Source organism: Aquabacterium sp. A08, assembly GCF_011742065.1.
In genome coordinates, this window is record NZ_JAAQQT010000634.1 from 1 (window position 1) to 43,793 (window position 43,793).

Genomic DNA, 43,793 nt, shown 5'->3' on the forward strand with positions numbered 1-43,793 from the left:
GGGGGTTACCCCGCCCCATCGCCACAGCGGCAACGGGGCTATCCTGTTGTCGCTTTTTTCGTTTTAATGGGGTTGTGGGTGTTGCGCCCGCCCGGAGGATATTGCAATGGCCACCATCTCATCGCCCGGCATTGGCAGCGGGCTGGACATCAAATCCATCGTCTCCCAGTTGGTAGCGCTGGAAAAGGTGCCGCTGGACAACCTGAAGCTGCAGGCGGCCACCGTACAAACGAAAATTTCGGTGTACGGCGAGATCAAGTCGCTGGTCTCCAAGCTGTCGGATGCCGCAAGCAAATTGGGCAGTCTCACCACCTACACCGCGGTGTCGGCCAGCTCCTCCAAACCGGACTTGGTCTCTGTCAGTGCCGGCGGCGGCACGGCGGCCAATAGCTTTGGCATCAGCGTAGACCGCCTGGCGCAGGCACAAAGCTACGCCTCTGTCTCGCTGGATGGCTCCTTACCGATCGGGCAAGGCACCCTCAGCATCCAGCCCGGGCGCTATAACAGCACCCCCACATTTGCGGCCAGCGTGGGGGTTGATCCGATCACCATCGACATCGAAGCCGACGACACCCTGGCCGATGTGGCCAGCAAAATCAACAGCCAGAACGCCGGGGTGACCGCGACCTTGCTGAACGACGGCAGCGGGCAGCGCTTGCTGCTCACCTCCAAAACCACGGGCGAAGCCGCAGGGTTTGAACTGACAGTAACCGACAGCGACGGCAACAACACCGACGCCAGCGGCCTGTCGCGACTGGTCAATGGCGGTACGGTGACGCAGTACGGCCAGGACGCGGCCATCACCGTCAATGGCAGCATTGCGGTCACCTCCAGCAGCAACACCTTCAAAGACGTGGTCTCGGGCTTGTCGCTTACCCTGAGCGACAACGCCACGGTGGGGACCACGGCGCAAATCAACGTGGCGGCCAACAACGGCACCGTTCGCACGGCGGTGGAAGAATTTGTCGCTGCCTACAACACCTTGAACAATTTTTTGAACGAGGCCACCAAGTTCGACCCGGCGCAAAAATCGGCGGGTTTGCTGCAAGGCGATAGCACCGCGGTGGGTTTGCAAAACGCGTTGCGGGGCATGCTGCAGTCCACCATGTCGGGGTCGCAGTTCGGCCGGTTGGCCGACATTGGGGTGACGGCACTGCGCGGTGGCAACCTGGAAATTGACAACACCAAATTCACCGCGGCGCTGAGCAACACCGACGAACTGAACAAGTTCTTCCGCACCGACAACGGCAACCCCTTGAGCAACGGTTTTGCCTTGAAGCTGAAAAATTTTGCGCAAGGCCTGCTGGCCACCGACGGTTTGTTCAAGAACAAACAAGACGCTTTGGAGCGCGCACTGAACCGCAACAGTTCGGACCAAGAACGGGTCAATGCCAAGGTGGCCCGCATAGAAGCCCAGTTGAACCGCCGTTACAGCGCCTTGGACGCCCAGGTGGCCAGTCTGACGGCCTTGAACAACTACGTGGCCCAGCAAGTGACCATGTGGAACAACGCCAAGTCCAACTGAGGCTGGGGGTCAAGTTTGGGGCCGGTCAGCCGATAAAAATTTCAAGAGATTGACGCCGACACCAAGGATCGCCACCATGCCTGCCTTTTCCCACCGCGCCGCTGCCGCTTACCGCAACGTGGACGTAAACACCCGTGCGACCGAACACGACCCGTACGAACTGGCTTTGATGATGTTTGAAGCGGTGTTGGACAGTGTGACCATGGCCCAAGGCGCGATTGCCAGCGGCGATGTAACGCTGAAGGTGAAGCAGATCAACCGGGCCCTCAAAATCCTGCAAGATGGTTTGCGTACCAGCCTGGACTTGGAACACGGCGGCGAACTGGCCCAGAACCTGGATGCTTTGTACGACTATTGCGTACTGCGCCTGACCGAGGCCAACGCGTTCAACGACGCCAAGAAGCTCGCCGAAGTGGCCCAACTGATCAAACCCCTGGCCGAAGCCTGGCGCCAGATGCGCAGCGGCGCCACGCCCGACCCGCAAGCGGCCGACGCCACACCGTCCACCCCCGCCACCCCCAGCACCCCCAAAGCGCCACCGGCCGCGCGCCGCATGGGCAGCCTGTATGGCGCCGGCATGGCCTTGGCAGGCGCCTGACGCCGCCACTTCCCCTGCCCCACAAAAGCCCGGTTTTGCCGGGCTTTTCCGCTGCTGGGGCCGGTCAAGTTGGCGGGTGCGGCACCGATATAGAACACATGCAAGCCCCCGTCATCCCCTCCCGGCCAGAACCCCACCAACAACTGGAGCACACCAGCCGCCTGATGCTGGCCGCTGCCCAGCGCAGCGACTGGTCCGAGGTGCGCCGCCTGGAAGGGGTGGCCCAGGGGCAGGTGGCCGCCCTGCGCCTGCAAGCGCCACGACCGGCTCCTGCCGGGCCGGCCGAGCGCCAGGCCCGCCAGCGCGCCCTGCTGGCGGTGCTGCGCCACGACGCCCAGGTGCGCGCCCTGGCGGAGCCGGTCATCGACCGGGTCACGCAAGGCCGGCCGCAGCTGCACTGAAACCGGCCCGGCATTTGAAGCGCGGCACCCTTTCCCGCACAATGGGGCCCATGACCGCCGCCGAAACACTGCCCTTCACCGCACAGGACTTTCTGGACTGGGAGAGCCTGCAGCCCACCAAGCACGAATACGTGCAGGGCGAGACCTTTGCCATGGCCGGCGCCAGCGATGCGCATGTGACCATCAGCCTGAATCTGGCAACGGCACTGAAGCAGCACCTGCGCGGCACACCCTGCCGCAGCTACATTGCCGACATGAAGGTGCGCGCCCAGGCGGTGGACGCGTACTTTTACCCCGATGTGTTCGTGACCTACTCCCCGGCCGACGCCGGGCGCGACAGCGCCAAGGAAGAACCCACGCTGGTGGTGGAGGTGCTGTCGCCATCCACCGCGGCCTACGACCGGGGCCTGAAGTTCGAGTACTACCGCAGCCTGCCCAGCCTGCAGGAATACGTGCTGGTGGACGCCGAACGCCAGAGCGTGGAGGTGTTCCGCCGCAACCCGGCCGGGCAGTGGGTGCTGTTTCCCCACGGCCCAGGCACCACGGTGGAACTGGCCAGTGTGGACCTGCGGCTGCCCATGGCCGCGGTGTACGAAGACGTGGCGCTGCAAGCCCCGGTCAAGTTGCCCGGGAATTGGCCGATATAAACCCCAAGAGAGCCCAGCGCCGACACAGGATTTCCACCATGACCCTCCCCCTCATCGACTACTACAAGGCCATCGAAAGCACCAGCCAGCAAATGCTGGACGCCGCCTTGGTGGAGGACTGGGACGAGGTGGTGCGCCTGGAAGGCGCCTGCGCGGTGCTGATCGAGCAGTTGCGCGAACGCGCCGCCGGGCTGGACCTGACGGTGCAGGAGCGGGCCGAGAAGCACCGCATCATGATGACCATCTTGCGCCACGACGCGCAGATCCGCGAACTGGTGGAACCCTGGATCGACGACCTGGGGCAGATGGTGGCAGTGCAGCGCCCGGTGCAGCTGCACTGAGCCGGCGCGGCGCCGGCGTCAGACCTGCATGTTCATCACGTCGGTGTAGGCCTGCATCATGCGGTTGCGCACGTGCAGCGCGGCCTGAAACCCGATTTGCGACTTCTGCATGCTCAGCATGGTGGCTTCCAGGCTGACGTTGGGGTTGCCCAGCTGGAACTGGGTCTGCAGTTCGCTGGACTGGTTCTGCGCCGCGCTGACGCTTTGCAGCGCGGTTTTGAAGGCTTCGCCAAAACCGCCTTCGGCGGCGGCCCCCACCCGACCCGCCGCACCGGCCTGGGTGGGTGCGGTGGCGGGGCGCAGCGTGTTCACGGTGGCAGAGGTCAAGGGGGTGAGGCGCAGGTCCATGGCGGTGCTTCCTGAAGGCTGGTGAGCGGCAGGGCCACCCGATGCGGCGATGGTACGGCCACCCCGGCGCGAACTTGACCCCGAACAAACGGGGTCTTGCCCGGCTTTTCGGGCTTTAGTTTGGGCGGGCCACTTTCATAATCGCCCCCATGAACACCGCCGTCGCCGAACTCGATGTCACGACCCTGCCCGACAAGCGGCCCAACCCGCTGGTGGAGGGCTTTGCCCGGCTGGACAACACCCGCAAAGGCCTGCTGGGCCTGGGCGTGCTGGCCCTGGTGGGGGTGCTGGCCGCCGCGTTCTTCATGGCCAACCGGCCCGACTACCGGGTGCTGTACGCCAACCTGTCCGACAAGGATGGGGGTGCCGTGCTGGCCCAGCTGTCGCAAATGAACGTGCCCTACAAGCACGCCGAGGGGGGCAGCGCCATCCTGGTGCCGGCCGACCGGGTGCACGACACCCGGCTCAAACTGGCGTCGCAGGGGCTGCCCAAGGGCGCCATCAACGGCTTTGAGTTGATGGACGCGAACCGCCTGGGCATGACCCAGTTCCAGGAACGGCTGACCTTCCAGCGCGGCTTGGAGGGGGAGCTGACCCGCTCCATCACCGCGCTGAGCTCGGTGGCCGAGGCGCGCGTCCACTTGGCCCTGCCCAACCAGAACGGGTTTTTCCGGGAACAGCAAAAACCGTCGGCCAGCGTGCTGCTGACCCTCTACCCCGGCCGCACGCTGGACCGCACCCAGGTGGCGGGCATTGTGCATTTGGTGGCCAGCAGCGTGCCGGAAATGAACCCCAAGGCCGTGAGCGTGGTGGACCAGCACGGCGCCCTGCTGTCGCAGACGGCCGACGCGCCGGCCGGCAGCGTGGACTCGCAGCAGCTGGAGTACGTGCGCACGCTGGAGCAGATGTACACCCAGCGCATCATGGACCTGCTGGAGCCGGTGCTGGGCCGCGAGAACGTGCGCGCCCAGGTCACGGCCGACGTGGACTTTTCCCAGACCGAGCAGACCAGCGAACAGCACCGCCCCAACCAGGGCACCGAACCGGCGGCCGTGCGCAGCCAGCAGTTGGTGGAAAGCGGCAGCAACCTGGACCAGACCACCCCCGGCGCGCCGGGCGCGGTCTCCAACGTGGCGCCGGGCGCGACCGAAGCGCCCATCAACGGCGCCGCCGCCCCGGCGGGCGTGGTGCCGGGCGGCAACGCGGGGGGCGCCAGCGAGGCCAACCGCCGCCGGGAACAGGTCATCAACTACGAGGTGGACAAGACCGTCTCGGTCACCCGCAACGCCACCGGCACGGTGCGCCGGCTGAGCGCGGCGGTGGTGCTCAACCACGTGGCCAGCACCGACCGCAAGGGCCAGGCCAGCAGCGGCCCGCTGCCGCCCGAGCAGATGGAACAGATCAACGCCCTGGTGCGCGAGGCCATCGGCTTCAACACCCAGCGCGGCGATTCGGTGAACGTGATGAACGCGGCCTTCAACAAGCCGGCCACCGACACCACCGACATCGCCTGGTGGAAGCAGGCCGACACCTTCGACCTGGCGCGCAGCCTGGCGTGGCCGGTGGGCATGCTGGTGCTGGGCCTGATTTTGTTCCTGGGCATGGTGCGCCCGGCCCTGAAGCTGATGAAAGCCCCGCCCGCCGCCGCGCCGGACGCCGAAGGCACCCGCACGGCCGGGGGCCAGCTCGACACCCTGGTGGACGACGAACCGCAGCGCCCCGGCCTGCCCATGCCGGTGCAAAATGAGGTCACGGTCGAAATGCTTCGGCTGGAAGACGCCAAGCGGCTGGCCCGGGAGAACCCGGTGGCCGTGGCGAACATCGTCAAAGGCTGGGTCAACGGGGAAAGCGCGGCGGCCGCCACCTGATGGCCCGAAAGGTACACGGACATGGCTGAACCCGAAGACGGACTGCAGGACGCCGCGATTTTTCTCATGTCGCTGGGCGAAGAGGAAGCGGCCGAGGTCTTCAAGCACTTTTCCCCCAAAGAGGTGCAGCGCCTGGGCGAGACGATCGCGCGCATGCGCACCGTCTCCAAGGACAAGGTGGACGACGTCATCCACAAATTCACCAACGAGGCGGCGTCGCAAAGCCTGCTGGTGTCGGACACCGACAACTACGTGCGCGCGGTGCTCAAGCGCGCGCTGGGCGAAGACAAGGCCTCGCTGCTGATCGACCGCATCCTGCAGGGCGGCGACGTCTCGGGCATCGAGAGCCTGAAGTGGATGGACCCGATTTCGGTGGCCGAGCTGCTGCGCAACGAGCACCCGCAGATCCTGGCGGCCACGCTGGTGCACCTGGACCAGGACCACGCGGCCAACATCCTCAAGCAGTTCACCGAACGCACCCGCAACGAGGTGATGCTGCGCATCGCCACGCTTGAAGGCATCCAGCCCAACGCGCTCAAGGATCTGAACGAGGCGCTCTACCACGTGCTGGCCGGCGGCGACAAGATCCGCAAAAGCTCGCTGGGCGGGGTCAAGACGGCGGCCGAGATCATCAACCTGCTGGGCACCAGCCTGGAGGCCAGCGTGGTGGACTCGATCCGCGAGAACGACGTGGATCTGGCCCAGAAGATCATGGACAAGATGTTCACCTTCGAGGACCTGCTCAAGCTGGACAACAAGTCCATGCAGATGGTGCTCAAGGAGGTGGCCTCGGACGCGCTGGTGATCGCCCTCAAGGGCGCCAGCACGGAGCTGAAGGAAAAGGTGCTGGGCAACATGTCCAGCCGCGCCGCCGAGGCGCTGCGCGAGGACCTGGACAGCCGCGGGCCGGTGCGTCTGTCGGAAGTGGAAACCCAGCAAAAGGACATCCTGAAGGTGGTGCGCCGCCTGTCGGACGAAGGCCAGATCGTGCTGGGCGGAGGCGGGGACGATGCCTTCGTCTAACCGCCACACCAGCCCCTACCACCGCTTCATCCCGCGGGAAGAGGTGGAGAAGGTGTCGGCCTGGGAATTCGCGCCGGTGGGCGAGGCCCCGCCCGCCGCCGCCCCGCTGCCGGCGGCCGAGCCGGAGGCGCCCACGGTGTCGCCCGAATGGATCGAGGAGGTCAGACAGCAGGCCCGGGCCGAGGGTTTTGAGCACGGCCGCCAGGCCGGCGCCGAAGAAACCCGTCAGGCCCTGGAAGCCCCGCTGCGCCAGCTGGGCCGGGACCAGGCCGCCCGCTTGGCCCAGGTGTTGCAGCAGGCCCAGGCCGACCTGGCCACCCTGGAACAGGGCCTGACCGCCCAGGTGCTGGAACTGGCCTGCGACCTGGCCCGCCAGGTGGTGCGCCGCGAACTGGCCACCCCGCTGGAGCCGCTGAAGGCCGCGGTGCAGGAAGCCCTGGCCCTGCTGGTGGAAGACGGCAAGCCCGCCACACTGCGCCTGCACCCGGACGACCTGGCCCTGCTGCAGGCCGAGCCCAGCACGCCCTGGGCCGGCCTGGCGGTGCAGCTGCAAGCCGACGACAGCCTCACGCCCGGCGGCTGCGTGGTGGAAAGCCCCCAAGGCGCGGTGGACGCCACCGTGGAAAAACGCTGGGCCCGCGCCGTGGCCAACCTGGGGCTGCAAGCGCCCTGGAAGCCGGGGGAACTGGCCGATGTCTGAGCCCACCGCCCCGCCCCGCTGGCAGCAGTTCCTGGCCGTGGCGCGCCAGGCCGCCGGCCAGCACACCCCGCTGGAGAGCAGCGGCCGGCTGATCCGCCTGGCCGGGCTGGTGCTGGAGGCGCAGGGCGTGAAGGTGCCGGTGGGGTCGCAGTGCGTGATCGACATGCCGCACGACCCGGACACCGCGGTGCTGGCCGAGGTGGTGGGCTTCAGCGGCGAGCGCGCCTTCCTGATGCCCGCCGGCGAGGTGCAGGGCCTGAGCAGCGGCGCCCGGGTGCGGCCCCTGCCCCCCTACCGGCCACAACCCCGGCTGGGCCAGCCGCTCAAACCGCTGGCCCCGAACGACCGCGGCGTGCTGCGCCTGCCGCTGGGCAGGGGCCTGCTCGGCCGGGTGGTGGACGCCCACGGCCACCCGCTGGACCACCGCGGCCCGCTGCAGGACATCGAGGTCGAGCCGATGGAGCGCACGCCCATCAACTCCATGGACCGGGCGCCGGTGCGCCAGCCGCTGGACACAGGCGTGCGTGCCATCAACGCGCTGCTCACCGTGGGCCGCGGCCAGCGCCTGGGCCTGTTTGCCGGCTCCGGCGTGGGCAAGAGCGTGCTGCTGGGCATGATGGCGCGCTTCACCCAGGCCGACGTGATCGTGGTTGGGCTGATCGGCGAGCGCGGCCGCGAGGTCAAAGAATTCATCGAAGACATCCTGGGCGAGGACGGCCTGCGCCGCTCGGTGGTGGTGGCGGCCCCGGCCGACTCGCCGCCGCTGGTGCGCATGCAGGGCGCCAACTACGCCACCGCCATCGCCGAGCGCTTCCGCGACGACGGGCTGGACGTGCTGCTGCTGATGGATTCGCTGAGCCGCTACGCCATGGCGCAGCGCGAAATTGCCCTGGCCATTGGCGAGCCGCCGGCCACCAAAGGCTACCCGCCCAGCTGCTTTGCCAAGCTGCCACAGCTGGTGGAGCGCAGCGGCAACGGGCCCGAGGGCAAGGGCTCCATCACCGCCTTCTACACCGTGCTGTCCGAAGGCGACGACCAGCAGGACCCCATCGCCGACGCCGCCCGCGCCATCCTGGACGGGCACATCGTGCTGTCGCGCGCCATGGCCGAGTCGGGCATTTACCCCGCCATCGACATCGAGGCCTCGGCCTCGCGGGTGATGCACAACGTCGTCACCCCGCAGCACCAGGAACACGCGCGCCGATACCGCCAGCTCTACTCGCGCTACCAGAAGAGCCGCGACCTGATCCAGCTCGGCGCCTACGTGGCCGGCAGCGACCCGGAAACCGACCAGGCCATCGCCCTGTTCCCCGGCATGCAGCGCTTCCTGATGCAGGACATGCGCGAACAAGCCGCCTTTGCCGCCAGCGTGACCCAGCTGGCGCAGGCCCTGGGCCTGCCCGGCCCCGACAACCCAACCGCCCGCCCGGCCACTGGCGCGCGCGGCGCCACCGGCCGACCCGCATGAGCACCGCCCACGCCCTGGACACCGTGGTGGAAGTGGCCACCCGCCGCCGTGACGAGGCCTTGCAGGCTCTCGGCCGGGCCCAGCGCGAGCACCAGCAGGCGCAGGGGCAACTGGTGCAGCTGCAGGACTACACCCGCGAATCGCTGCAGCGCTGGCAACAGCGCGCCGGCCAGGGCATCAGCCCGACCCTGCTGCGCACCCAGCAGACCTTCATGGGCAAGCTGGACCACGCCGTGGCCTTCCAGCACGGCGTGCTGCAGCGGCTGCAACTCCACATCGACCACTGCCGCGAACAGCTGCTGCAGGCCGAACGCGAACTGGCCAGCCTGACCAAATACCTGGAACGCCGCCACCAGGCACAACAGCACCGGTTGCAACGGCAGGACCAAAAAAGCAACGACGAGATGGCGGCCAACCAGCACCGCCAGCACAGCGCCGCCCACCCCTGGAAGTCCACCCCATGAAAACCGCACACGCCACCGCCCCCACGCCCGCCACACCCCCTGCCCAGGCCCACGCCGCTCGGGGCCGTGCCCCTGGCGGGCCAGCGGCCGATGCCTTCGCGCAACTGCTGCAGGCGGGCCTGGACGGTACCGCGCCCGGCCCCGAGACCGAGGCTCTGGCCGACGAGCTGACGGACCCGGCCACGACCCAGCCCCCCCTGGACACTGCACAGGCCGCCGGCGAAGAGGCTCCCACGGACAACCCCCTGGCCCCCTTTCTGGCGCTGATCACGCCCAGCGCGCGCGGCGACGCTGCCCCCGTCAACGCCACCGGCCAGACCGCAGACGCGGTCGCCACCGCACCCACCGGGGACGCGGTCCTGTCCGACCCCGACGGTGAGGCAAGTTCGGCGCAAACGCTGGCCGGTGAGGCGGCCGCTCCCTCCTCCGCACCAGCCGCCACCCCAAGCTCTGCCGGTGCCCGCAGCCGCACCGCCGTGGCCCAGGCCGCGGGCGAAGCGGCCCAGGGGCCGGGCGGCGCCCCAGGCCCGCACTGGTCGCGCCAGCTGCCGGAAGCCACCGCCGCGCAGGGCCAAGGCCTCACCGCCCCCGGCCACGCCGGCCTGCTGGACAGCCTTAGCCGCGCCTGGCACATGGGCGCCCCCGGCCAGCCCGGCGGCGCCTTGGCCGACGCCCCGCTGCCCCCCGCCGGCTGGGGTGCCGGCGTGGCCGCCCTGGCCAGCGCCGACCGCGCCGGCACCAGCGCCGGTACCAATGCCGGCGGCCAGGGCCAAGCCGGCCAGGCACCCACCAGCGGTCTGCTCGCGGCCGAACCGGGCTCGGCCGGCCCCATGGCCGACGCCGGTGCCGAAGGCCCCGGTTTTGCCGCCAGCCTGGGCGAAGCCATGGGCGACGCCTACGAAACCCTGGGCGCGCAGGTCAGCCTGTGGGCCGCGGCCCATACCAAGCGCGCCAGCCTGCGGCTGGATCTGGGGCGGGCCGAGGCGCTGGAGGTGGACGTGGCCCTGGACGGCGACAAGACTCTGCTGAGCTTCCGCACCGACGACGCCCAGGTGCGCGAGGCCCTGCAGGCCCAGGCCCCGCGGGTGCTGGCCGAACTGCTGGCCCGTGCCGGGCTGACGCTGGACGGCCTGTCCGTCGGGGCCCAGACCTCGGGCCAGCCGGGCCAGCCCGGCGGCGATGGCCGCCCCGGGCCCTGGATGGCCCTGCGCGCCACCGCCGAAGCGGCTGGGCCGGCAACAAGCCCGGCCGACCCCCACCACCCGAACGGCCACCGCGGCCTGAGCGTGTACGCCTGAACAACCGGGCATACCGCCCCTTTTCCGGGTTTCAGGGTCGGGCGCGGCGACCATAATCGGGCATGACAAAATAGACCGGGTGCCCACGCCGTGCCGGCGCGGGCATTTCGTCAGACCCGATGCGAAGGCAGACCCATGGCCGCTAAACCCGCCGCCAGCGCCGATGGCGCGGCAAAACCCAAGAGCAAGAAAATGCTCGTCATCGTCCTGGTGGTGGTGCTGTTGCTCGCCGTCGCCGGGGCGGCCGCGGCGTTTCTGCTGCTCAAACCCGCCCCGGAGGACGAGGAGGACGGCGCCGCCGAAACCCACCAGCCGGTCAAGAAAGGCAAGCCCAAGGCCCCGCCGCAGTACATGCCGCTGGACGCCCTCGTCATCAACCTGGCCGACCAAGGCGGCACCCGTTACGCCCAGGTCGGCATCACGCTGCAGCTCGACGACGCGGCCACCGCCGAGGCGATCAAGGCCTTCCTGCCCACCATCCGCAACGGCATCCTGATGCAGATCTCGCGCCGCACCGCCGACGAGTTGCTGCGCCCCGAGGGCAAGGAGGCGCTGATGAACGACATCCTGACCCTGGTGCGCGAGGAAGCCGGCATGCCGCTGAACCGGGGCTACAGCCCGGTGCAGGCGGTGCTGTTCTCCAGCCTCATCGTCCAGTAAGCGCCCCCGGCCACCCGAGACCCCACCATGAGCGACGCCTTTCTCTCCCAAGACGAGATCGATGCCCTGCTCGAGGGCGTGACCGGCGAGAGCCAGAAGCTCGCCAAGGAAGACTTCCCGACCGACGGGGTGCGCAGCTACGACCTCTCCAGCCAGGAGCGGATCGTGCGCGGGCGCATGCCGACGATGGAGGTCATCAACGAACGCTTTGCGCGCAACCTGCGGGTGGGGCTGTTCAATTTCATCCGCCGCAGCCCGGAAATCTCGGTCGGCACGGTGCAGGTGCAGAAGTACAGCATGTTCCTGCGCGAGCTGGTGGTGCCCACCAACTTCAACATCATGGCGGTGCGCCCGCTGCGCGGCAGCGGCCTGATCGTGTGCGAACCCACGCTGCTGTTCGGCGTGATCGACAGCCTGTTCGGCGGCAACGGCAAGTTCCACACCCGCATCGAGGGGCGCGACTTTTCCCCCACCGAACAGCGCGTCATCAACCGCATGGTCGAGGTGATTTCGGAGGAGTACAAAAAGGCCTGGAAAGGCGTGTACCCGCTGGAGCTGGCCTACCAGCGTTCCGAAATGCAGCCGCAGTTCGCCAACATCGCCACGCCCAGCGAAATCGTGGTCAGCACCAGCTTCTCACTGGAGATTGGCGACCTCACCGGCTCGCTGCACATCTGCATCCCCTACTCCACGCTGGAGCCGATCCGCGACCTGCTCTACTCTACCTCGCAGGGCGATTCGATGGAGGTGGACCGCCGCTGGGTCAAGCTGCTGAGCCAGGAGATCCAGGCGGCCGAGGTGGAGCTGGTGGCCGAGCTGGCCACCACCGGCGCCACCATCGAACAGCTGCTGGCCATGAAGGTGGGCGACTTCATCGAGCTGGAGCGCGAGCGCATCATCGAAGCCAAGGTGGACGGTGTGCCCATACTGGAATGCGAATACGGCACCCACAACGGCAAGTACGCGCTGAAGGTCCAGCGCACCATCCGCAGCACCGACAAGACCTGGCACGGAGATCAGTATGACAAATGAACAAGACACCAACGCCCCGAGCCCGGAAGAGCAGGCCATGGCCGACGACTGGGCCCAGGCCCTGCAGGAACAGACCGGGGGCGTGAACGACGACTTCGCCTCGGGGGCGCCGCACTTCGACGGCGAGGTGCCCAGCCAGCCGGTGGGCAACAACGACATCAGCATGGTGCTGGACATTCCGGTGCAGTTGTCGGTGGAACTGGGCCGCACCAAGGTGCCGATCAAGTACATCCTGCAACTGGCGCAGGGCTCCATCGTGGAACTGGACGCGCTGGCCGGCGAGCCCATGGACGTGCTGGTCAACGGCTACCTGATCGCCCAGGGCGAGGTGGTGGTGGTGAACGAGAAATTCGGCATCCGCCTGACCGACATCGTCACCCCGTCCGAACGCCTGCGCCGCCTCAGCCGGCACTGACCCCCATGAGCTTTGCTGCCTACGCGCCCGCCCTGGGCCTGTTGCTCATCATGGGCCTGCTGGCCTGGGCCCTCCACTGGCTGAAGCAGCGCACCGCCCCCACCGGCAGCGGCCAGGGCGCCGAACTGCGGCTGGTGTCGCAACTGGCGCTGGGCCCGCAGCAGCGTGTGGTGGTGGTGGAGGTCAACAGCCCCCACGGCCCGGTGCAGCTGACCCTGGGCGTGACGCCCCAGCACGTGCGCACCCTGCACACGCAAGCCCTGGCCCGCCCGGCCGCCGGTGCGGCGCCCACGCCCGCCACCCCCAGCTACGCCGCCGTGGCCCAGGCGCTGCGGGGCAGCGAGCCGCGGCAGGAGCCCTCGGCATGACGCCCGGCCACGCACGGACGCGCTGGCGCCAGGGCCTGCTTGGCGCGGCCCTGCTCGCGCTGGCCGGTGCGGCGCTGGCCCAGGCCGCGCCCGGAGGGCAGCTGCCGCTGGTCATCGGCCAGGGGCCGGGCGGCACCAGCTACTCGGTGCCCATCCAGACGCTGCTGTTCTTCACCGCGCTGTCCTTCCTGCCCGCGGTGCTGCTGATGATGACGTCCTTCACCCGCATCGTCATCGTGCTCTCGCTCATGCGCCAGGCGCTGGGCACCCAGTCCTCGCCGCCCAACCAGGTCATCGTCGGGCTGTCGCTGTTCCTCAGCCTGTTCGTCATGGGCCCCACGCTGGACCGCGTGTACGACAACGCCTACCAACCCTACACCCAGAACACCCTGAGCTTCGAGCAGGCGTTGGCGCAGGGCGAAATCCCGCTGCGCGAGTTCATGACCAAGCAGACCCGCCAGTCCGACTTCGAGCTGTTCGCCCGCCTGGGCCAGCTCGGCCCCGAAGTGACGGTGGAGACCGCGCCGCTGCGCGTGCTGGTGCCGGCCTTCGTCATCAGCGAACTCAAAACCGCGTTCCAGATCGGCTTCATGGTCTTCATCCCCTTCCTGGTCATCGACATGATCGTGGCCAGCGTGCTCATGTCGCTGGGCATGATGATGCTGTCGCCGGTGCTGGTGGCCCTGCCCTTCAAGCTGATGCTGTTCGTGCTGGCCGACGGCTGGAACCTGCTCATCGGTTCGCTGGCCGCCAGCTTCGCCACCTAGCCCCGGAGCCGCCCCGCCATGGAAGCCCAAGCCGTCCTCACCATCGGGCAAAACGCCCTGTTCCTGCTGCTCATGGTCGCCGCACCGGTGCTGGGCACGGTGCTGGTGGTGGGCCTGGTCATCAGCCTGTTCCAGGCGCTGACGCAGATCAACGAAGCCACCCTGTCCTTCGTGCCCAAGCTGGTGGCGGCGGTGGCGGTGTTCGCCCTGGCCGGGCCGTGGATGCTGAGCACCCTGGTGGACTTCATCCGCCGCACGCTCATGGCCATCCCCGACTTCGCGGTCTGACCGCCCCGGCCCACGCCCCGCCCGCATGGTCACCTTCAGCGAAGCCCAGCTCATGGCCTGGGTCGCGCCGATCTTCTGGCCCTTTCTGCGGGTGCTGGGGGTGTTCGCCAGCGCGCCCATCTTCTCGGCGCGGTCGGTGCCGGTGCGCACCAAAATTGGCCTGGCCTTCGTCATCGCGGTGTGCCTGCAGCCGGCGCTGCCGGAGCCGCCCCTGCTCTCGCTCAACAGCGCGGCCGCCTTCGGCGCGGTGGTGCAGCAGCTGTCCATCGGCCTGGCCATCGGGCTGGCGGTGCGCATCGTGTTTTCCGCGGTGGAAATGGCGGGCGAAATCGTCGGCCTGCAAATGGGCCTGAACTTCGCCGGCTTTTTCGACCCCAGCACCAACGCCCAGACCAGCACCGTGGGCCGCTTCTTTGGCAACACCGCCATGCTGCTGTTCATCGTGCTCAACGGCCACCTGATGCTGATCCAGGCCGTGGCCGCCAGCTTCCAGACCTTTCCGGTCGGCGAGGACGCCTTCGGCGCGGTGCGCACCCTGCGCCTGCACGAACTGGGCGGGCTGGTGTTCTATTACGGTCTGTGGATCGCCCTGCCCATGATCGGCATGCTGCTGTTCGTCAACGTGGTCATGGGCATCGTCTCCCGCATCGCGCCGCAGATGAACGTCTTCGCCATCGGCTTTCCGCTGACCCTGTCGGTCGGGCTGCTGGGCATCGCCTTCACCCTGCCGATGATGGACCGCCCGGTGACGCAGCTCATGCGGGTGATCGCCGACCTGTTCGGTGCCGGCTAAAGACGCCGGCCCAACACCGGCACGGCCTCACACCAGCTGGTTGCGGATGGCGTAGACCGTCAGCTCGGCGTTGTTGCTCAGGCCCAGCTTTTCCAGCACCCGGGCGCGGTACACGCTCACCGTTTTGGGGCTGATCATCAGCTCCTCGGCGATCTGCGACAGCTTCTTGCCCGAGGCGATTTTTTTCAGCGTCTGCAACTCCCGCTCCGACAGGCTGTCGTGCAGCTCGGCGCCCTCGGGCGCGTTCAGGTGGTTGGCCAGCAGTTCGGCGATCTCGGCCGTGATGTACTTGCGCCCCTGCGCCACGGTGCGCACCGCCGCCAGCAGCGCGGCGGGGTCGCCGCCCTTGTTCAGGTAGCCCATGGCGCCGGCCTTGAGGCAGCGGATCGCGTACTGGTCCTCCGGGTACATCGACACCATCACCACCCGCACCGGGTTCTGCTCCTCCTGCAGCACCGCCAGAATTTCCAGCCCGCTGCGCCCGGGCAGGTCCACGTCCAGCAGCAGCACGTCGGGCTTGTGCTGGCGCAGGGCGTCGCGCAGGCTGGCGTAGCCGTCGGCCTCGCCCACCACCTGCACGTCGGTGGCCTCCATCAGCGTGTCGCGCACACCGCGGCGCACCACGGCGTGGTCGTCGCACAGCACCACCTTGATCATTCGGCAGTCTCCGGTTCGGGGGTCGTGGCGCCGCCCAGCGGCACCGAAAGTATCAGCGTCATGCCCTGGCCGGGCGCGGTCGCCACGTCCAGCCAGCCGCCCACGGTCTGGGCGCGCTCCTTCAGGCCCAGCAAGCCGAAGGACTGCAGCTTGGCCAGCTCGGCCGGCCCGGCACCGCGGCCGTCGTCCGAGATTTCCAGGGTCAGAAAGTCCTCCAGGTCGCTCACCTCCACCCGCACCGCGCGGGCCTGGGCGTGCTTGAGCACGTTGGTCAGCGCCTCCTGCACCGTGCGGTAGGCCACCATGTCCACCTTCGGGTCCAGCGGCGCGCGCAGGCGGCCGTGCAGCCCCACGGCCAGCCCGGTGCGTTCGGCAAAGGTGCGGGTCAGCCACTGCAGGGCTGGCATCAGGCCCTGGTCCAGCACCGCCGGGCGCAGGTTGCGCATGATGCGCTGGCTCGCGCCCAGGGCGTGTTCGGCCATGGCCAGCGCCGCCTGCACGTGGGTCTGCGCCTCGGCGTCGGTGCTGCGCCGCGCCAGCCAGGCCAGGTCGAGCTTGACCGCCGCGAGCGAGCCGCCGATGTCGTCGTGGATTTCGCGCGCGATGTCGGCGCGTTCGCGGTCGATGCTGGCCTGCAGGTGCTCGGTCAGCTCCACCAGGCGTTGGCGCGACTCCGTCAGGGCGCGCGCGGCATCGGCCTGGGCGCGGCGCGCGGCGGCCAGGTCCAGCGCCCGCTGCAGGGCGCCGGGCAGGCGCGCCAGCCGGTGTTTGTCCACGTAATCGCTCACGCCGCGCACCATGGCGTCGGCCACGGTGGCCTCGCCGATGGCGCCCGAGACGATCACGAACGGCAGCTCGATGCCCTCGGCGCGCAGCCAGTCCCAGGCGTCCAGGCCGGAAAACCCGGCCAGGTGGTAGTCGGCCAGCACCGCGTCCACCGGCCCCTGGCGCACCGCCGCCTGGAAGGCCTCCAGCGTGTCCACCAGGGTCAGCGCACACGGCACCTCGGCGCGCGCCAGCGCCCGCGCCACCAGCTCGTGGTCGGCGGGGTTGTCTTCCAGATGGAGGAGGTGCAAATCGGTCAAAGGGGCCTGTGCGTGCTGGGAGCCCGCATTTTTGCGAAAGATGGACGGTGGATGCGCACTATTTTGAGCCATGTCAGACCCGCGCCCTAGTCTAGACTGTCACTCGCGCTTATATTTGCAGGGAACGACACCTTTTCGGGACCCTGTGCACCGCCCCATGCAAGAAGAACCCGCCGACCCACGCCAGAAACGCCGCTGGCCGCGCGAAGAAGTCACCACGGTGGCCCCCCTGCCCGACCGCTCCGACGAGCCGGCGGTTGCCATGAACGTGGCCGCCGTGGCCGACCTGCAGGACTCGCTGCTCGTGGCCATGAACGACCTCAAGCGCCTGGAGGGCCTGCTCGACCACGCCACCGGCAACCTGCTGGACCGCTTCAACCAGGCCATGCAGGTGGCCGAGGGCCTGCCCGACAGCCCGGACACCCAGTCCATCCGTGCCGCGCTGCACCTGGCCGTCACCGAACTGCAGTTCCACGACATGGCCAGCCAGTTGCTGGTGCACACCGGCAAGGTGCTCAAGGGCTGCGCCTACACCCTGGCCGAACAGGCCATGGAGCCCGAAGAAGACGAAATCGGCGTGGTGGTGACCCACCTGCCGCAAAACCCCAACCCCGTGACCCAGAGCGAGATGGACGCCGGTTCCATCGAACTGTTCTGATCTCTCCCGCCATCACCGCCCCGTTCACAAGGTAACCCCATGCATTCGATTCTCGCCGTTGACGATTCCGCCTCCATGCGCAAGATGGTGTCTTTCACCCTGGTGGGCGCCGGGTTCAACGTGGTCGAGGCGGTCGACGGCGTCGACGCGTTCGAAAAGGCCCAGAAACAGACCTTCGACCTGGTGCTGACCGACCAGAACATGCCGCGCCTGGACGGCATCGGCCTGACGCGCAAGCTGCGCGAGCACCCGGCGTTCAAGAACACGCCCATCCTGATCCTGACCACCGAGTCCAGCGACCAGATGAAACAGGCCGGCCGCGCCGCCGGCGCCACCGGCTGGCTGGTCAAGCCCTTCGACCCCAACCGCCTGATCGAGGTCATCAACAAGGTCATCCGTTGAAGCCGGCCTGACGCCCCCGCTCCCCCCACCGGCCTCCACCGAGAACCACGCCCATGGCAGACGACAAGAACGACGGCTTTGACCTGACCCAGTTCTACCAAATCTTCTTTGAAGAGGCGGGCGAGAACCTGGAGCAGATGGAGCAACAGCTGCTCAACCTAGACCTGGAGACGGTCGACGACGAAGAACTCAACGCCATCTTCCGCTGCGCCCACTCGATCAAGGGCGGCGCCGCCACCTTCGGCTTCGAAGACGTGGCCGAACTCACCCACCAAATGGAGTCGCTGCTGGACAAGCTGCGCCGCCACGAACTGGCCCCCACCATGCCCATGGTGGACGTGCTGCTGGAAGCCTCCGACGCGCTCAAGGGCCTGCTGGCGCGCCACCAGGGCCTGGGCGGTGAGCCGCCCGAAACCGCCGGTCTGGTGCAGCGCATCCGGGTGCTGGCCTCGGGCGGCGCGGCGGTGCCCCCGCCCCCCCCTGCGCCGGTCCCTCCGCCCCCGCCCGCCCCGGCCCCCGGCGGCATGCCGGCGGCCAGCGCGCCCGGCGCCGCGCGCCAGTTGCAGGCGGTCATCGGCCCGCTGGACCACCCCGAACAGGCCGAGGCCATCAAGGAGCTGTTCCGCGACATCGAAGGCCTGGGCACCATCACCGGCGAACGCGACGACGGCGGCCGCAAGGTCTACCTGATCGACACCACCAGCAGCGACGCCGACCTGCTGGACCTGTTCGCCTTCCACGTGGCCAAAGAAAAAATCGCCCTGCTGCCGGCCGGCGCGGCCCCGGCGCCCGCCCCCGTGGCGCCGCCGGCACCGGCCGCGGCCGCCGCCGAAGGGTCGGGCTTTGACCACAGCCAGGACATCATCGAACAGGGCTACGGCCTGTTCGCCGGCGCCCCGGGCAGCCCGGTGGCGTCCACCGTGCCCGGGGCCTCGGGCGCCCCGGTGCCGGCCGACGACCTGGTGCAAGGCTACGGCCTGTTCCCCGGCGCGCCCGGCAACCCGCTGACCCCCCGCGCCCATGCCGACATCGTCCAGGCCGAAAGCGGCCTGGCGGCGGGCAGCGCCGCCGCCCCGGCCGAGTCCAAGGCGCGCGAAGGCGCCAAGGCCACCCGCGCCGCGGCCACCGCGCAACTGGAAACCACCTCGCTGCGGGTGTCGGTCAGCAAGATCGACCAGCTCATCAACCAGGTGGGCGAACTGGTCATCACCCAGGCCATGCTGGCGCAAAACAGCCGCAGCCTGGACGCGACGCTGAACCAGCAGCTGCTGTCGGGCCTGGCCGACCTGGAGCGCAACACCCGTGACCTGCAGGAATCGGTCATGTCGATCCGCATGATCCCGATGTCGGTGGTGTTCAGCCGTTTCCCGCGCATGTTGCGCGACCTGGCGTCCAAGCTGGGCAAGAAGGTGGAACTGCTCACGCACGGCGAAGCGACCGAGCTGGACAAGGGCCTGATCGAAAAAATCACCGACCCGCTGACCCACCTGATCCGCAACAGCTGCGACCACGGCATCGAACAGCCCGACGAACGGCTGGCCAAAGGCAAGCCCGAAATCGGCACCATCACCCTGTCTGCGGCGCACCAGGGCGGCTCCATCCTGATCGAGGTGCGCGACGACGGCAAGGGCCTGTCGCGCCAGAAGCTGATCGACAAGGCGCGGGCCAAGGGCATCCCGGTGTCGGACGACATGCCCGACCAGGAGGCCTGGCAGCTCATCTTCGCACCGGGCTTCTCCACCGCCGAGGTGGTGACCGACGTGTCCGGCCGCGGCGTGGGCATGGACGTGGTCAAGAAAAACATCGCCGCGCTGGGCGGTTCGGTGGAGCTGGACTCGTCCGAAGGCTTTGGCATGAGCGTGAAGGTGCGCCTGCCGCTGACGCTGGCCATCATGGACGGCATGACGGTGCGGGTGGCCGACGAGGTGTACATCCTGCCGCTGTCGTCGGTGGTGGAGTCGTTCCAGGTCCAGGCCAAGGACATCAACACCGTGGCGCAGAACGCGCAGCTGGTGAAGGTGCGCGACGAGTACATGCCCGTGATCGAGGTGGACCGTCTGTTCGCGGTGCCGCGCCCGGCCGAGGCCACGCCGGGCAACACCATCATGGTGGTGATCGAGTCCGACGGCTCGCGGGTGGCGCTGATGGTGGACGAGCTGCTGGGCCAGCAGCAGGTGGTGATCAAAAACCTGGAGTCCAACTACCGCAAGGTGCAGTACGTGTCCGGCGCCACCATTCTGGGCGACGGCAGCGTGTCGCTGATCCTGGACACCTCCTCGCTGGTGCGCCGCGCCCGCCAATGACGGACCCCGCCCATGGCCGTTGACGACGACAGCGCGCTGCAGAGCCGGGAGTTCGCCTGGACCCCGGCCGACTTCACCCGCATCCAGCAGCTGATCTACCGGCACGCCGGCATCAGCCTGCACGATGGCAAGCAGGCCATGGTGTACAGCCGCATCGCGCGGCGGCTGCGCGACACCGGGCACGGCAGCTTCCGCAACTACCTGGACTGGCTGGAACAGCACGGCAGCGCCGACGAGTGGCAGGAATTCGTCAACGCGCTGACCACCAACCTCACCTCCTTCTTCCGCGAAAATCACCACTTCGTGGAGCTGGCGCGGCTGCTCAAGGAAGGCGGCGCCGGCCACGAATGGAAGGTCTGGTGCAGCGCCGCCTCCACCGGGGAGGAGCCGTACTCCATCGCCATCACCCTGGCCGACGCGTTGGGCCTCAACGGCCGCTTCCGCATCTGGGCCAGCGACATCGACACCAAGGTGCTGCAGACCGCCTCGCGCGGGGTGTACAAGCTGGACGGCCTGAAAAACGTCAGCCCGGACCAACTGCGCAAATACTTCCTCAAAGGCACCGGCCACAACAGCGGCCTGGCCCGGGTGCGGCCCGAGCTGCAAAAGCACATCCAGTTCTTCAACCTCAACCTGATCGAGGACAGCTGGGCGCTGCGCGAGGAGTTTGACGTGGTGTTCTGCCGCAACGTCATGATCTATTTCGACAACACCACGCAGCGGCAGGTGCTGGCGCGCATCCACCGGCTGATGAAGCCCAAGGGCACGCTGTTCGTGGGGCACGCCGAAAACTTCAGCGATGCACGCTCCTTGTTCGCGCTGCGTGGTAAAACCGTTTACGAAAAAGTCTGAACCGTATGCACCGCAGCACCGCGCACCTGCAAACCCTCAAGTCCCGGCCGCGCAAGCCGGGGGAGGCGTCGTTCTTTTTCCACGACCAGCACTTCAAGTACAACGCGGCCAAGGTGTTGCCGGGCGAATATTTCGTGTCCAACGAGGACGTGGTCATCATGACCGTGCTGGGCTCGTGCATCGCCGCCTGCATCTGGGACTCGCGCCTGCGCATCGGCGGCATGAACCACTTCATGCTGCCCGAAGGCGGCGCCGACACCTCGGGCCGCTACGGTTCCTACGCCATGGAACTGCTGATCAACGAACTGGTGAAAATGGGTTCCTCGCGCGAGTACATGCAGGCCAAGGTGTTCGGTGGCGGCGCGGTCATTGCCGGTTTCACCAGCATGAACGTGGGCGAACGCAACACCAAATTCGTGCTCGACTACCTGGCCACCGAACGCATTCCGGTGGTTTCCAAAGACGTGATGGACATCTACCCGCGCAAGGTGGTGTTTTTCCCGGTCACCGGCAAGGCCATGGTCAAACGCCTGGCCCACGCCCACCCCGAAACGCTCGAATCCCAGGAACGCCAGGGCGTGGCCACCCGCGTGGTGCAGTCCACCGCCGGCGGCTCGGTCGACCTGTTCTGACCCCATTCAGGCGCGGCATGCAGAAAATCACAGTGGTGGTGGTGGACGACTCGGCGCTCGTGCGCAGCCTGCTCACCGAAATCATCAACCAGCAGCCGGACATGGCGTGCATCGGCGCGGCCAACGACCCGCTGCAGGCGCGCGAGATGATCCGCGAACTCAACCCCGACGTCATCACCCTGGACGTGGAAATGCCCAAAATGGACGGGCTGGAATTCCTGTCGCGGCTGATGCGGCTGCGCCCGATGCCGGTGGTCATGGTGTCCACCCTGACCGAGCAGGGCGCCGACACCACGCTGCGCGCGCTGGAAATGGGCGCGGTGGACTTTGTGGCCAAACCGCGCGTGGGCGTCTCGGCCGGGCTGCGCGAGCTGGGGCAGGAGATTGTGGAGAAAATCCGCATCGCCAGCCAGGCGCGGGTGAGCCGCCACGTGGCCCCGCCCGCCCCGCCGACGCCACCCCGCGCGGACGGTGGCGCCGCCGCGCCGCCGCGCCCGGCCACCCGGCTGCTGTCCACCGAAAAAATGATCTGCATCGGCGCCTCCACCGGCGGCACCGAAGCGATCAAGGAAATCCTGGTGGAGCTGCCGGCCGACGCGCCGGCCATCGTCATCACCCAGCACATGCCGGCCGGCTTCACCAGCAGCTTTGCCGCGCGGCTGGACTCGCTGTGCAAAATCCGCGTGGCCGAGGCCCAGCACGGCCAGCGCCTGCTGCCGGGCCACGCCTACATCGCGCCGGGCGGCACCCAATTCCACATCGAACGCAGCGGCGCCAACTACGTGGCGGTGGTGGACGACGGCCCGCCGGTCAACCGCCACAAGCCCTCGGTGGAGGTGCTGTTCAAGTCGTGCGCCCGGGTGCTGGGCCCCAACGCGGTGGGCGTGATGCTGACCGGCATGGGCGGCGACGGCGCGGCCGCGATGCGCGAGATGCGCGACGCCGGCAGCTACAACATCGTGCAGGACGAAGCCAGCTGCGTGGTGTTTGGCATGCCCAAAATGGCCATCCAGCACGGCGCGGCACACGAGGTGCTGCCGCTGCGGCAGATCGCGCGCGCAATCATGGAACGGGTCAACAGCGCCGGTGGCGTGCGCCACCGCATCTGAAGCCGCTCAGACGCGCTGGTTGACGTTGGCCCCCGGCGCCGGGAAGTCGCCGCTGCCGGTGCGCACGTAGTTTTCGGTGGCCTCCAGCGCGCGTTCGCTGGGCATAGGCGGTTGCGGCGCCAGCACCTCGGCCCGGGCGGCGGCGGCGGCGCGGGCGTCGTCGCCAATCAGCACGTCCACCGCGGCGCGGCTGGCCTTCCACATGTTGGGCAGCAGTTCGTTGATCTGGGTGTCCATCGCCTCCTGCGCTGGGCTTTTCACCTCGCGCGGGAATTCGCCCTTGAAGCGCTGCTGCTCGGCCCGCGCCTGGGCGGCGCGCTCGGCTTCGGCCTGGCGGGCCTGGGCCTGCGTCTGGGCGTTGGGGGCGGCGGCCGGGTTGGCTTCGTCCGCTTCGGGGGCCGCGGCCGTGGCGTCCTGGGCCGCGCCGTCGGCGGCGTTGCTGGGCGCAGGCGCAGCGGCCCGCGACGCCTGCGCCACAGCACCGGCCGTGGCCTGGGCCGCAGCCGGCACCTGGCCCACCTTGTCGGGCGCGGCGGCGTTGTTGCGCACTTCCACGGTGGCGGTCTGGCCGGTGGGGTTCACCGGCGGCAGGGCCGGCGGGGCGTACACCGCCGCGGCACGCCCGCCATCGCCCCCGCCCTGCGACACGACCACGGACACACCCGCGTTCTCGGGCGAGACCGCGTTGCTGGGCTTGACCGGCACCACCGGCTGCGCCTTGGCAACGGGGGCCTGTGGCGGCACGGGTGAGACGGCGACAGAAGAAATGGTCAACATGGCGAACTCCTCGGCGAAGCATCCAGATTGCACGGGATTTCCGCTTTCCCTCGTTCTATCGGACCTCCTGAAGCAAACTTTAGGGTCCGCATCCAAAAAATTCAAGCCACGCCACGCCGTAAAATGCGTGGATAAGCAACCTACCGAGGCAAGCAATGTCCGTGATCCCCTCCATGTCCGACCGCGACGGCAAAATCTGGATGGATGGCCAGATGGTCGATTGGCGCGACGCCAAAATCCACGTCCTGACGCACACGCTGCACTACGGCTGCGGCGCCTTCGAGGGGGTGCGGGCCTACAACACCGTCAACGGTCCGGCCATTTTCCGCCTGGAAGAACACACCCAGCGCCTGTTCAACAGTGCCAAAATTTTGCGCATGAAGATCCCGTTCACCCAGGAAGAGGTGAACGAAGCGCAAAAAGCCGTCATCCGTGAAAACCAGCTGGAAAGCGGTTACCTGCGCCCGCTGACCTGGATCGGTGACAAGAAGCTGGGCGTCAGCCCCAAGGGCAACACCATCCACCTGATGGTCGCTGCCTGGGCCTGGGGCGCCTACCTGGGCGAAGAAGGCATGAAGCGCGGCATCCGCGTCAAGACCAGCAGCTACACCCGCCACCACGTCAACATCACCATGACGCAGGCCAAGGCGGTGAGCAACTACACCAACAGCATTTTGGCCAACATGGAAGCCACCGACGAGGGCTACGACGAGGCCCTGCTGCTCGACAGCGCCGGCTTCGTGAGCGAAGGCGCGGGCGAAAACATTTTCGTCATCAAGAACGGCGTGATCTACACCCCCGACCTGTCGGCCGGCGCGCTCAACGGCATCACCCGCAACACGGTGTTCCACATCGCCAAAGACCTGGGCCTGGACATCGTGCAAAAGCGCATCACCCGCGACGAGGTGTACATTGCCGACGAAGCCTTCTTCACCGGCACCGCCGCCGAGGTGACGCCGATCCGCGAGTTGGACCGCATCGAGATCGGTGCGGGCAGCCGCGGGCCGATCACCGAACAGGTGCAAACCGCGTTCTTTGACATCGTCAACGGCCGCAACCCGAAATACGCCCATTGGCTGACCAAAGTGTGATTGCCATGAGCCAAGTCCCTTCTGCTATCGAACTGGCCGCCAAAGACCTGAACGCCCACGGCGGCGTGTTCTGCCCCAGCCCCCTGGCCGACATGAAGCTGTGGAACAGCCACCCCAAGGTGTACCTGGACGTGGCCAAGACCGGCGAGGCCCGCTGCCCCTACTGCGGCACCGTGTACCGCCTGAAGGCGGGCGAGGTGGTGGCCCACGGGCACTGAGCCCACCGTGAGCCTCGTCAACCCCGTCAGCGCCGAGGTGCGCGCCGCGCTGGAGCGCGTCACCGTGGTGGTGGTCACGTTCAACAGCGCCCACTGCCTGCCCGACCTGGGCCGCGCGCTGGCCGCCTGCCCCCAGGTGGTGGTGGTGGACAACGGCAGCGACGACGGCTGCGCTTCCCTGACACCGCAGCACCTGCCGCAAGCCCAGGTGCTGGCCCTGCCCCAGAACCTGGGGTTTGGTGCCGCCAACAACCGCGCCCTGGCACAGGTGCGCACCCCGTTTGCCCTGCTGCTCAACCCCGACTGCGAACTGGCGCCCGAGGCCTTGGCCGCCCTGGTGGCCGCCGCCGACGCCGACCCCCAGGCCGCCGTGCTGGCCCCGCAGCTGACCAACGCCCAGGGCCGGCCCGACGTGAACTACCGCTGGCCCCACCTGCACTGGGCCAGCCGTGGCCCCGCCGCCGACGGCCCCGCCTGCGTGGGTTTTGTGTGCGGCGCCGCCATGCTGTGCCGCCTGTCGGCCTTTGAAGGCGTGGGTTTTTTCGACGAACGCTTCTTCCTGTACTACGAAGACGACGACCTGTGCCTGCGCCTGTTCCAGGCCCGGCGCCCCATGGTGGTGGTGCCCAACGTGACGGCGGTGCACCGCTCGCGCGGCTCGGTGCGAGGCAACAGCCCCTGGCGCAGCGAATACTTGCGCGGCTACCACCACGCGCAATCCAAACTCATCTTCACGGCCAAGCACCAGACGGTGGCCCGGGCCCAGCGCCAGCGCCGCCGCCTGGTGGGCACCACCCTGCTCGGGCTGCCGCTGCGCCTTTTGCTCATTTCGCCCCGGCTGGCGGCCCGCATGGTTGGGCGGCTGCGCGGGGCCCTGGACTGGACCCCGCCCCATGGCTGACGCCCCCGCCCCCCGCCCCACCCTGTGCATCGGGGTGCTGACGCTGAACGAACAAAAACGCATCGCCCAGTGCCTGCGCAGCGCCGCCTTTGCCGACCAGATGGTGGTGGTGGACAGCGGCAGCACCGACGACACCTGCCGCCTGGCCCGCGAAGCGGGCGCCGAGGTGCATGTGTACGACCAGTGGGAAGGCTTTGCCGTGCAGCGCAACCGGCTGCTGACGCATTGCCGCTGCGATTACCTGTTCTACCTGGACGCGGACGAAGAAATCACCCCCGCGCTGCAGGCCGAAATTGAAGCGGCCGTGGCCAGCGGCCAGGATTGCAAGTGGGAGGTGCTGTGGAACCAGGTGGCCTATGGACGGCCCCTGACCCACATGAAGTCCACCGGCGGGGTGGAACGCATGTTCCGCACCGCCTCGCTGGAGCGCTACGAAGGCCTGGTGCACGAACAGGCCATCATGCGCGGCGGCGACCGCCCAGTGCGCAAGTTCAAACACCGGCTGCTGCACTACTCGCGCGAAAGCATCCATGGCAGCCTGCTCAAGCTGGCGCAATACGCCCAGCTGGGCGCGGCCAAACGCGCCAAGGCCGGCAAACGTGGCGGCATTTGGCGCGGGTTTGCGTCGGCGTTTGCCAACTTCACGCGGCTTTACCTCCTCAACCGTGGCTTTATGTGCGGGCCACAGGGGTTTTTGTTCTGCTTCTTCATTGCGCTGGAATGCTTCTTCCGGTACGTGTACCTGGAGTACGACAAGGCTGGCCTTTATAACAATTCCAAGCGGGGTGGTTGATATGAACAAAAAAGTGGCTGTTATTTGCGCTTACAACCCCAGGAACTGCGGAATGTACTCTGTGGACCTGGCCGCCCATCAATTCCTCACTGGGCTGGGCCTAGAGCCCACCCTTTTTCAAGCTCAATACAAACATCGTCCTTTCGCCATCCACAGGATCAAGCACGAGATTTACCACAGCACGGCACAACTGGATGATTTTCCTGTCGTTTTGTTTTGGGGAGACTTTATCAACAATCCGACGTATGGCGCCAACGATTTTGCACACAGGGAGGCCTACTGGGGTCGAGAAAAATCCCTGGATAAGTCGTATGAAAAATGGAAAAACTTGTTTTTATTGAATAACCACAACAGACACCAGAAAGTATTTTCCATATCCAACAACTTCCAAACACTCAACAGCATCGCATCGCAGTTTGACGCCGAGGAACTGGCGTCCGTCAGAGCGCTGTACGCTAAAAACTTTGATCATTTTTTCCCAAGAGACACGCTCTCAACGGTGTTGTTGAAAAATTTTATCCCCGATCAAGCTTCAAAAATCACAACTGGTGTTGACTCTGCATTTTTACTAAATCAAATGAAACTCTACCCAGAGCTTTCAAAGACACAAAAATCGGGCACCTTCGCGCACCTACTCACAAGATCAAACTATAAAAATACAGAGTCGTTTATAAAAAATATCCGACTCAACGCGCTTGAAGCCACGCCCAATCAGCAACTGGCTAAAAACCAATAGATTTCATCCTGACCATACCTACAAAGCTGCGCTCAAGACACTTCGAAGCGCCGAATTCGTTATTACAGACACCTATCATTTAGCCATTAATGCCATCAACCTTGGCATACCTACAATTGGCATCGGTCTTTATCAAACGGAGCAAGTCAATACCTGTGCAGACTTCAAGAAAAAGGTACTTTTTGAAGACCTTGGGATAGCCAATTTTTACATTGAAACCCAAACAAGCGACATCAAGGAGTCCTTAGATCGCATACTATCGAATAGCAAATCAGTCAAGAACTACAACCTCGCAACAGCAGAAAACAAAAAAGAAATCTACGCAAAACAACTGACTGACACTCTGACTTTACCGAGATGAATGCCCATATCCGAAAATTAAAAACAATCTTCAGCGGAGCGACCCGCCTCCACTTCTCCCAATACGGCGAAGACGTTCTGCTCCACAAGCGCTTCCGCAAACCCAGCACCGAACACTTTTATGTCGATGTCGGGGCTCACCACCCCTACCACCTGTCCAACACCGCCTACCTGTGGACGCTGGGCTGGAGCGGCGTGAACGTGGATGCGAGCCCGGCGGTGATTGCGGCCTTCAACGCATCGCGCCCGCAAGACTTGAACCTGCAGGCGGCAGTGGTCAGCGAAGAGGCCGCCTCCACGTCGGCCAGCATCACCTTTTACAGCAGCAAAGACATCGACAACTGCGCCACCTGCGACCCCGATGTGGCGCGGGAGCGGGGGCTGACGCAAACCACCACCGTGCCGTGCACGTCGCTCACCGCCATCGTGGAACAGGCGCACGCCCGTTTTCCGGGCCGTTTTGGTTTTCTGAACATCGACATCGAGGGGCTGGACGACCAGGTGATCCAGAACATCGAAGCCTGGCCCCAGAAGCCGCAAATTGTGATGGTGGAGATTTACGGCTCCACCATCCCCGATGTACTGGGGACCCGCACCTACAAGCTGCTGACCGACGCCGGTTATGGGTTCACAGAGCGGCTGGGCCACACGGCGGTGTTTGAATTGCTCGGCACATGAGTCCCGTCAGCCTGTTACCCGTTCCGCTTCTGATGGCCTGGGCCTTTGTGGTGGTGGGTCCATTCAAACAGGTGGCCGTGGCCTTTTTCTCGTTCCGCTGGGTGGAGGCCCCGATGATGGCCAAGACCGATGCCTGGACTGCTGGGTTGCGCAAACTGGTTCGTAGGCCCTAGAATTTGCAAATACAAGTTTTAACTTTCGATTTGCAATGATCCCTCGCGCCGCCGCTTCCACTGCCTTGCGACTGGCGCAGGGGTTCCCGATACTGGCGCTGACCGGACCTCGCCAATCAGGCAAAACCACCCTGGCCAGAGCGGTGTTCCCCGAGAAACCTTATGTTTCCCTGGAGAACCCGGACGAAAGGGAGTTTGCGACAACGGACCCCAAGCGCTTTTTGGCCCGATTTGGGCAAGGAGCCATTCTGGACGAAGTTCAGCGTTGCCCGCAGTTGCTGTCGTGGCTACAGGCCTTGGTGGACGATCGGCGCAAGATGGGCGACTTCATCCTGACGGGATCGGCACAACTGGACTTGGTGGAGGGCATCACGCAGTCTCTGGCGGGGCGTGTGGCCAGAATTGAACTCCTACCCTTGAGTGCCCAGGAATTGCAACAGGCCGGACTCCTGCCTGACTCACTGGAACGTGCGCTGTTGCTGGGTGGCTACCCGGCACTGTACGACCGCCCGGTCACACCCCACGACTGGTTGGCCAACTACGTGGCCACTTACGTGGAACGCGATGTGCGACAACTCGTTGCGGTGCGCGACCTGGCGCTGTTCCAGACGTTTGTAAAAATGTGTGCGGCACGCACGGGTCAGTTGCTCAACCTGGCCGCGCTTGGGGCGGACTGCGGCATCAGCGCCGTGACGGCAAGACAATGGTTGAGCGTGCTGGAAACCTGTTACATCGTCACCCTGCTGCGCCCACACCACCGCAACTTTGGCAAGCGCTTGGTCAAGGCACCCAAGCTGTACTTCCTGGACGCCGGCTTGGCCGCTTGGTTGATGGGGGTGCGCGATGCCCAGGCCTTGCAAACCCACGCGGCGCGCGGTGCCTTGTTTGAAACCTGGGTGGTGTCCGAACTCTACAAACAGCGTTTGAACCAAGGCCAGCCGCTGGATCTCTGGTTTTGGCGGGACAGCGCAGGGACAGAGGTGGATGTGCTGATCGAACACCCCACGGGGCTGCAGCCCATCGAAATCAAATCGGGCAGCACTTGGGCCAGCGATTGGGCAGACAATTTGCGCAAATGGCAGCGGTACGCAGATGTTGAATGCCCGCACCCAACGGTCGTTTATGGCGGAACCGAAAGCCAGGAACGGCAGGACCACCGCCTCTGCAGTTGGAGAGACGTGGCCCAATGTGCCCAAGCTTAGGCATCAAGACACGATGTAGGCCCCCGCCCCGGTGGACAACAACTTGCCGTCGGCCCCATAAAACCCCATGCGGGTGGACGCCACGCGCGACCCCAGCCGCAGCACCTCGGCGCGCAGCTCGAACCACTCGCCAATGCCGGGGCGCAGGTAGTCGATGCGCAGGTCGATGGTGCCCAGCTTGCCGAAGCGGTGCAGCCGCTGTTCCGGCGTTTCGTCCATGTGGCGCGCGCCGATGGCGGCCATGGCCGCCAGGCCGCCCATGGCGTCGAGCCCGGCGCTGATGACGCCGCCATGCACCCGGTTGTAGGCAAAGTGGCCCACCAGCTGGGGGCGCATGTCGATGCGGGCCGTGACCTGCTCGGGCGCGATGGCGGTGATCTTCAGCCCCAGCACGGTGTTGAAGACGATTTTTTCCTCGAAGATCTGGCGCACGCCCTCGATGAACTCGGGCTCAAACACCACCGGCGCGGCGGGGGGGTGGACGATGGGTTTGCTCATACCTGCGAAAAATCCGGTTGGCGCTTTTGCAGAAAGGCCGAAAACGCCTCTTTGGCGGCGGGTTCGCGCAGCATGCGGCCGAACACGTCACCCTCTTCGGCCATGGTCTGCAGCACCAGGGCCTGCTGGCCTTTTTTCATGAGGCGTTTGGTTTCCACCAGGCTGCTCAGGGGTTTGGCGGCCAGCTTGCGCGCCACGGCCTGGGCGTAGCCGTTGGCTTCGCTGGGCGGCAGCACCTTGTTCACCAGGCCCACTTCCAGCGCGGCTTCGGCGTAGAAGGCGTCGCCCAGCAGCAGGGCTTCGGCGGCGCGGTGGTAGCCGAACATTTGCGGCGCCAGCAGGCTGGACGCGCCTTCGGCGCACAGCCCCAGGTTGACGAAGGGCATGGAGAAGGCGGCGTTGTCGCCGGCATACACCAGGTCGCAGTGGAACAGCAGGGTGGTGCCGATGCCCACGGCCGGGCCGCAGACAGCAGCCACCAGCGGTTTGGGGAAGCTGGCGATGTTGCGCAGGAAGCGGAACACCGGGGTGTTCTGGTCGGCCGGCGGGGCGTTGAGGAAGTCGCCCACGTCGTTGCCGGCGCTGAAGATGGCCTCGTCGCCCTGCAGCACCACCACGCGCACGCTGGCGTCGGCCTGGGCCTGTTCCAGCGCGTCGGCCAGGGTGGCGTACATGGCGGCGGTCAGGGAATTCTTGCGCGCCAGGCGGTTGAAGGTCAGCGTCATCACGCCGCCGTCGACGTGGCTCAGGATGTCGGACATGGGGTTCACTCCTTGAAATAGACGATCTGGTGGGTGGTGGCCAGCAGGTGGCCGGCGGGGTTCCAGAGTTCGGCGCTTTGGTCGAAATAGCCGTTGAAAAACGATTGTGCCCGCGCCTGGCCGAGCAGGTGCCCGGTGCCGGTGGCGGCCAGTTCGGCGCGGCTGGCGTGGAAGTACACGGTCATGGACACGGTGCCGATGGGCGTCATCAGCGCCCGGCGGCGCCAGACGCGCGGGAAGAAGGCGTCGGCACAGGCGGTCAGGCTGCAGAAGTCCAGCGGGCGGGGCGGCTCGTCGCGCAGCCAGAGCCGGGTCAGGCTGTCGGCTTCGCTGCCGTCCCAGTGCTGGGGCAGGCTGCCTTCGCACAAGCGGAAGTCGTAGCGCTGTATCCACGGAATGGGCCCGCCCCAGGGGGTGGGGGCGACAGCGTCGGGCGGCGGCAGCTGGGGCATCACGGCGTCCGTCGCGCTCCAGGTGTCGCGGCGCACGGCGGTGACGGCGCTGCCGGTCAGCACCACCTGGTCGGCGCCGTGGGCGTCGGGCTGCAGCATGCGCAGCGTCCAGTGCTGGGTGGAGCGGTTGGTGCGGGCCGGGGTGGCTTCCAGCCGGAACGGGGTGGCCGGGTCCACCGCCGCGGCGAAGTTGACGGTGAGCGTGACGGGCTCGCCCAGCCGGTCCGGGTGTTGCAGCACGGCGTTGAGCGCCTGCGCTGCGGTGACGCCGCCGAACGGCCCCACCATGTTCTGGTAGCCGGGGTGGGCCCGGCCCTGCCAGCACCGGGTGCCCGGCGCGGGCGCGCCGGCCGTGGGCTGTGGCTGCAGCGCCATGGCCTCGTCAAACGGGTGCGCGCCGCCGCTGGAGGGAGCTGTGGTCAATCGGGTCTCCTGTTGTTCTGGTGTGGGGGCGGCAAAAGGGGCTGCCTTGGCAGCCCCTGCGGGTGGGTCAGACGCGTTCGAAAATGCCCGCCGCGCCCTGCCCCATGCCCACGCACATGGTCACCATGCCGTAACGCCGATTGTGGCGGCGCAGCGCGTGCACCACTGTCGCGGAACGGATAGCGCCGGTGGCGCCCAGCGGGTGGCCCAGGGCGATGGCGCCACCGTTGGGGTTGACCTTGGCCGGGTCCAGGCCGAGCTGGTGCATCACCGCCAGCGACTGTGCGGCGAAAGCCTCGTTCAGCTCGATCCAGTCCAGGTCGTTCTGCGACAGGCCGCCGGCTTTCAACGCGGCCGGGATGGCCTCGATCGGCCCGATGCCCATGATGTGCGGCGGCACGCCGCGTGACGCATAGCTGACGAAACGCGCCAGCGGCGTGAGGCCGAAGCGCTTCACCGCCGCTTCGCTGGCCAGAATCAGGGCACCGGCGCCGTCCGACGTTTGCGAGCTGTTGCCGGCGGTCACGCTGCCCAGGCCGGTGGGCGTGCCGTCGGCCCGGCGCGGTATGGCAAAGGCCGGCTTGAGCTTGGCCAGCCCTTCCAGCGAGGTGTCGGGGCGCGCGCCTTCGTCCAGGCTGACGGTGCGCTGGCTGATGCGCACTTCGCCGCTGGCCAGGTCCAGCTCGCGCTGGGTGACGTCCACCGGGGTGATTTCGTCGGCGAATTCGCCGGCAGCCTGCGCGGCCAGGGCGCGCTGGTGCGACTGCAGGGCGAAGGCGTCCTGCGCGTCGCGGCTCACCCGCCACTGCTGGGCCACTTTTTCGGCGGTCAAGCCCATGCCGTAGGCGATGCCGTAGTCGTCCACGTTGGCGGTGTTGGCAAAAATGCTGGGCGACAGGCTGGGCGCGTTGCCCATCATGGGCACCAGGCTCATGCTTTCCACGCCGGCGGCGATCATCACGTCGGCCTCGCCCACGCGGATGCGGTCGGCGGCCATCTGCACCGCGCTCAGGCCCGAGGCGCAGAAGCGGTTGACGGTGATGCCGCCCACGCTCTGGGGCAGGCCGGCCAGCACCGCGCCCACACGGGCCACGTTCAGGCCCTGCTGGGCTTCGGGGATGGCACAGCCACAGATCACGTCTTCGATGGCCGCCGGGTCCAGCCCCGGGGCCTGGGCCACGGCCGCGCGCAGCACGTGGGCCAGCAGGTCGTCGGGCCGGGTGTGCTTGAAATAGCCCCTGTGCGACTTGCCGATGGGGGTGCGGGTGGCCGCGACGATGTAGGCGTCTTGAAGGTGTTTCATGTCGGTGCTCCGCATCAGTTACGCAGGGGTTTGCCGGTGGACAGCATGCCCAGAATGCGCGCTTGCGTCTTGGGGTGGACGATCAGGCTGCAGAAGGCCTGGCGCTCCAGTTGCATCAGGTATTCCTCGCTCACCAGGGTGCCGGCTTCCACGTCACCGCCGGTCAGCACGTGGGCGATCAGGCCGGCGATGTGGAAATCGTGCTCGCTGATGTAGCCGCCGTCGCGCATGTTCACCAACGAGCCCAGGATGGTGGCCTTGACCGAGCGTCCCCCCACCGGGAACAGGCGTTTCAGCGGCGGGCGGTAGCCGGCGTTGGCCATGGCCTTGGCTTCGGCAATGGCCACGTAGAGCAACTCGTCCTTGTGCGGCACCACGCGGTCGCTGTCCAGCAGGTAGCCGATCTTGCGGCTTTCCAGCGCGCTGGTGCCCACGGTGGCCATGGCGGCGGCCTTGAAGCCTTCGCTCAGGAAGGGCAGCAGGTCGGTGCCGGTGCTGGCTTGGGCGTTCTCCGCCGCACGGCGGGCGATGTAGGTCAGGCCGCCGGCGCCGGGCACCAGGCCCACGCCCACTTCCACCAGGCCGATGTAGCTTTCCAGGTGCGCCACGCGGCGGGCGCAGTGCACCGCCAGTTCGCAGCCACCGCCCAGCGCCATGCCACGCACGGCGGCCACGGTGGGCACCTGGGCGTAGCGCAGCTTCAGCATCACCCGCTGCATTTCGGCTTCCACGTCCTCAATGGCCGCCACGCCGGCGGCGATGAAGGCGGGCATCACGGCCTGCAGGTCGGCGCCCACGCTGAAGGGCTCGTCGCCCGACCACACCACCAGGCCCTGGTAGCTGGCTTCGGCCAGGTCCACGGCGCGGCCCAGGCCCTCGGTCACGCCGGGGCCGATCGCATGCATCTTGCTCTTGATGCTGGCGATCAGCACTTCGTTGTCGAGCGTCCAGAGGCGGATGTCGGCGTCCTCATGGACAGTTTTGCCAGCGGTTTGGAACACCGGCGCGGCCTCGCCCAGCACCGGTTCGCGGAAGATTTGGCGCTGGTACACGGGCAACTGGCGCTTGGGGTCAAAGCTGCCTTTGGACGGGTTCCACGAACCTTCGGGCTGGTGCACGCCGCCGCGCTCGGCCACCGGGCCGTGGAATACCCAGTCGGGCAGCGGCGCACTGCACAGCGTTTTACCGGCGTCGATGTCCTCCTGGATCATCTGCGCCACGGCCAGCCAACCGGCCTCTTGCCACAGCTCGAACGGGCCTTGCTGCATGCCGTAGCCCCAGCGCATGGCCTGGTCCAGGTCGCGCGCGTTGTCGGCAATACCGGCCAGGTGCACCGCGGCGTAGTGGAAGCCGTTGCGCAGAATCGCCCACAGAAACTGGCCTTGCGGGCCTTCGGCGTGGCGCAGCAGCTTCAGGCGCTCGGCGGCGGGCTTTTTCAGCATGCGGCCGTACACCTCGTCGGCTTTTTGCCCGGCGGGGATGTAGTCCTTGCTCTCCAGCTCAAAACGGAAGGTCTCGCGGCCCACACGCTTGAAGAAACCGGCCTTGGTTTTCTGGCCCAGGTTCCCCATCTTCAGCAGCGTCTGCAACACGGTGGGCGTGGCAAAGCTGCCGTAGAACGGGTCGCTCTGCGCGTTCAGGGCGGTCTGCATGGTCTTGATGACGTGGGCCATCGTGTCCAGGCCCACCACGTCGGCGGTGCGGAAGGTGCCGCTGCTGGCGCGGCCCAGGCGCTTGCCGGTCAGGTCGTCCACCACGTCGTAGCTCAGGCCCAGGCGCTCGGCCTCGTGCAGGGTGGACAGCATGCCGGCGATGCCGATGCGGTTGGCGATGAAGTTGGGCGTGTCCTTGGCGCGCACCACGTTCTTGCCCAGGCCGGTGGTCACGAAGGCTTCCAACTGGTCCAGCACAGGCGGCTGGGTGGCCGGGGTGGCGATCAGTTCCACCAGCGGCATGTAGCGCGGCGGGTTGAAAAAGTGGATGCCGCAAAAGCGCGGGCGCAGGGCTTCGGGCAGCGCCTCGCCCAAGGCGCCGATCGACAGGCCCGAGGTGTTGGACGCCAGAATCGCGCCTTCGGCCACGAACGGGGCGATCTTGGCGTACAGGTCGCGCTTCCAGTCCAGGCGTTCCGCAATGGCTTCGATGATCAGGTCGCAACCGCGCAGCAGTTCCGAGTGCTCTTCGTAGTTGGCGGGCCGGATCAAGTCGGCGTCGCTGGCCACGCCCAAGGGGCTGGGCTTGAGTTTTTTCAGGTTAGTAATGGCCCGGGTAGCGATGCCGTTTTTGTCGGCCGATGTCGAGTCGGGCAGGTCGAACAAGATGACGGGCACCTGGCAGTTGACGAGGTGCGCCGCGATCTGCGCCCCCATCACGCCGGCACCCAGCACGGCGACTTGTTTCACGGTGAAACGGGACATGGTGTTTCCTTGTGTCGGGGCAGCCGTGCGGGGCTCAGGCCAGGGCGGCGTCGGTGTCCATCAGCACGCGGCTGCCGGCGCGGGCAGTGCGCATCAGCGTGGCGGTTTCCGGGAACAGCTTGGCGAAGTAGAAGCGCGCGGTCTGCAGCTTGGCGGTGTAGAAGGGGTCGGTGCTGCCGGCAGCGATCTGCTTCAACGCCACCGACGCCATGCGCGCGAAGAAGTACCCAAACACCAGGTGACCGGCCACGCGCAGGTAGTCCACCGCTGCGGCACCCACCTCGTCCGGGTTCTGGAAGCCCTTGAAGCCGATTTCGGTGGTGAACTTGGTCATCTGCTCGCCCAACCCGGCCAGCGGGTTGATGAACTCGGCCATCTTCTCGTTCACGCCCTCTTCTTCCACCAGGCGGCCAATCAGCTTGGCGAACTTCTTCAGGCTGGCGCCGTTGTTGCCCAGCACCTTGCGGCCCAGCAAATCGAGCGACTGCACGGTGTTCGTGCCTTCGTAAATCATGTTGATGCGGGCGTCGCGCACGAACTGCTCCATGCCCCATTCCTTGATGAAGCCGTGGCCGCCGTACACCTGCTGGCACATCACCGCGGCGTTGAAGCCGTTGTCGGTCAGGAAGGCCTTGACGATGGGGGTGAGCAGCGCCAGCAGTTCGGCGCTGTCGGCGCGCACCTTTTCATCGGGGTGGTGCAGCTCTTTGTCCAGCAGCACGGCGCTGTAGCACAGCAGGGCGCGGCCGCCTTCGGCGTAGGCCTTGGCGGTCAGCAGCATCTTGCGCACGTCGGGGTGGACGATGATGGGATCGGCCTCTTTGTCCTTGGCCTTGGTGCCGGTCAGGGAACGCATTTGCAGCCGGTCTTTGGCGTAGGCCAGCGCGTTCTGGAAGGCCACCTCGGTCAGGCCCAGGCTCTGGTTGCCCACGCCCAGGCGGGCGGCGTTCATCATCACGAACATGGCCTGCAGGCCCTTGTGCGGCTGGCCCACCAGGGTGCCCACGGCGCCGTCCAGCACCATTTGCGCGGTGGCGTTGCCGTGGATGCCCATTTTGTGCTCCAGGCCGCCGCAGTGAATGCCGTTGCGCCCGCCCAGCGAGCCGTCGGCGTTGACGTGGAACTTGGGCACCAGGAACAGGCTGATGCCTTTGCTGCCCTTGGGCGCGTCGGGCAAGCGGGCCAGCACCAGGTGCACGATGTTGGCGGCCATGTCGTGCTCGCCGGCGGAAATGAAAATCTTCTGGCCGGTGATGCGGTAACTGCCGTCGGCCTGCGGTTCGGCCTTGGTGCGCAGCAGGCCCAGGTCGGTGCCGCAGTGGGGCTCGGTCAGGCACATGGTGCCGGTCCACTCGCCGCTGGTCAGCTTGGGCAGGTACAGGGCTTTTTGCTCGGGCGAACCGTGGGCGTGCAGGCATTCGTAGGCGCCGTGGCTCAGGCCGGGGTACATGGTCCAGGCCTGGTTGGCGCTGTTGAGCATTTCGTAAAAGCACTGGTTCACCACGAACGGCAGGCCCTGGCCACCGTATTCGGGGTCGCAGCTCAGCGCCGGCCAGCCGCCGTCCACATAGGTCTGGTAAGCGGCCTTGAAGCCGCTGGGGGTGCGCACCTCGTGGGTGGTTTTGTCCAGCACACAGCCCTCGGCGTCGCCGCTGATGTTCAGCGGAAACGCCACCCCGGCGGCGAACTTGCCGCCTTCTTCCAGCACGGCGTTGATGGTGTCGGCGTCGATCTCGGCGTGCGGCGGGCACACCTTCAGTTCGTCGGTCACGTTCAGCACTTCGTGCAGCACGAATTGCATGTCGCGCAGGGGCGGGGTGTAGCTGGGCATGGCGGTCTCCTGGGATGGGTGTGGGTCGGGGAAAAAACGGGTCAGGGCAGGTTGCGGGCGACGATGTTGTCGAAGCCCTGGCGGGCGCGGGCCAGGCCCTTGGGGTTGCGCAGGAAGCGGGCCTCGTAGTGCAGGGCCAGGATCAGGCCGTGGATCTCGAACGCGAGCTGCCCGGGGTCGGCCTGGGCCTGCAGGTGGCCTTCGGCAATCGCCAGTTCCACCGCCCGGTGCATGGCCGACTGCCAGGTGTTCATGGTGGCCACCAGCGCGTCGTGCACCGGGCCGGGGCGGTCGTCGAACTCCACCGCGCCGCTGATGTAGATGCAGCCCGAGTCGATCTCCAGCGAGGTCTGGCGCATCCAGTTGTCGAACAGGGCGCGCAGGCGCGGCAGGCCGCGCGGCTCTTGCAGCGCGGGGGTGAACACCTCGGCCTCGAAGCGGCGGTGGTACTCGTGCACCACCGATATCTGCAGTTCCTCGCGCGAGCCGAAGTGGGCGAACACGCCGGACTTGCTCATCTGCGTGATTTCGGCAATGGCGCCGATGCTCAAGCCCTCCAGCCCGACCTGGGCGGCCAGGGCCAGGGCCGCGTCCACAATGGCGGCCTTGGTCTGCTGGCCTTTGTGCAGGGCTTTCTGGCTGCGGGCGGTGCGGGGGGCGGTGGCGGCGGTCATGGCATCCAAAATAAAACGAACGGTCGTACTATTTTAGAGGCAAAGCCGGGCGCGTCAACCCGCGCGGCCCCGGGGTAAACCCGGGGGTGGCCGTCAGGCCGTCAGCATCACCCGCAGGCAGTCGGCCAGGTGTTCGGTGGGAGGGCGCTGGAAGCCGCTGCGCGCGTAGCGCTGCAGGCGCCCGGTCACAAAGGCCACCAGCACCGCGCCCAGCGCCACCGCGTCGGGGTGGCCGGCCTCGCGCAGGCGCAGCTTCAGCGCGCTTTCCAGCTTGTCGAACAGCAGGGCCACGCGCGCGGTCAGGCGCTCGTGCTCGCCCACCAGCGCATCGCCGGCCATCACCCGGGCCATGCCGGGGTTTTTCTCGGCGAACTGCAGCACCATCGTCACCACCAGCGGCACCTGCGCCAGCGGCTGCGGCTGGCGCGCCTCGATCTGCTGGATCAGGCCAAACACGCTTTGCTCGACGAAGTCGATCAGCCCCTCGAACATCTGCGCCTTGCTGGCGAAGTGGCGGTACAGCGCCGCCTCGCTCACGCCCAGGCGCGTGGCCAATGCGGCGGTGGTCACCCGCTCGCCCCCGGGGGTCTGCAGCATGTCGGCCAGGGCCTGCAAAATCTGCAGGCGGCGTTCGCCGGGCGCGGGGCGGGTGGCCATGGCGCGGTCAGTGCGAACGGATCATGGTGCCGAAGGCCTGGTCGCTCAGGATCTCCAGCAGCATGGCGTGGGGCACCCGGCCGTCGATGATGTGCACCGCGTTCACCCCGCTCTTGGCCGCGTCCAGTGCGCCGGCAATTTTCGGGATCATGCCGCCGCTGATGGTGCCGTCGGCCACCAGTTCGTCGATGCGCTTCATGGTCAGCGACGGCAGCAGCTGGCCGTCCTTGTCCAGCACGCCGGGGATGTTGGTCAGCATCAGCAGTTTTTCGGCCTGCAGCACCGTGGCCAGCTTGGCCGCCACCACGTCGGCGTTGATGTTGTAGCTCTCGTTGTGCTCGCCAAACCCAATGGGGCTGACCACCGGAATGAACTGGTCCTCCTGCAGCGCCTTGACCACGCTGGGGTCGATGCCGACGATGTCGCCCACCTGGCCCACGTCGTGTTCCTTGCTCGGGTCTTTCTGGTCCACCATGCGCAGCTTGCGGGCGTGGATCATGGCGCCGTCGCGGCCGGTCAGGCCCACCGCCTTGCCACCGGCGCGGTTGATCAGGCCGACGATGTCCTGCTGCACCTCGCCGGCCAGCACCCACTCCACCACCTCCATGGTTTCGGGGTCGGTCACGCGCATGCCCTGGATGAACTCGCCCTGCTTGCCCAGGCGCTTGAGCAGCCCTTCAATTTGCGGGCCGCCGCCGTGCACCACCACCGGATTGATGCCCACGAGTTTGAGCAGCACCACGTCCTCGGCAAAGGCCTGCTGCAGTTCCGGGTCGGTCATGGCGTTGCCGCCGTACTTGATGACCATGGTCTTGCCGTGGAACTTGCGGATGTAGGGCAGCGCCTGGGCCAGGATTTCGGCGCGGTCGCGCGGCTGGATGTGCGAGGTGTCGCGGGTGGGGTGCGGGGTGTGGCTCATGGTCGGCAGTTCGGGTTGGGCGGCGGGGCCGCGTCAGCCAGCCATTTTGCCGGAAACCCGTGGCGCTTCCGTGCGGCGCGTCACCCGGCCAGGGTGGCGAAAACCCGCAGACTGTGTAAGCTAAGCCCCATGCTCACGCCCCAGGAAATCGAACTCAAGCTGCTGGTGCCCGGCCTGTCGCCCGACGAGGCCTTGCAACGCCTGCGCCGCGCCCCCAGCCTGCGCCGGCGCCGCCCGCAACAGCAGCTGCTGCTCAACCGCTATTTCGACACCCCCGACCTGGCCCTGCAGCGCCAGCGCTGCGCGCTGCGCCTGCGCCACATCGGCACGCCGGGCGACGCCGGCCCGGGCAGCTGGGTCCAGACGCTCAAGACCGCGGGCACCTCGCACGGCGGCCTGAGCCAGCGCGGCGAATGGGAAAGCCCGGTGGCCCAGGGCCGGCTCGACCCGGCCGCCCTGCACGGCACCGCCTGGGACGCGCTGGACCCGCACGGCACCCTGCTGGCCACCCTGCAGCCCCGCTTCGAGACCCATTGCCTGCGCACCACCTGGCGCGTGCGCAGGCGCAACGGCACCGACATCGAGGTGGCGCTGGACGCCGGCAGCGTGCGCGCCGGCGACCGCACCACGCCCCTGCTGGAGCTGGAACTGGAACTGCTGAGCGGGCCACGCGCCGCGCTGTTTGCCCTGGCGCAGGAGCTGGCCCAGCACCTGCCCCTGCTGCCCAGCGACGTGAGCAAGGCCCAGCGCGGCCACGCCCTGGCCAGCGGCGCTGTGCACCCGGTGGCCAAGGCCCAGCCTGTGCCCCTGAAAAAACGCCTGCCCCCCCAGGCCCTGGCGCGCCCGGTGCTGGCCGAAATCCTGCAGCAGTTCACCCGCAACCTGGAGGGCCTGCTGCACCGCGACGAGCCCGAGCTCGTCCACCAGGCGCGGGTGGCGTGGCGGCGCTGGCGCAGCGTCACCCGGCTGCTTCGCCCCTGGCTGCCCGCCGCGCCCGACACCACCGCGCTGCGCCCCCTGCTGGACGCCCTGGGCCAGTTGCGCGACCTGGACGTGGCCCGCCACGACACCCTGCCCGCCTGGGCCACGGCCTACCTGAGCCCCCCGCCCGGCCTGCCCGACACCGCCCACCCCGCCCGCGCCCGCCAGGCCGACTGGGACGCCGCCCTGCACGCCCTGACCGACGCCGGCCACACCGCCCGCGCCCAGGTGCGCCAGCGGCTGGCCACGCCCGGCGCGGGCGGCGCCCTGCTGGCCCTGACGGCCTGGCTGCACGGCCTGGGCGCCCCCATCGACCCCGCCCCAGCGACCCCCACGCCGCACGGCGACTGGGCCACGCGCCGGCTGGCGCGCTGGCACCGCCGCATGGAACAGCTGGTGGCCGCCGCCCACACCCAACCCGCCCTGCTGCACGACGCCCGCCTGCTGGCCAAACGCCTGCGCTACGCCAGCGAGGCCATCGCCGCCACCCTGCCCGCCGCCGAGGCCCGCCGCACCCGGCGCTGGACGCGGCGCGCCAGCGGCTGGCAGCTGCGCATCGGCCAGCAGCGCGACCTGTGGCAGGCGGCGCACCTGCTGGGCCACCTGCCACCGACGAGCGACGCCACGGCGGCCCCGGTCAGCCCAGAACTGGTGGGCTTTTTCCGCGGCCTGGCCGCCGCCCTCACCCCGGCCGGCACCCCTCTCCAGCCCGCCCCGCCCTGCGCCGGATGACACCCGCCGCCCCCACCCCGCCCGCCCGCCCGGCGCCCGCCTGGCATGCGCTCACCAGCGCCCAGGCACTGGAGGCCCTGCACGCCAGTGCCCACGGCCTGGGCCAGGCCGAGGCCGAACAGCGCCTGCGCCAGCACGGCCCCAACCGCCTGGCCACCGTGGCCCCGCCGCCGCTGTGGCGGCGCATCGCCGCGCAGTTCCACAACCTGCTCATCTACGTGCTGCTGGCGGCGGCGCTCACCACCGCCTTCATGGCGCATTGGGTGGACGCGGCGGTCATCCTCGCGGTGGTGCTGCTCAACGTCGGCATTGGCGTGCTGCAAGAAGGCAAGGCCGAAAAGGCGCTGGAGGCCATCCGCCACCTGCTGGCGCCGCACGCCCGCGTCTGGCGCGACGGCCGCGCCCATGACGTGGACGCCGCCGCCCTGGTGCCCGGCGACGTGGTTGCTCTGGCCTCGGGCGACAGCCTGCCCGCCGACGTGCGCTGGCTGCAGACGCACAACCTGCGGGTGGACGAAGCCGCGCTCACCGGCGAATCGGTGCCGGTGGAAAAAGCCCCCCACCCCGTGGCGCCCGACGCCGCCCTGGGCGACCGCCTGGGCATGGGCTACGCCGGCACGCTGGTCACCCAGGGCCAAGGCACCGCCGTGGTGGTGGCCACCGGCGCACAAACCGAAATGGGCCGCATCGGCAAGCTGCTGGCCACGGTGGAACAAACCACCACCCCGCTGGTGCGGCAAATGGCCGCACTGGGCCGCACCCTCACCTTCGCGGTGCTGGGCGCCGCCGCCGCGCTGTTCGCCTACGGTGTGCTGGTGCGCGGCATGGCCGTGGCCGACGTGTTCATGACCGCCGTCGGCCTGGCCGTGGCCGCCATCCCCGAAGGGCTGCCCGCCATCATGTCCATCACCCTGGCCATCGGGGTGCAGCGCATGGCGCGCCGCCACGCGGTGGTGCGGCGCTTGCCGGCGGTGGAAACGCTGGGCGCGGTCACCGTCATCTGTTCCGACAAAACCGGCACCCTCACCCGCAACGAAATGACGGTGCAGCAGGTGGTGCTGGCCGACCAGACCATCGCCGTCGAAGGCGCCGGCTACGCCCCGCTGGGCACGCTGCAGCGGCAGGGCCACACGCTGCAGCCGGCCGAGCTGTTCCGCGAAGCCCCCGCCCTGCTGGCCCTGGCCGAAGCCGCCGCGCTGTGCAACGACGCCGCCCTGCACCGCCAGGGCGACCTGTGGCACCTGGCCGGCGACCCCACCGAAGGCGCCCTGCTCACCCTGGCCATGAAGGCCGGCATCGCCCCCAGCGAACTGGCGCAGGAGCGCCCGCGTCTGGGCGTGGTGCCGTTCGAGTCCGAACACCGCTACATGGCCACCGCCCACCCCAACGGCGACCCCGGCCAATGGACGGTCTGGGTCAAGGGCGCACCCGAACGCCTGCTGGACATGTGCCACCGGCAACTGCAAACCAACGGCGAATCCGCACCGCTGGACCACGCCCACTGGCTCGCCGCCATCGAAGCCCAGGCCCGCGCCGGCCGCCGGGTGCTGGCGCTGGCCCGCACCACCGTGGCCGCTGGCCAGCGGCTGGACCACGCCCACGTCGCCCAAGGCCTCACCCTGCTGGGGCTGGTCGGCATCATCGACCCGCCGCGCCAGGAAGCCATCCAGGCGGTGGCCCAGTGCCGCGCCGCCGGCATCCGGGTCAAGATGATCACGGGCGACCACGCCGTCACCGCCAGCGCCATTGCTGGGCAATTGGGCATGGGCGGCGGTTTGCGCGCCCTCACCGGGCCGGACATTGAGGCGCTGGACGACGCCGCCCTGCAAGACGCGGTGCAGTCGGTGGACGTGTTCGCCCGCGCCAGCCCCGAACACAAGCTGCGGCTGGTGCGCGCCCTGCAGGCCCGCGGCGAGGTGGTGGCCATGACCGGCGACGGCGTCAACGATGCCCCCGCGCTCAAGCAGGCCGACGTGGGCGTGGCCATGGGCCGCAAGGGCACCGAAGCGGCCAAACAGGCCGGCGCCATCGTGCTGGCCGACGACAACTTCGCCTCCATCGCCCACGCGGTGGAGGAAGGCCGCACGGTGTACGACAACCTGCGCAAAACCGTCACTTTCCTGCTGCCCATCAACGGCGGCGAATCCCTGTCGCTGCTGGTGGCGGTGCTGCTGGGGCTGGCGCTGCCCATCGCGCCGGCGCAAATTTTGTGGGTCAACATGGTCAGCTCCATCGCCCTGGCCATGGTGCTGGCCTTCGAGCCCACCGAACGCGACGTCATGCGCCGCGCCCCCCGCCCACCGGGCGAACCCATGCTCAGCGGCTTTGTGGTGTGGCGGGTGCTGCTGGTGTCGGGCCTGTTCACCGCTGGCATTTTTGGCGCCTACCAGTGGTCGCTGGCCCAGGGGCACGCGGTGGAACACGCCCGCACCCTGGCCGTCAACACCCTGGTGGCGATGGAGGTGTTTTACCTGTTCAGCGTGCGCTACCTCAAAAACCCGTCGTTCCACTGGC

47 protein-coding genes are annotated in these 43,793 nt (G+C 67.7%); 34 read left to right on the top strand and 13 right to left on the bottom strand.

The features are described 5' to 3' along the window. Positions 1–106 precede the first annotated feature (106 nt). The 5 genes from fliD (at position 107) to HA630_RS13020 (ending at position 3,512) form a co-directional block, all read left to right on the top strand. Positions 107–1,525: a flagellar filament capping protein FliD gene (fliD, locus tag HA630_RS13000; RefSeq protein WP_166835200.1), complete on the top strand. Its 1,419-nt coding sequence runs from the start codon at positions 107–109 to the stop codon at positions 1,523–1,525. 76 nt (positions 1,526–1,601) lie between these two features. Next, positions 1,602–2,123 carry a flagellar export chaperone FliS gene (gene fliS, locus HA630_RS13005; RefSeq protein ID WP_166835202.1) on the top strand — a complete coding sequence of 174 codons (522 nt, stop codon included), beginning with the start codon at positions 1,602–1,604 and terminating at the stop codon, positions 2,121–2,123. Between the two features lie 98 nt (positions 2,124–2,221). Next, positions 2,222–2,524, top strand: coding sequence for a flagellar protein FliT (gene fliT, locus HA630_RS13010; RefSeq protein WP_166835204.1), 303 nt, complete (start codon positions 2,222–2,224; stop codon positions 2,522–2,524). Between the two features lie 50 nt (positions 2,525–2,574). Further along, the gene (locus tag HA630_RS13015) at positions 2,575–3,171 is read left to right on the top strand and encodes a Uma2 family endonuclease (RefSeq protein ID WP_166835206.1); all 597 of its coding nucleotides are present in this window, start codon (positions 2,575–2,577) and stop codon (positions 3,169–3,171) included. 38 nt (positions 3,172–3,209) lie between these two features. Continuing rightward, the gene (locus tag HA630_RS13020) at positions 3,210–3,512 is read left to right on the top strand and encodes a flagellar protein FliT (protein ID WP_166835208.1); all 303 of its coding nucleotides are present in this window, start codon (positions 3,210–3,212) and stop codon (positions 3,510–3,512) included. An 18-nt stretch (positions 3,513–3,530) separates the two neighbouring features. Here HA630_RS13020 and fliE read toward each other — a convergent pair whose 3' ends face one another. Beyond that, complete coding sequence (fliE, locus tag HA630_RS13025) at positions 3,531–3,860, bottom strand: flagellar hook-basal body complex protein FliE (RefSeq protein ID WP_166835210.1); 330 nt, start codon at positions 3,858–3,860, stop codon at positions 3,531–3,533. Positions 3,861–4,009: 149 nt separating this feature from the next. On the opposite strand from fliE, the gene fliF reads away from it, so the two are divergent. From fliF to fliR, 13 genes are all read left to right on the top strand, one after another. Further along, the gene (gene fliF / locus HA630_RS13030) at positions 4,010–5,728 is read left to right on the top strand and encodes a flagellar basal-body MS-ring/collar protein FliF (RefSeq protein WP_166835212.1); all 1,719 of its coding nucleotides are present in this window, start codon (positions 4,010–4,012) and stop codon (positions 5,726–5,728) included. A 21-nt stretch (positions 5,729–5,749) separates the two neighbouring features. Then, entirely contained in the window at positions 5,750–6,751 is a 1,002-nt protein-coding gene (fliG, locus tag HA630_RS13035; protein ID WP_166835214.1) for a flagellar motor switch protein FliG, read from the top strand. After that, positions 6,738–7,451, top strand: coding sequence for a FliH/SctL family protein (locus tag HA630_RS13040; protein WP_166835216.1), 714 nt, complete (start codon positions 6,738–6,740; stop codon positions 7,449–7,451). The genes fliG and HA630_RS13040 overlap by 14 nt, the downstream gene beginning before the upstream one ends. Beyond that, positions 7,444–8,919 carry a flagellar protein export ATPase FliI gene (gene fliI / locus HA630_RS13045; protein ID WP_166835218.1) on the top strand — a complete coding sequence of 492 codons (1,476 nt, stop codon included), beginning with the start codon at positions 7,444–7,446 and terminating at the stop codon, positions 8,917–8,919. The genes HA630_RS13040 and fliI overlap by 8 nt, the downstream gene beginning before the upstream one ends. Continuing rightward, entirely contained in the window at positions 8,916–9,383 is a 468-nt protein-coding gene (gene fliJ, locus HA630_RS13050) for a flagellar export protein FliJ (protein WP_166835220.1), read from the top strand. The genes fliI and fliJ overlap by 4 nt, the downstream gene beginning before the upstream one ends. Further along, on the top strand, positions 9,380–10,681 hold the full coding sequence (locus tag HA630_RS25660; RefSeq protein WP_166835222.1) for a flagellar hook-length control protein FliK: 1,302 nt from the start codon (positions 9,380–9,382) through the stop codon (positions 10,679–10,681). The genes fliJ and HA630_RS25660 overlap by 4 nt, the downstream gene beginning before the upstream one ends. Positions 10,682–10,816: 135 nt before the next feature. Next, positions 10,817–11,341, top strand: coding sequence for a flagellar basal body-associated protein FliL (fliL, locus tag HA630_RS13060; RefSeq protein ID WP_166835224.1), 525 nt, complete (start codon positions 10,817–10,819; stop codon positions 11,339–11,341). Between the two features lie 27 nt (positions 11,342–11,368). Next, positions 11,369–12,373: a flagellar motor switch protein FliM gene (fliM, locus tag HA630_RS13065; protein ID WP_166835226.1), complete on the top strand. Its 1,005-nt coding sequence runs from the start codon at positions 11,369–11,371 to the stop codon at positions 12,371–12,373. Continuing rightward, the gene (fliN, locus tag HA630_RS13070) at positions 12,363–12,788 is read left to right on the top strand and encodes a flagellar motor switch protein FliN (protein WP_166835228.1); all 426 of its coding nucleotides are present in this window, start codon (positions 12,363–12,365) and stop codon (positions 12,786–12,788) included. Before fliM ends, fliN begins: the two co-directional genes overlap by 11 nt. 5 nt (positions 12,789–12,793) lie before the next feature. Next, the gene (locus tag HA630_RS13075; RefSeq protein WP_166835230.1) at positions 12,794–13,156 is read left to right on the top strand and encodes a flagellar biosynthetic protein FliO; all 363 of its coding nucleotides are present in this window, start codon (positions 12,794–12,796) and stop codon (positions 13,154–13,156) included. Further along, entirely contained in the window at positions 13,153–13,923 is a 771-nt protein-coding gene (gene fliP, locus HA630_RS13080) for a flagellar type III secretion system pore protein FliP (protein WP_166835232.1), read from the top strand. Before HA630_RS13075 ends, fliP begins: the two co-directional genes overlap by 4 nt. 18 nt (positions 13,924–13,941) lie before the next feature. Further along, positions 13,942–14,211, top strand: a complete 270-nt coding sequence (gene fliQ / locus HA630_RS13085) for a flagellar biosynthesis protein FliQ (protein ID WP_166835234.1) — start codon at positions 13,942–13,944, stop codon at positions 14,209–14,211. A 25-nt stretch (positions 14,212–14,236) separates the two neighbouring features. Further along, on the top strand, positions 14,237–15,004 hold the full coding sequence (gene fliR / locus HA630_RS13090) for a flagellar biosynthetic protein FliR (protein WP_166835236.1): 768 nt from the start codon (positions 14,237–14,239) through the stop codon (positions 15,002–15,004). Positions 15,005–15,031: 27 nt separating this feature from the next. On the opposite strand, the gene HA630_RS13095 is transcribed toward fliR, so the two are convergent. Both HA630_RS13095 and HA630_RS13100 read right to left on the bottom strand, forming a co-directional pair. Continuing rightward, positions 15,032–15,661 carry a response regulator transcription factor gene (locus HA630_RS13095; RefSeq protein WP_166835238.1) on the bottom strand — a complete coding sequence of 210 codons (630 nt, stop codon included), beginning with the start codon at positions 15,659–15,661 and terminating at the stop codon, positions 15,032–15,034. Continuing rightward, positions 15,658–16,746 carry an ATP-binding protein gene (locus tag HA630_RS13100; protein WP_243855457.1) on the bottom strand — a complete coding sequence of 363 codons (1,089 nt, stop codon included), beginning with the start codon at positions 16,744–16,746 and terminating at the stop codon, positions 15,658–15,660. The genes HA630_RS13095 and HA630_RS13100 overlap by 4 nt, the downstream gene beginning before the upstream one ends. Positions 16,747–17,008: 262 nt before the next feature. Here HA630_RS13100 and HA630_RS13105 point away from each other — a divergent pair, with 262 nt between their 5' ends. From HA630_RS13105 to HA630_RS13130, 6 genes are read left to right on the top strand one after another with little or no spacing between them, the layout of a single operon-like run. Next, the gene (locus tag HA630_RS13105) at positions 17,009–17,404 is read left to right on the top strand and encodes a hypothetical protein (protein ID WP_166835279.1); all 396 of its coding nucleotides are present in this window, start codon (positions 17,009–17,011) and stop codon (positions 17,402–17,404) included. Between the two features lie 39 nt (positions 17,405–17,443). Further along, positions 17,444–17,806, top strand: a complete 363-nt coding sequence (locus HA630_RS13110) for a response regulator (protein ID WP_166835242.1) — start codon at positions 17,444–17,446, stop codon at positions 17,804–17,806. A gap of 53 nt (positions 17,807–17,859) precedes the next feature. Next, the gene (locus HA630_RS13115) at positions 17,860–20,109 is read left to right on the top strand and encodes a chemotaxis protein CheW (protein ID WP_166835244.1); all 2,250 of its coding nucleotides are present in this window, start codon (positions 17,860–17,862) and stop codon (positions 20,107–20,109) included. Positions 20,110–20,121: 12 nt separating this feature from the next. After that, positions 20,122–20,961 carry a CheR family methyltransferase gene (locus HA630_RS13120; RefSeq protein ID WP_166835246.1) on the top strand — a complete coding sequence of 280 codons (840 nt, stop codon included), beginning with the start codon at positions 20,122–20,124 and terminating at the stop codon, positions 20,959–20,961. 5 nt (positions 20,962–20,966) lie between these two features. Beyond that, positions 20,967–21,593, top strand: a complete 627-nt coding sequence (cheD, locus tag HA630_RS13125; RefSeq protein ID WP_166835248.1) for a chemoreceptor glutamine deamidase CheD — start codon at positions 20,967–20,969, stop codon at positions 21,591–21,593. A gap of 17 nt (positions 21,594–21,610) precedes the next feature. After that, positions 21,611–22,702 carry a chemotaxis response regulator protein-glutamate methylesterase gene (locus tag HA630_RS13130; protein ID WP_166835250.1) on the top strand — a complete coding sequence of 364 codons (1,092 nt, stop codon included), beginning with the start codon at positions 21,611–21,613 and terminating at the stop codon, positions 22,700–22,702. A 6-nt stretch (positions 22,703–22,708) separates the two neighbouring features. Here the strand turns inward: HA630_RS13130 and HA630_RS13135 are convergent, their stop codons facing one another. Beyond that, on the bottom strand, positions 22,709–23,479 hold the full coding sequence (locus tag HA630_RS13135) for a hypothetical protein (RefSeq protein WP_166835252.1): 771 nt from the start codon (positions 23,477–23,479) through the stop codon (positions 22,709–22,711). A gap of 155 nt (positions 23,480–23,634) precedes the next feature. On the opposite strand from HA630_RS13135, the gene HA630_RS13140 reads away from it, so the two are divergent. The 8 genes from HA630_RS13140 (at position 23,635) to HA630_RS13175 (ending at position 29,631) form a co-directional block, all read left to right on the top strand. Next, positions 23,635–24,570, top strand: a complete 936-nt coding sequence (locus HA630_RS13140) for a branched-chain amino acid transaminase (protein ID WP_166835253.1) — start codon at positions 23,635–23,637, stop codon at positions 24,568–24,570. Between the two features lie 5 nt (positions 24,571–24,575). After that, positions 24,576–24,788, top strand: a complete 213-nt coding sequence (locus HA630_RS13145; RefSeq protein WP_166835255.1) for a zinc-finger domain-containing protein — start codon at positions 24,576–24,578, stop codon at positions 24,786–24,788. Between the two features lie 7 nt (positions 24,789–24,795). Continuing rightward, entirely contained in the window at positions 24,796–25,689 is an 894-nt protein-coding gene (locus HA630_RS13150) for a glycosyltransferase family 2 protein (protein WP_371809249.1), read from the top strand. Next, positions 25,682–26,482 (top strand): glycosyltransferase family 2 protein, encoded by an 801-nt coding sequence (locus HA630_RS13155; RefSeq protein WP_166835284.1) that lies wholly within the window; start codon positions 25,682–25,684, stop codon positions 26,480–26,482. The genes HA630_RS13150 and HA630_RS13155 overlap by 8 nt, the downstream gene beginning before the upstream one ends. 1 nt (position 26,483) lies before the next feature. Continuing rightward, positions 26,484–27,218 carry a hypothetical protein gene (locus HA630_RS13160; RefSeq protein WP_166835286.1) on the top strand — a complete coding sequence of 245 codons (735 nt, stop codon included), beginning with the start codon at positions 26,484–26,486 and terminating at the stop codon, positions 27,216–27,218. Further along, positions 27,178–27,579 carry a polysaccharide pyruvyl transferase family protein gene (locus tag HA630_RS13165; protein WP_166835288.1) on the top strand — a complete coding sequence of 134 codons (402 nt, stop codon included), beginning with the start codon at positions 27,178–27,180 and terminating at the stop codon, positions 27,577–27,579. Before HA630_RS13160 ends, HA630_RS13165 begins: the two co-directional genes overlap by 41 nt. Next, positions 27,576–28,256 (top strand): FkbM family methyltransferase, encoded by a 681-nt coding sequence (locus HA630_RS13170; protein ID WP_166835290.1) that lies wholly within the window; start codon positions 27,576–27,578, stop codon positions 28,254–28,256. Before HA630_RS13165 ends, HA630_RS13170 begins: the two co-directional genes overlap by 4 nt. 208 nt (positions 28,257–28,464) lie before the next feature. Continuing rightward, positions 28,465–29,631, top strand: coding sequence for an ATP-binding protein (locus tag HA630_RS13175; RefSeq protein ID WP_166835292.1), 1,167 nt, complete (start codon positions 28,465–28,467; stop codon positions 29,629–29,631). A gap of 3 nt (positions 29,632–29,634) precedes the next feature. Here the strand turns inward: HA630_RS13175 and HA630_RS13180 are convergent, their stop codons facing one another. From HA630_RS13180 to argB, 9 genes are all read right to left on the bottom strand, one after another. Beyond that, the gene (locus HA630_RS13180; RefSeq protein ID WP_166835294.1) at positions 29,635–30,129 is read right to left on the bottom strand and encodes a thioesterase family protein; all 495 of its coding nucleotides are present in this window, start codon (positions 30,127–30,129) and stop codon (positions 29,635–29,637) included. Next, positions 30,126–30,890 carry an enoyl-CoA hydratase gene (locus HA630_RS13185; RefSeq protein ID WP_166835261.1) on the bottom strand — a complete coding sequence of 255 codons (765 nt, stop codon included), beginning with the start codon at positions 30,888–30,890 and terminating at the stop codon, positions 30,126–30,128. Before HA630_RS13185 ends, HA630_RS13180 begins: the two co-directional genes overlap by 4 nt. Positions 30,891–30,895: 5 nt before the next feature. Then, positions 30,896–31,717: an acyl-CoA thioesterase II gene (locus HA630_RS13190; protein ID WP_166835282.1), complete on the bottom strand. Its 822-nt coding sequence runs from the start codon at positions 31,715–31,717 to the stop codon at positions 30,896–30,898. 115 nt (positions 31,718–31,832) lie between these two features. After that, a complete protein-coding gene (locus tag HA630_RS13195; RefSeq protein ID WP_166835263.1) occupies positions 31,833–33,068 on the bottom strand; it encodes an acetyl-CoA C-acyltransferase in 1,236 nt (411 codons plus the stop codon). A gap of 14 nt (positions 33,069–33,082) precedes the next feature. Beyond that, positions 33,083–35,485, bottom strand: coding sequence for a 3-hydroxyacyl-CoA dehydrogenase/enoyl-CoA hydratase family protein (locus tag HA630_RS13200; RefSeq protein ID WP_166835265.1), 2,403 nt, complete (start codon positions 35,483–35,485; stop codon positions 33,083–33,085). 34 nt (positions 35,486–35,519) lie between these two features. Next, positions 35,520–37,316 carry an acyl-CoA dehydrogenase C-terminal domain-containing protein gene (locus HA630_RS13205; RefSeq protein WP_166835267.1) on the bottom strand — a complete coding sequence of 599 codons (1,797 nt, stop codon included), beginning with the start codon at positions 37,314–37,316 and terminating at the stop codon, positions 35,520–35,522. Between the two features lie 41 nt (positions 37,317–37,357). Further along, positions 37,358–37,990: a TetR/AcrR family transcriptional regulator gene (locus tag HA630_RS13210; RefSeq protein ID WP_166835269.1), complete on the bottom strand. Its 633-nt coding sequence runs from the start codon at positions 37,988–37,990 to the stop codon at positions 37,358–37,360. A 93-nt stretch (positions 37,991–38,083) separates the two neighbouring features. Next, positions 38,084–38,647 (bottom strand): nucleoid occlusion factor SlmA, encoded by a 564-nt coding sequence (gene slmA / locus HA630_RS13215; protein WP_166835271.1) that lies wholly within the window; start codon positions 38,645–38,647, stop codon positions 38,084–38,086. 7 nt (positions 38,648–38,654) lie between these two features. Beyond that, positions 38,655–39,566 carry an acetylglutamate kinase gene (argB, locus tag HA630_RS13220; RefSeq protein WP_166835273.1) on the bottom strand — a complete coding sequence of 304 codons (912 nt, stop codon included), beginning with the start codon at positions 39,564–39,566 and terminating at the stop codon, positions 38,655–38,657. A gap of 129 nt (positions 39,567–39,695) precedes the next feature. On the opposite strand from argB, the gene HA630_RS13225 reads away from it, so the two are divergent. Both HA630_RS13225 and HA630_RS13230 read left to right on the top strand, forming a co-directional pair. Next, complete coding sequence (locus HA630_RS13225) at positions 39,696–41,279, top strand: CYTH and CHAD domain-containing protein (RefSeq protein ID WP_166835275.1); 1,584 nt, start codon at positions 39,696–39,698, stop codon at positions 41,277–41,279. Next, positions 41,276–43,793: HAD-IC family P-type ATPase (locus HA630_RS13230; RefSeq protein WP_166835277.1), on the top strand; the 2,518-nt coding region annotated here is incomplete at its 3' end. The genes HA630_RS13225 and HA630_RS13230, both read left to right, overlap by 4 nt.

What these genes read in the sequence shown, in the direction of transcription:
- HA630_RS13095 (WP_166835238.1), bottom strand. Translation starts at nt 15,661, where the DNA reads ATGATCAAGGTGGTGCTGTGCGACGACCACGCCGTGGTGCGCCGCGGT.
- fliJ (WP_166835220.1), top strand. Translation starts at nt 8,916, where the DNA reads ATGAGCACCGCCCACGCCCTGGACACCGTGGTGGAAGTGGCCACCCGC.
- HA630_RS13110 (WP_166835242.1), top strand. Translation starts at nt 17,444, where the DNA reads ATGCATTCGATTCTCGCCGTTGACGATTCCGCCTCCATGCGCAAGATG.
- fliF (WP_166835212.1), top strand. Translation starts at nt 4,010, where the DNA reads ATGAACACCGCCGTCGCCGAACTCGATGTCACGACCCTGCCCGACAAG.
- HA630_RS13020 (WP_166835208.1), top strand. Translation starts at nt 3,210, where the DNA reads ATGACCCTCCCCCTCATCGACTACTACAAGGCCATCGAAAGCACCAGC.
- fliL (WP_166835224.1), top strand. Translation starts at nt 10,817, where the DNA reads ATGGCCGCTAAACCCGCCGCCAGCGCCGATGGCGCGGCAAAACCCAAG.
- HA630_RS13155 (WP_166835284.1), top strand. Translation starts at nt 25,682, where the DNA reads ATGGCTGACGCCCCCGCCCCCCGCCCCACCCTGTGCATCGGGGTGCTG.
- fliG (WP_166835214.1), top strand. Translation starts at nt 5,750, where the DNA reads ATGGCTGAACCCGAAGACGGACTGCAGGACGCCGCGATTTTTCTCATG.
- HA630_RS13170 (WP_166835290.1), top strand. Translation starts at nt 27,576, where the DNA reads ATGAATGCCCATATCCGAAAATTAAAAACAATCTTCAGCGGAGCGACC.
- HA630_RS13200 (WP_166835265.1), bottom strand. Translation starts at nt 35,485, where the DNA reads ATGTCCCGTTTCACCGTGAAACAAGTCGCCGTGCTGGGTGCCGGCGTG.
- fliT (WP_166835204.1), top strand. Translation starts at nt 2,222, where the DNA reads ATGCAAGCCCCCGTCATCCCCTCCCGGCCAGAACCCCACCAACAACTG.
- HA630_RS13190 (WP_166835282.1), bottom strand. Translation starts at nt 31,717, where the DNA reads ATGGCGCTGCAGCCACAGCCCACGGCCGGCGCGCCCGCGCCGGGCACC.
- fliM (WP_166835226.1), top strand. Translation starts at nt 11,369, where the DNA reads ATGAGCGACGCCTTTCTCTCCCAAGACGAGATCGATGCCCTGCTCGAG.
- HA630_RS25660 (WP_166835222.1), top strand. Translation starts at nt 9,380, where the DNA reads ATGAAAACCGCACACGCCACCGCCCCCACGCCCGCCACACCCCCTGCC.
- HA630_RS13105 (WP_166835279.1), top strand. Translation starts at nt 17,009, where the DNA reads ATGAACGTGGCCGCCGTGGCCGACCTGCAGGACTCGCTGCTCGTGGCC.
- HA630_RS13175 (WP_166835292.1), top strand. Translation starts at nt 28,465, where the DNA reads ATGATCCCTCGCGCCGCCGCTTCCACTGCCTTGCGACTGGCGCAGGGG.
- HA630_RS13145 (WP_166835255.1), top strand. Translation starts at nt 24,576, where the DNA reads ATGAGCCAAGTCCCTTCTGCTATCGAACTGGCCGCCAAAGACCTGAAC.
- HA630_RS13205 (WP_166835267.1), bottom strand. Translation starts at nt 37,316, where the DNA reads ATGCCCAGCTACACCCCGCCCCTGCGCGACATGCAATTCGTGCTGCAC.
- fliE (WP_166835210.1), bottom strand. Translation starts at nt 3,860, where the DNA reads ATGGACCTGCGCCTCACCCCCTTGACCTCTGCCACCGTGAACACGCTG.
- fliD (WP_166835200.1), top strand. Translation starts at nt 107, where the DNA reads ATGGCCACCATCTCATCGCCCGGCATTGGCAGCGGGCTGGACATCAAA.
- fliQ (WP_166835234.1), top strand. Translation starts at nt 13,942, where the DNA reads ATGGAAGCCCAAGCCGTCCTCACCATCGGGCAAAACGCCCTGTTCCTG.
- HA630_RS13120 (WP_166835246.1), top strand. Translation starts at nt 20,122, where the DNA reads ATGGCCGTTGACGACGACAGCGCGCTGCAGAGCCGGGAGTTCGCCTGG.
- fliP (WP_166835232.1), top strand. Translation starts at nt 13,153, where the DNA reads ATGACGCCCGGCCACGCACGGACGCGCTGGCGCCAGGGCCTGCTTGGC.
- HA630_RS13140 (WP_166835253.1), top strand. Translation starts at nt 23,635, where the DNA reads ATGTCCGTGATCCCCTCCATGTCCGACCGCGACGGCAAAATCTGGATG.
- cheD (WP_166835248.1), top strand. Translation starts at nt 20,967, where the DNA reads ATGCACCGCAGCACCGCGCACCTGCAAACCCTCAAGTCCCGGCCGCGC.
- fliN (WP_166835228.1), top strand. Translation starts at nt 12,363, where the DNA reads ATGACAAATGAACAAGACACCAACGCCCCGAGCCCGGAAGAGCAGGCC.
- HA630_RS13130 (WP_166835250.1), top strand. Translation starts at nt 21,611, where the DNA reads ATGCAGAAAATCACAGTGGTGGTGGTGGACGACTCGGCGCTCGTGCGC.
- argB (WP_166835273.1), bottom strand. Translation starts at nt 39,566, where the DNA reads ATGAGCCACACCCCGCACCCCACCCGCGACACCTCGCACATCCAGCCG.
- HA630_RS13185 (WP_166835261.1), bottom strand. Translation starts at nt 30,890, where the DNA reads ATGTCCGACATCCTGAGCCACGTCGACGGCGGCGTGATGACGCTGACC.
- HA630_RS13210 (WP_166835269.1), bottom strand. Translation starts at nt 37,990, where the DNA reads ATGACCGCCGCCACCGCCCCCCGCACCGCCCGCAGCCAGAAAGCCCTG.
- fliR (WP_166835236.1), top strand. Translation starts at nt 14,237, where the DNA reads ATGGTCACCTTCAGCGAAGCCCAGCTCATGGCCTGGGTCGCGCCGATC.
- slmA (WP_166835271.1), bottom strand. Translation starts at nt 38,647, where the DNA reads ATGGCCACCCGCCCCGCGCCCGGCGAACGCCGCCTGCAGATTTTGCAG.
- fliI (WP_166835218.1), top strand. Translation starts at nt 7,444, where the DNA reads ATGTCTGAGCCCACCGCCCCGCCCCGCTGGCAGCAGTTCCTGGCCGTG.
- HA630_RS13180 (WP_166835294.1), bottom strand. Translation starts at nt 30,129, where the DNA reads ATGAGCAAACCCATCGTCCACCCCCCCGCCGCGCCGGTGGTGTTTGAG.
- HA630_RS13225 (WP_166835275.1), top strand. Translation starts at nt 39,696, where the DNA reads ATGCTCACGCCCCAGGAAATCGAACTCAAGCTGCTGGTGCCCGGCCTG.
- HA630_RS13160 (WP_166835286.1), top strand. Translation starts at nt 26,484, where the DNA reads ATGAACAAAAAAGTGGCTGTTATTTGCGCTTACAACCCCAGGAACTGC.
- HA630_RS13195 (WP_166835263.1), bottom strand. Translation starts at nt 33,068, where the DNA reads ATGAAACACCTTCAAGACGCCTACATCGTCGCGGCCACCCGCACCCCC.
- fliS (WP_166835202.1), top strand. Translation starts at nt 1,602, where the DNA reads ATGCCTGCCTTTTCCCACCGCGCCGCTGCCGCTTACCGCAACGTGGAC.
- HA630_RS13135 (WP_166835252.1), bottom strand. Translation starts at nt 23,479, where the DNA reads ATGTTGACCATTTCTTCTGTCGCCGTCTCACCCGTGCCGCCACAGGCC.
- HA630_RS13115 (WP_166835244.1), top strand. Translation starts at nt 17,860, where the DNA reads ATGGCAGACGACAAGAACGACGGCTTTGACCTGACCCAGTTCTACCAA.
- HA630_RS13015 (WP_166835206.1), top strand. Translation starts at nt 2,575, where the DNA reads ATGACCGCCGCCGAAACACTGCCCTTCACCGCACAGGACTTTCTGGAC.
- HA630_RS13075 (WP_166835230.1), top strand. Translation starts at nt 12,794, where the DNA reads ATGAGCTTTGCTGCCTACGCGCCCGCCCTGGGCCTGTTGCTCATCATG.
- HA630_RS13040 (WP_166835216.1), top strand. Translation starts at nt 6,738, where the DNA reads ATGCCTTCGTCTAACCGCCACACCAGCCCCTACCACCGCTTCATCCCG.